Here is a 57,671-nt window from a genome sequence, read left to right as displayed (position 1 = left end):
AGATCGATTTCGGCCCGCAACACAAGGGTGTTGACGAAGAAGCCCAGGAGATCTTCGCTGCCCTCTCCCCGGCCCGCCGCCGGACTGCCGACGGCGAGATCCTCGGTTCCGGTCCAGCGCGCCAGGCAAGCGAGAAAGCCGGCCAGCAGGACGGCATTGGGTGTCTCGCCCTGGCGCGCCGTCCGCTCGGCGAGGCGCGGTCCGAGGCTGGCCGGTAGGTCGAAGCGCCAGGCGGCGCCGGTCGCCGCGCCCCGCGGCCGCACCGCCGGCGGCCGGTCCGCCGGCAGTTCCAAGGGCTCCAGTCCGGCGAGGCGCTGCCGCCAGCGGCGAAGCAATCGACCGCGCTCGTCACCGGCCAGGCGCCGGCGCTGCCAGCGTGCCCAGTCCCGGTACTGCACCGCCGGCACCGCAGCGGTCGCCCAGCCCTCCAGCTCCGCCGCCAATTCGTCCACCAGCAAAGAGAGGGACCAACCGTCGGTCACCGCGTGGTGCTGCACCAGATTCAGCACCCGACCCTCCGGCCGGGTCAAAAGGAGTGCTCGCGCGAGGGGTCCGGAGGCCAAGTCGAAGGGCCGCCGGACCTCCGCCACCACCCGACGCGCGGCCTCGCGCTCCGCCCGGCCTGGCTCCAAAGCGCGCAGATCGACCTCCGGGACGACGGTGAACGCCGTTTCGATCATCGCCCATTCGGGCCGGCCTTCCGCGTTGCGGAGGACGCTGCGCAGGACCTCGTGGCGCCGGCCGATCCGCTGCAAGGCTGCAGCCAACGCCGGCGGTTCGACCGCCAGCGGCAGTTGTACCGCCAGCGGTACGTTGTAGGAGATGTCACCGCCGGCCAGCCGATCGATGAACCACAAACGGGCCTGGGCGAAGGAGATGTCGTCCTCGCCGGCGGCGACGCCCGGCGCCAGCGGCAGCGATCTGTCTGCCAGGGCACAGCCATCGCGCTCGATCGCTTCCGCCAGAGCCTTGACGGTGCGCCGTTCGAACACTTGCGCGAGGGGGACTTCGACACCCAGCGCGGCGCACAACCGCACCGTCACCCGGGAACCGAGCAGCGAATGACCGCCGCGCTCGAAAAAATCGTCGTCCCGCCCCATCGGCCCGCCGCCGAGCACCTCGCGCCAGACCCGGGCCACCGCCCGCTCGGTGTTCGTTCGGGGTTCTACATAGGGCCGACCGACCGGTGCCGGCAGGGCCGCGCGGTCCACCTTGCCGCTGGCGGTCAGCGGCAGAACATCGAGAAAGACAATCGCCGAGGGCACCATGTAGTCCGGCAGATCGGCGGCCAGCGCCGTCAGCAGAGCTTCGGCCTCCGGCGCCGAACCGGCGGCCGGCACGGCGTAGGCCACCAGCGAACCGCTGCGTTCTTCGACCGCCCCTTGACGGATCTCCGGCAAGGATTCCAGGCGTGTTTCGATCTCTCCCGGCTCGATGCGGAAACCACGGACTTTGAGCTGCCGGTCCAGCCTTCCGAGAAATTCCAGAGAGCCATCGCTGGAGCGCCGAGCGCGGTCCCCGGTGCGATAGAGGCGACCACCGGGGTCGTCGCCGAAGGGATTCGGAACGAACCGTTCGGCGGTCCAGGCGGGCCGGCCCAGGTAACCCCGGGCAGGCGCCAGACCGCCGATCAGCAGTTCGCCCTCATCGGCCTTCCGGAAGTCGCCGTCGGCGAGGTGGATCTTCACCCCGGTGACGGCCTTGCCGATCGACGGCAGATCCGGCCAGGTCGCAGGATCCGCCGGCAGACGATGGGCGGTCACCACATGAGCTTCCGTCGGACCGTATTGGTTTTCCAGGCTCGCTGCGAACAGTTTCCCGAAGAATCGCCGCACCGCCGTTGTCGCCCGCAGGGACTCGCCGGCGGTGACCACCTCGCGGAGCGCCGGCGGCGGTGATCCCTCATCGGCTAACCACTGGAGGGCCACGAAGGGCACGAACAGCCGTTCGATGGCTCGTTCGTTGATAAAGGTCAGCAAGGCCGACGGATCGCGCCGGGTCCCTTCGTCGACCAGCACCAGCGTCCCGCCGGCGAACCAAGTGCCGAAGATCTCCTGGAAGGAGACATCGAAGGACAGCGGCGCGAACTGCAGGGTACGACCGCCGACGCTCCTCTCGACTTGCCAAGACAACAGGTTGACCAACGGCTGGTGGGCCATGGCGACGCCCTTCGGCCGGCCGGTCGATCCCGAAGTGTAGAGCACATAGGCCAGTTGATCCGGATGGATCGACGGTGCCTTCGACGGGGGAATCGCCATGTTGTTCGAGTCGACCCGCGCCGCAGCCAGCTCGTCAAACGACAGCCAGCGCGCCGAACCGACATCGAAGCGACCGGCGAGGGCAGCACTCCCCAGCACCAGAAGGGCACCAGAGTCGCGCAACATGAAAGTCAAGCGCTCCGCGGGATAAGAGGGGTCGAGGGGCAGGCAGGCCCCTCCGGACCAAAGGGCCGCCAGCACCGCCACCGGCAGGTCGAGGGTTCGCTCCAAACAAAGCCCCAAGGGCTGATCCGGCCGGGCCCCAGCGGCGATCAGACGCGCCGCCAAATGGCGGGCTCGTATGGCGAGAGCCCGGTAGGTCAGCGCACCGTCGGGAGCCTCGACAGCCAGCGCCTCCGGTGAGGCCTCTGCCGCCCGCCGGAATCCGGCAACGAGGTCTGCAAAAGGCATCTCGACGTCGGCTGAATGCTGCGACCCTCGACCTCCGACCTGCGAGAGAACCGACTCAGATTTGGGCTGCATTGATATTCCGTTGCTCATATTATTATATGATATATATGAATTGCAATATGCGCACAGAAAGATTAACATAGGCGAATCGGTGCATGACAACTCGCCTGCTCACCGGTGCCACAACGACCGATCGGGCGCCGCTGGATCGCGAGGGAATGCCTGACGACGCTGCCAACACCCGTCGCCCCCAACGACCCGAAGGGCAGCGTCATCGATCCACAGTGTTTGACCCAGCACCGAATTCACGCGGCTCGATCCGGTGATTCGAAGCTTGCTTTTGAAGGACCCTTACAAGGAGGACCGATGATCAGAAAAACCGCATGGCTATTCGCCACCGCCCTCTGTGGCGTACCGCTCGCCGCCCTCGCCGACGGCGGCGTGACGTTCCAGGACATTGCCGCTGACGATGGTGCCGGCATCACCTACCGACGGGCTCCCTCGGCGCGCATCACCCAGCGCGATGCAGCGGTGGCCCTGTCGCCGATTCCGCTGGCGGACTTCCGCGACATCCGCACCAACCTGACGCCGCAGAAGGGCCGCGGCAATCCCGGCGTGGTGCTCTTCGACTTCGACCGCGACGGCGACGAGGACATCTATGTCACCAACGGTCCCGGCGTCGACAACTCCCTATATGTCAACCAACTCGAGGAGACCGGCGCGGTGACCTTCGTGGATGTCGGCGGGGCCGCCGGCGTCGGAGCCTTCGGCCAGGATTCCGCCGGCGCCTGCGCCGGGGACATCGACAACGACGGCGATCAGGATCTGCTGGTGCTCGGCAGCGGCGAGGGTAGCCGCCTGTTCGAGAACCAGAGCGACGGCACCTTCCTGGACATCACCGACCTCTCCGGCGTCGGCAATGTCGCCCGCTGGTCCACCGGCTGCTCCTTCGGCGACATCGATAACGACGGCCTGCTCGACGTGGTGGTCGCCAACACCTATGACAACTGGAATCACCGCATCCCGGTGTTCACCATCGGACCGACCTACGACGGTATGGAACACAACGAGCTCTACCTCAACCTGGGCGGCAATACCTTCGAGGACGTCAGTGCCTCATCCGGCATCCAGAACGTCTCGAACATGCCCGACGCAGCCTTTAGCTGGGCCATCGCGATGGTCGACATCGATCTCGACGGCGACCAGGACATCGTCTCCGCCGACAATCAGGGCGGCGCGCCGCAGGACGCCTCCGAGGAGCGCGGCTACAACCGCATCTTCCAGAACGACGGCACCGGCCGCTTCACGGACATCACCCTGCAGGTGGGCCTCGACATTTTCGGCGGCTGGATGGGTCTCGACTTCGGCGACCTGAACTGCGACGGCAACCTCGACTTCTTCTCCACCAACCTCGGTTACCTGGGACCCGGCGGCCAGCCCTCGCGCTGGTTCTTCGGCAACGACGACGGCACCTTTTCGGATCCGGGCGTCGGAGACCTGGCGATGACCCCCTTCGGCTGGGGAACTTCGATCTTCGACTATGACAACGACGGCGACAGCGACATCGTCTACCACGGCGGCGTCGACCTGTTCTCCCTGATCGTCGAGGACAACCCCGGCGTCCTGCTGAAGAACGACGGCAACTGCTCCGGAACATTCTCCTGGGACTCCGGCGCCTTCGCCACCGAGCACTACAAGCGCACGGTGCAGGGGGTGGCCGTAGGCGACCTCAACGGGGACGGCTTCGAGGACATCGTCTCGGTGTCGAATTTCGACGTCGTCGAGCAGATCTTCCTCCTCTTCTCGGCGGTCATCGGGCCTTTCGGATCACCCTTCGACGACGTCGCAGGGATCGAGTTGGCCTTCTCCGGCAGCTCCAATCCGGGGTTCCAGACCTACACCGACCCGACCCTGGTGGACGGCACCCTGGCGGTGGAGATCTCGAGCGGCGACAACGGCAACGGTTGGGCGGACATCACCACCCTCGGCACGATCGACCTGACCCGCAAAGGCAGCGTCAACCGCGACGGCATCGGCGCGGTGGTGTCCTTCACACCGCACGGCGGCGCGACCGCCTTACGCCCCATCGTCGGCGGTTCGAGCTACTCGTCGCAGGACTCGCTCAGCGCCCATTTCGGCATGGGCGACGCCCGGTGGGGCACCGTTGACGTGCTGTGGCCGGGCGGCGTAGTCAATCGTCTCCACTACGTGCGACCGGGCGAGCGGATCATCTTCCCGGAGATTCCCTGCCGCTTCGACGAGCCGCGCTTCGGACGCTATGTGAGCTGCGTGGTCCGGTCCCTCGTCGATCTAAGGCGGGCCGGCGTTCTCGATCGCCACGAGAAGCGGCGGTTCTTCAAGAGCGCCTTGTGGGCCTACATCGAAGAACGCCGCAACCACTGACCGGTGCTCGACGAATCCGCCGGCGGCCGGCCTCTGGCCGCCGGCCTTTCGTCGAATCCCTCAGCCATTCGGAGGTGGTGCAGGCCGCCTCCGGTATTCCAGAGCAGGAGGTCTCTCGCCGTGACCTTTTCCGCCGTCCGCCCCCACTCCAAAGTCGTTCGCCGCCTCGATCCGGCATCCTTCGTCCACGCCTACAACGTCGACCTGCAAATGATCTACCCCTGGCAGGGGGTGGTGGACGAGCCACCCTTTGGCGCTGCCTGGGCGGTGCTCGCACCGGGCGAATCCACCCAGGCCAATGCCCACCAGGAACTCGAATCCTTCTTCATCTTCCGCGGTGCCGGCAGGATGCAGGTGGGCGACGATCGCTTCGAAGTCTCCCCCGGAGACGTCACCTTTCACCGCCCCTTCGACAACCATCGGCTGACCAACCCCTCCGACAGCGAGGAGCTGGTGTTTCTCACCGTGTGGTGGGAAGACCGTGCCACCTGGACCGGCAAGGGTGCGGCCGGCTTAGGCGCGGCCGGCTTAGGCGCGGCCGGTCTGGGTGCAAACGAGGAGACCCCAGCGGCGATCGACCGAGCCCTGGTCACCGCCGCCCCGCCGACCCCCAACGGCGATCTCCATCTGGGGCACCTTTCGGGTCCGTATCTGGCCGGCGACGTCCACGCTCGGTTTCTCCGCCTGCGCGGCATCGACGCCACCTTCGTCACCGGCAGCGACGACTATTCGATCTTCGTCGAAGCCGAAGGGCGGCGCATCGACCGCGATCCGGCGGCAACGGCGGACCTCTACGCCACGGCGATCGAAGAGACCCTGCAGGCGGCGGGAATCGACCTGGCCGCCTTCCCTTCGCCCCAGCGGTCAGACCACCACATCACGACGGTACAGAGCTTCGTCCGGGACCTCTGGAAGGCGGGCCACCTGGAGGAGCGGCTGACGGAGTGTCCCTGGTGTCCGCACTGTGACCGATACCTGTGGGAGGCATTCCTCAAGGGGAGCTGTCCGCACTGCAAGAGCGCCATGGTGGGCCACACCTGTGAGGACTGTGGCCGGGTCCACGACGGCCCGGATCTGCTGGACCCCGCCTGCAACCTTTGCGGTGCGACACCCATTCGCGTGCCGATCAGCCGCCTGGTCTTTCCCCTGTCCCGCCACTCGGAAACCCTGCGCACCCACCTGCGCACCGTCTCCATGGGCGGCCGCCTGGCGAGCTTCTGCGCGGCGATCCTGGCGGACGGCCTGCCGGATCTGGCCGTCACCCATCCGACGGACTGGGGCATCGAAGTGCCCATCGACGGCTGGGAAGACCACCGCATCTACGTCTGGCTCGAAATGGCGCCGCGCTATATCGCCTACAGTAAAGAGGTGCTGACCGCCCGGGGAGAACCGGCCGATGCCTGGACAACGCACTGGAAGAGCGACTCCGGCCGGGTGGTGCAGTGCTTCGGCTTCGACAACAGCTTCTACTACGCGCTCTTCATCCCGGCGCTCCTCAAAGCCTGGGATCCGGAACTCCAGCTTCCGGCGGCCTATCTGAACAACGAGTTTTATCGCCTGGCGAACCTCAAGTTCTCCACCAGTCGCGGCCACCGCATTCTCGCCCGCGATCTGCTCGCCGAAGCGCCACGCGACGCGGTGCGCTATTACCTGGCCCGTACCGCGCCGGAGCGGGAAGAGACCGACTTCACCCTCGAGGAGTTCCGCCAAGCCCTCGACGACGAACTTGCCGGACACTGGCAGTCGTGGCTCGACGGTGTGGCCGAACGCGCCACCCGCCTCGGGTCGAAGGTCCCCGGCGCCGGCGAGTGGACGCTGGAGCAGCGGCGCTTCTACCGCCGCCTTGAAGCCCTGGTCGAAGACGCCGCCGGCGCCTGGGGAGACGAAACCTTTTCACCCCAGCGGGCAGTGGTGGTGATGAGTGAGATCGTGCGCGAGGGACGCCGCTTCGGCCAGGGCCAAACGGAGTGGGCTGAAGTACCGAGCCGCAGCGAGGAGTGGCGTACCGCCGTAGCCCTGGAACTTCTAGCCGTCAAGGTCCTGGGTTTGGTCGCCGCGCCTCTCATGCCGGAGACGGCGGAGCGCCTGTGGCGGACTCTCGGCTATGGTGCAGGCCCGGCCGAAGGAAGCTGGCAGGCAGCCCTCGATTGGGTGCCCACCGGGCAGCAGCTGGGTGACTTCCACCAAGAGGTCATCGCGTCGCTGACGGACTACCTCCAGTCGGACACTCCACCCTCTGCGCCGCTGCCGGACCAAGGTACTGATCCCGAGGGCATCGCGCCTCACTCGGAAAGAGGTCTTCTTCGGCCAGCGCGGCCGCCGCCGGATTCCGATGCGCCTCAAAAAGGGTTTCAGGGGGACGGCTCGATGCCCGTCCAGCAGTTGCGCCCTCCCCCTCTATGGGGATAGGACGTCGTCCGTCCGGCGGTCAGGGGGGCACGAGAGAGCGGTTCTCCTGCCGCTCCATGGGCTGGAGACGTACCGGAATGACGCTCTCCGTCTCGATACCGTCGCGGGTTTTCTTGATCACCCGTAGGTCCTGGAAGAACTCCCCCACCGGCGCCACCATCTTGCCGCCCACCCGTAGCTGGTCGACGAGGGACTGAGGCAACTCCGGTGGCGCCGCCGTCAGGATGATGGCGTCGAAAGGCGCCGCCTCGGGCCAGCCCTGGTAGCCGTCGCCGGCCCGCACTTCGACATTGTTGTAGCCGAGGCGGTCGAGGCGCCGGCGGGCGTCGCGGGCGAACTGCTCGATGATCTCCATCGAGTACACCCGGCCGGCAACGCGCGACAGCACCGCCGTGTGGTAACCGGAGCCGGTGCCGATTTCCAGCACCTTGTCGCTCGGGCCGAGATCCAGCAGTTCCGTCATCAGCGCCACGATGTAGGGCTGGTACACGGTCTGGCCGTGGCCGAGGGACAGGGTGCTGTCCTCGTAGGCCTTCGGGCGCTGGGATGCCGGCACGAAATCGTGGCGCGGCACCGCGACCATCGCATCGAGCACTCGGGAATCGGCGACCCCGCGTGTCCGAATTTCGTCCACCATCGAGCGCCGGAGATCCGGGAGAGACTCGTCCTGCGCCAGCGACTTCGCCGCCGGCAAGGTGATCGCCATCACCGCCAGCAGAGCGGCGAGGGAGGCGCTACGGAGGATCTTCGGGCGCAAGGACTTTGGATTCACGGAATGGACTCCTCCCGTCGATAGACCACTTCGCCGTCGACCACCGCCAGGTCCACGGCGAGGGTCGGAATCGCGGTCGGCGAAAGACGGCCGGGATCGCCTTCGAACACCACCAGGTCGGCCCGCTTGCCAATCTCCAGAGAACCGATCTCGTCTTCCAAGAAGAGGGAATACGCGGCGTCGAGGGTGAAGGCTTGGAGAGTTTCCGGCCAGGTCAGCCGCTCCCCCGGCAGCCAGCCGCCGGCGGGCTGGCCGTCGAGGTCCTGTCGGGTGAGGGCCGAGTACAGGCCGAGGCGCGGATCCGGACGCTCCACCGGAAAGTCGCTACCGAAGGCGAGTCGGCCGCCGGCGTCGAGCACCTTGCGCCAGGCATAGGCGCCGGCCAGGCGCCGCGGCCCCACGCGATCGCCGGCCCAGGGCATGTCGCTGGTGGCGTGGGTCGGCTGCATGGAAGCGATCACGCCGAGGCGCGCCATGCGCTCGATGTCCGCCAGGCGCATCACCTGCGCGTGCTCGATGCGGAAGCGCGCCTCCGGCCGCGGCTCACCGAAGGCCGCTTCGAGGGCATCCAAAGTGACCAGGTTGCCGCGATCGCCGATGGCGTGGATGCCCACCTGGAAGCCCGTTTCGAGCGCCCGCTTCGCCACCTCCAGCAGATGATCGCCGGTGGCGGTGAGCAGGCCCAGGTTGCCCTCGTCGTCGCTGTAGGGCTCGATCAGGGCGGCGCCTCGGCTGCCCAGGGCACCGTCGGCGTAGAGCTTGATGCCGCGCACCGTCACCCGGCCCTGCGGGTCGATCCACGGCCCACGTTCAAACCAGGCGTCGAGGAGCTCATCGAAGTCACCTAGGAAGAGCGCCGCCCGCAGCGGTAGCTCGCCGGCTTCGGCCAACGCCCGATAGGCCTCGATGGTCGGATCTCCCACCCCCATGTCGGTGACGGTGGTCAAGCCGAGGGCGACGCAGGTGTCGGCGGCGCGGCGAATGCGGCGGCGCAGTTCTTCGTCCGAAGGCGCCGGCAAATTGCCGCGCGGAAGATCCATGGCGTTGTCGATCAATACCCCGGTCAGGGCGCCCGCGTCGTCGCGCAGGAACCGACCGCCGGAGGGATCCACGACGTCCGCTGGAATCTCCAGCTCACTCATCGCCCGGGCGTTCAGCAAGGCGGCGTGTCCGTCCACCCGGTTGACCCACACGGGGTGATCCGGCACCGCGGCGCTCAAAGCCCGATGGTGCGGGAAGGCCTTGCCGGGCCACAGGTTCTGGTCCCATCCGCGGCCGAATACCCACTCGCCGGGGGCGAGACCCTCGGCCGCCCGCACGATGCGGGTCACCACCTCTTCAAAGGTCGGCGCGCCCATCAGGTCGACCTGCACCAGAGCCGCCCCGAGGGCGGCCAGGTGCGAATGGGCATCGATCAGACCCGGGATCACCACCCTCCCGGCGAGATCGACCACCTCGGTGTCGTCCCCGCGCAGAGCGCCGGCTCCCGCGGCGGGACCGAGATAGACGATGCGCCCGTCGCGCACCGCTAGGCTGCCTGCCACCGGTTCCCGCGGCACCACCGGATAGAACACCCCGCGATCCAAAATGAGGTCGGCGGTGTCCTCTGCTCGGGCCGTCGGCGTACCGGTAACCCGCCCGATCATCAGCAGGGCGAAGAGCGAGAGGCTAAGCGGGGCAAGGACTTGTCGTTTCATGGTCTTCATCACGGACCGCATTCTGACCCCTACCTGTGCAAAGGACAAGCCATCGACGATCGGTTCTGCACTCTTGACATGCAATCAAATGGTTACCTATCATTTCGCCATGTCCGACGTCTTCCGCGCCCTGGCCGACGTGAGCCGCCGCCGCCTGCTCGACCGCCTGTATGCGCGCAACGGGCAAACCCTGAGGGAGTTGAGCGACGGGCTGCCGATGTCCCGGCAGGCGGTCGCCAAGCACCTGGGCATCCTCGAAGGGGCCCATCTGGTCACTTCCGTGCGCCGCGGCCGCGAGAAGCTGCACTACCTCAATCCGGTGCCGATCGCCGAGATCGTCCGGCGCTGGGTCGGGAAATTCGAAGATGTACGGCTGGACGCCATCGTCGATTTCAAGGAACAGCTGGAGTCCGCAGCCCGAAGCTCGGCTTCCCCCCGTCCCTCCACTCACAAAACGTCATCAGGAGAAGACCGTGCCGGCAACCGAAACCAGTGAGAAAGCCCCTGACTTCGTCTACGTCGCCTACATTGCCGCCGACGCCCAGCGCGTCTGGAGCGGGCTGATGGACCACGACCTCACCCAACAGTACTGGGGCCGCCACAACGTATCCGACTGGACCGTCGGCGCGAGCTGGAAGCACCAGCGGCCGGATGGTTCCGGCATCGTCGACATCGTCGGCGAAGTGATCGAAATCGAGCCGCCGCGCAAGCTGGTCGTCACCTGGGCGGCCCCGAAGGACGCCGAGGACGCAAACAAGGTCTCGCGGGTCACCTATCTGATCGAGGCCCTCGGACCGGACACCCGGCTGACCATCACCCACAGCGACCTGGAGGCCGGATCGGACATGCACCTGGACGTGACCACAGGCTGGCCGGCGGTCGCTTGCAACCTCAAGACGCTGCTCGAAACCGGCAAGACTCTGTCCGAAGACGCGTGGCCCAAGGAAGAAGGCGCCAGGACCTAGCCAAGGCGGCAGCCGCCCACCGGAACCGGCCCGCCGAGGCGCCTCGGCCGGTCGCCGGTGGCCCGAGAGACACTGCTAAGCTCGCCTTCGTGCAGTCCGACGAGCTCCTCGCCCTGGCCGAGATTCAGCAGCGCATTGATCGCACCCTCGAAGCCTCGCCGGCCGACGAGACGGAGATCGCCTGGCTGGAAGCCCGTCACCGCACGACGGTCTCGAACGCTGACGGTTCGGCGGACACCTCCCCCGGGGCGCGGCACTCCCGCACGGTGATCGTGCGCATCAACGAGCGCGGGCGCCACGGCTCCTACCGCACCGCCTTCGCCACCCCCGGGGAGCTGGCCAGCGCCGTGCGTGAGGCCCTGGGCCTCGCCCGCCTGCAGCCGGACGGCCGCGACGTGAGGCCGATCTCCAAGCGCGGCAGGGACGCCAAAGCCCACCAAGAAAGCTGGGACCCGGCCATCGCCGCGCCGGACCGCCCGGATCTCGATGCGGTTCTCGGCCAGCGGCTGGAGAGCGACGAACAGGCCGACCTCGAAACCGTCGAAGTGCGCTCGGTGGTCGCCAACAGCCGCGGCCTGCGGCGCCGGGCGGAGGTCACCGGCGCCACCCTGCGAGTCACCAGCGGCCAACAGGCCACCGCCGGCCGCGCCGCATCATCCGCCCGACGCCTGGCAAAGCTCGACGGCGGCGACACCCTGGAGCGCGCCCGCGGCCGTCGGGGAAGCTCCCGGGCAACGTCCTCTTCTCTGCCGGAGGCACCCTACGGCCTGGTGCTCTCGCCAGAGGCAATGTCCTGCCTGCTCGATCTATTCAACCGTCACGCCCTGTCGTCGCGCTCCTTCCGGGAAGGCACCTCGTGGGTGGCCGGCTCCCTCGGCCACCAAGTATTCGACGCCGCCTTCACCCTGCGCGACCGCGGCGAAGACCCGGGCGGCCTGCCCTTCCCCTTCGACCTGTTCGGCGCCCGCAAGCGCAATCTCGATCTGGTGGTGGATGGGGTGGTGCGCAATCCGGCGGTGGACCACGCCCTGGCGCCAGTGCTCGGGCGGCCGGTGACTCCCTTGGCCGTGTCGTCGGACGACGCCTTCGGCACCCACCTGTTCCTCGAAGCCGGCGCGCTGGAGGACGCGCAGCTCGCCGAGAGCGTCGGCGAGGGCCTGTGGGTCGGCTGGCTGGACGGCGTGGAGTGCTGGGACCCGGCGACCCTCGCCTTCCGGGCGCGGGCGCGTGGCGTGCGCCGCATCCGCGACGGCGTGCGCGGCGAAGCGGTTGGAGAGCTGCTGTGGGAAGACCGCCTGTCGCGGCTCTTCTCGCGCATCGCCGGTATCGGGCGACGCACCGTCTGCCTGGCAATGGGCGACGACGCCCTGGGCGCCATCGTCACTCCGGCGGTGTCCTTCCCGGAGGCGATGGGGGTCGTCGGGAACGGTTAGCCCGAACTTCTCACCAACTTCGTCGCGAGAGGGCGCAGGCGCCTGTAGCTGCAAGGAGTTTGGTCCTCGAAGCGACGCAGTCGTACTTTCAGTACGTCGAGGAGCGGAGAGGCCAAAGGACGCAGCAGATGCAGGTGCGTCCGCCCTCGCAGCAGAAGGCTGGTGAGAAGGTCGGGCTAGGTCCGCCGCCGGCGCACCAGCACCACGGTCTGATCATCCCCCTGCGGCAGGCCGGCGCCAAAGCGGTCGACGGCGCCTTCGATGGTCTGGAGAATCTCTTCCAGCGGCACGTCGCGCTGTTCTCCGAGCAGCCTCTCCAGGCGATCCTCGCCGAATTCTTCATCGTCCGGCGCGGCGCATTCGGTGATGCCGTCCGAGTACAAGCACAGCAAGTCTCCGGGCTCCAGGACGATGGAGCGCGCCTGGTAACGGCCGCCGGGCATCAGGCCGAGGGGCAGTCCGCCGGAGGTCAGGTGCTCCACGGAGCCGTCGGTGCGCACCAACATGCCGGGATTGTGGCCAGCGTTGACGTACAGCAGGTTGCCGCTGGTGGCGTCGATCTCGGCGACGATCATGGTGATGAACTTGTTCGAAGCGCTGCTCTCGTACACATGATGGTTCAACCGCTCCACCATCCGCGGGCCGAGGTCGCTGCGGTCGCGCAGCAGGGCGAGGGACGAGTGCAGGGTGGAAACCATCAACGCCGCCGGCATGCCCTTGCCGGTGACGTCGCCCACCGCCATGCCGAGGCGGCCTTCGCCGGTCAACACCAGATCGTAGTAGTCGCCGCCGACCTGGCGCGCCGGCCGGTTCCAGCCGGACATCTCCAGCCCCGCCACCTCCGGCAGGCGATCCGGCAGGATCTGCCCCTGAATCTCCGCCGCCAGCTCCATCTCGCGGCCGAGGCGCTCGGCCTCCAGGGCGTGCCGGTGGAGACGGGCGTTTTCGATCGCGATGGCCGACTGGTTGGCGAACAGCGAAACCGTTCGCCGGTCCTCGTCTTGAAACGGTCCAATGCCGTGGCGGCTTTCCTTGTCACCCACCACCAACACACCGCCGCGCTCCCCCACTTCCACCGCCAGCGCGTGGCGCACTTCCGGAAGAAGACCCTCCGGCGGCTCCGCGTTGTCGTCCATGGCGAGCAGCTCTTCGGCCAGCGGTCCGTCGGCCGGCAACTCCTCCAGGGCCGAACCGCCGAAGGTCTGTCGCAAAACGTAGCGATCGTTTTCCCGCAAGTAGAGGGCACCACGCCGGGCATCGAGCAGCGACACAGTCTGCAAGAGGACGTTTTCGGCGAGCTGATCGAGATCGAGGGTGGCGGCGATGGACAGCCCCACCTCGTAGAGCGCTTCCAGCTCGACGCCCCGGAATCGCGCCTGGAAACGATGCTGTTTGAGTTCGCGGTCCAGCCCCTCGGCGCGCAGCAGCGCCTCCAGCGCCACCGCCACCAGCGGCACCTCGGAGGCCGATTCACTGCCGCCGCGGGCGACCAGTACACCACCCGGCACCTCGATGCGGGAGGTGCACCGAGCATCGTCCGGTCCCTCATGGGGAAACGGGTCCTCGCCTGGTTCACCGCACACCAGCGCGCGCTCGAAACCGCCCTGGCGGTCACGATAGAAAGCGACCGCTTCGGCTCCCAGATGAGACCGCCAACCTTCGAGCAGGCGCTGCAGGGAGGACCGGCTACCGCCTTCGGCGGCCAGTCCGGAGATGGGGATAGACGATGTTCCCGGCCCGGTGCGTTGGGTCAAAGGCGCGCTTCCGTCAGGTCAGAGCCGCCGGAAGGCCTCAGGACTCGAGGGCCGCAAGGGCCGCCTGCTGATCCTCGAAAATACCGGCGAACTGGGCCAGACCCATGATGTGAAAGGTCTTCTCGATGGTAGGAGTGAGGCAGCAGAAGGCCAGCTTGCCCTCGATCTCCAGGATACGCTCGATGATCTCGATCAGAATCGAGATGCCGATGGAGTTGACGATCTTAGTGCCCGCCAGATTGAGCAGCAGGTTCTTCTGGTCCTCTTCATCGACCAAACGGTAGGCCACCCGGGCGATCTCCTCGCCGCCCTGGTTGTTGATGTAGCCCTCGGTGTGGATCACCGCCACGCCATTGTGCTGCTCGACGGTGACTTTCAGAGTCTCGGTCATCTCCAGGTTCCCATCATGCCTTCGCCTTCGTCATGACCACTTTTGTTCCACGCTCGCTCGAATCGAACTCGACATCGTCCATCAACCCACGCATGATCTTGAGCCCCCAACCCCGCTTGTTCTCGTCGCCGATCTTCTGGCTGATGTCAGGATCTTCGACCTCGGCCGGCTCGAACCCGATGCCGCCGTCGCGCACTGTGATGCGCAGTATTTCGGGCTCGGCGGTACCCAGAATCTCGCAAGTGATGAAGACTGTGCCGTCCGGCGTCTTGCTGTGCTCGATGGCGTTGATGCACGCCTCGATGACGGCTAAGCGTACCTCGTCGACTCGGTCGGCGCTCATGCTCATCAACTCAGCCATCGCCGTCGCGGCATTGCTCGCCGCGATCTCAGCGCCCTGTGCCAGCGGGAGCGTCAAAGTGACCTCCCTCAGTATGGCCTGCTCAGCCATCTTATTCCGAGGTGCTCGTGGAAAGGACCCTAAAAGGTGAGGTAGAACTCGAGAGCGTAGATCACGATGGGGTGAATCATGTCGTTCATCAGCAACCATCCGAACGATGCCGCGGTGCCCACGGCAACGAAGACCTTCGATGAAAGGCGCGGAACGGAGAATTGTCTGCGAACGGACTCTAGCATGATCGGCTCTTCCTTCTCTGTTTCACCCAGAGAGGAGCAAGGACGCTGCCAGGCTCATCCGATCAGCCAGAAAGGCAATCCTCCCAAGTACTTACCAAGGTGCCACCCGATTGTTGACAAACGGGTGGCACCTAATGATGGGTCAGAATGTCGCACTTTTTATTCAGACGTATACATGCAATGAGGAACAGCGCCCCATCTTGTACCGCTGAAGAGAAATTGGGTCATAGTGACTCGCATGCGACATTATGACCCAATGCGATAAGCAAGGGCACCAGCGAATATAGGAGATTCCCTCAAAAGCCCCTTCTCTGTAAGGTTTTTCGATCCAGACCGAGGATCTTCGACGCGGCCGTCTTGTTGCCCCGCGTCATCTGCAGCACACGGCGAATGTGGCGCTTCTCCACCGTGGCGAGGTCGAGGGCTTCGGGCCCCAGGTCGTCCGCTTCGCCTCCCAGGAGTGAGCGCACCAGTGGCGCGTTCACTTCTCCCTCGGCCAGCGACAGGGCTCCTTCCACCAGGTTCTGAAGTTCGCGCACGTTGCCCGGATAGTCGTGGCTCATCAACAGGGTCAAGGCGTCGGCTCGGAAGGGCGGCACCCCAAGGCCCTCTCGCTGACAGAAGGACTCGGTGAAGTAGCGCACCAAGTGAGGAATGTCGCCCTTGCGCTCGCGCAGCGGCGGCACTTCGAGGACGATGCCCTTGAGACGGTAGTAGAGATCCTCCCGAAACTCGCCCCGGCGCACCATCTCTTCGAGATCTCGATGGGTGGCGGCAATCACTCGCACGTCGACCGGAACCGCCTTGTGGCCGCCGACGCGCACCACTTCGCGCTCCTGTAGCGCGCGCAGGAGCTTGACCTGCACCGCCGGCTGCATGTCGCCGATCTCGTCGAGAAAGAGCGTCCCGCCGTGCGCCAGCTCCAGCTTGCCGGGCCGCGCCTGGACGCCGGTCGCTACCCCGCGCTCGATGCCGAACAGCTCGCTTTCGAGCAGCCCTTCCGGCAGCGCCGCGCAATTGAGGGCGATCAATGACCCCTCGCGGCCGGAGCGCAAGTGGATCAGCTTGGTCAACATTTCCTTGCCGGTGCCACTCTCGCCGCGCACCACCACGCTGATGCCGCGCGCCGCCACCCGTTCCGCCAATTCCAAAACCCGCCGCATGGGAGCACCGTGGGCGATGATCTTCCGGCCGCCGACCTCATCGGCGAACTGACCGCGCAGGGCCTGGTTCTCTTCCTCCAGCCGTTGCCGCTGCTCCGCCAGGCGCTCTACTTGACGCACCGAGTCCAAGGCCACCCCGGCGAGCACCGAAACGGAATCCAGGAAGCGGCGATCGTCGTCGGAAAACGACGGCTCCTCGGTACCGCGGCCCTCCTTGTCGAGCACCGCCATCAGCCCCAGAAAGACACCGCGGCAAGCCAGAGGCGCCGCCATCAGCTCACTGAAGGGCCGCCCGGCGACGGTTCCCGAGGTACGGCGGAGCGGCCGCCCTTCGGCCAGCAGGTCGTGCCACAGCGGATCCGCCAGCACCGTTTCGCCGCCCGGAGACGACTCAACCCAGCCAACGCTGGCGACCGCTTGCGGCTTGCCGTAGGCGTCGCGCGTCACGGCCAGGGCGGCGGCCGGATCGAGCACCGCGCACACCCGCTGGAGCAATTCCTCCACCAATTCCCCCTCGGGCTGCTGAGCGTGCAGCGCCAGGGAAAGGTCGTAGAGGGTCTCGAGCTGGAGGATGCGCCGCTTTTCGGCGAATCCCACACCGGTTGAGGTCATGGCGAAATTCTATCGAAGTGGTGACTCGCGGGCCGCGAAATCGAATGCGTTAGCTCGCCTCGCGGGCTTGCTCGCGGCCTTCGAGGGTGCGGCGGAGGTACTGCCCGGTGAAACTCTCCGCCACCGCTGCCACCGCCTCCGGACTGCCGGCGGCGATCAGCTCACCGCCCCCGGCGCCGCCCTCGGGACCGAGATCGATGATGCGGTCAGCGATTTTGATGACGTCCAGGTTGTGTTCGATGATCACCACCGTGTTCCCCAGATCCACCAACCGGTGCAGCAACCGCAGCAGCTTGCCGACGTCGTCGAAATGCAGGCCGGTGGTGGGTTCGTCGAGCAGGTAGAGGGTTTGGCCGGTGGAGCGCTTGCAAAGCTCCCGGGCCAGCTTCACTCGCTGTGCCTCGCCGCCGGAAAGGGTGGTCGCCGGCTGCCCCAGCCGAATGTAGCCGAGGCCCACTTCGTCCAAGGTGGCGAGCACCCGCTCGATCGCCGGAATGTTCTGGAACACCTCCCGCGCTTGCTCCACCGGCAGGGCCAGGATGTCGGCGATCGACAGACCCTTGTACAACACCTGCAGCGTCTCCCGGTCGTAGCGCTTGCCGCCGCAAACCTCACAGGTGACGTAGATGTCCGGCAGGAAGTGCATCTCGATCTTGATCTGCCCATCGCCGGAGCAGGCCTCACAGCGGCCTCCCTTGACGTTGAAGCTGAATCGCCCGGGGGCGTAGCCGCGCATTCGCGCCTCGGGGGTCTTCGCCATCAGGTTGCGGATGTGGTTGAAGACGTTGGTGTAGGTCGCCGGATTGGAGCGCGGAGTGCGACCGATGGGGCTCTGATCGATGGCGATGACCTTGTCGATCTTCTCCAAGCCCTTCACCGCCATGTGTTTCCCCGGGCGGTCGCCGGCGCGGTAGAAGTGCTTGGCGAGGGCCTTGTAGAGAATGTCGTTGACCAGGGTGCTCTTGCCGGAGCCGGACACTCCGGTGACGACGTTCAGGCAACCGAGGTCGAAGGTCACGTCGAGGTCCTTGAGATTGTTCTCTCGCGCCCCGAGGACCTTCAGCGCACCGGTCGCCTGGCGCCGCTCGGGCGGGATGGGAACCTCCATTTCGCCGCGCAGGTACATGCCGGTGAGGGATTTCTTCGCCCGCGCCACCTGCTTCGGGGTGCCTGCGGCCACCACCTCTCCGCCGTGGACACCGGCGCCGGGGCCCAGATCGATCACCCAGTCGGCCTCGCGAATGGTGTCCTCGTCGTGCTCCACCACCAGCACCGAATTGCCCAGGTCGCGCATGTCCCGCAGGGTGCGGATCAAGCGGGCGTTATCCCGCTGGTGGAGGCCGATGGACGGTTCGTCCAGCACGTACAGCACCCCCATCAGTTTGCTGCCGATCTGGGTGGCCAGGCGGATGCGTTGGCTCTCGCCGCCGGAGAGGCTGGCCGAAGAGCGCTCCAGGTTCAAGTAGCCGACTCCGACATCGCCCAGGAAGCGCAGCCGGTCGTGCACCTCCTGGATCACCTTGGAGGCGATCGCCCGTTCGCGCTCGTCGAATTCGAGGGCCGCTACCCAGGCTTCGAGTTCGAGCACCGAGAAGCGCCCCAATTCGTCGATGGAACGGCCGTGCACTTTGACCGCCAGCGCCTCCGGCCGCAGGCGGCGGCCGGCGCAGTCCGGGCAGGTGTGGACGGACATGAACTTCTCGATCGAGGCGCGGACGTGGGCGGAGTCGGTCTCTCGATAGCGCCGTTCCAGCCGCGGCAGGATGCCCTCGAACTTGCCTTTCCAGCGGTAGCTCGACCGTTCGCTCTTCAGGCTGAAGTCAATCTCCTTCGAGCCGCTACCGTGTAGCAACACCTGCCGTACCTTCTTGGGCAGTTTCTTCCAGGGCGTCTTTAGCGAGAAGTTCATCGCCTTGGCGATGTTCGCCACCATCCGCATGCTCATGGAATTGGAACTGGCCGGCCAGGCGGCTACCGCGCCGGCGTCGATCGAGCGCTCCGGATCGGCGATCACCTTGTCCTCGTCGACCCCACTGATCGAGCCCAGGCCGGAGCAGGTCGGGCAGGCGCCGTAGGGACTGTTGAAGGAGAAGAGGCGCGGCGTGATCTCCGTCAAACCGGTGCCGCAGTCGGAGCATGACCAGCTCTGCGACAGGGTTTCCTCGGCGGCGCCCTGGGGAGCGATCACCAGCAGACCGTCGGCCACCTTCAGCGCCGTCTCGACGGAGTCCGCCAGGCGCTTCTCGATGCCCGGTTTGATCACCAGGCGGTCAACGACGATGTCGATGATGTGCTTTTTCTGCTTGTCGAGGGCGGGCGGCTCGCCGCTCAGATCGACGATCTCGCCGTCGACCCGCGCCCGCACGAAGCCTTCCCGCGCCATCTGGGCAAGCTGCTTCTTGTACTCACCCTTCTTGCCGCGCACATAGGGCGCGTAGACCACCATGCGCGTGCCCTCGTCGAGGGACATCACCCGATCGACCATCTGCTGAACCGTCTGCGGCCGGATGACCTTGCCGCAGGAAGGGCAATGCGGAACCCCGACGGAGGCATAGAGCAGGCGTAAATAGTCGTGGATCTCGGTCACCGTGCCGACCGTCGAGCGCGGGTTCTTCGACACCGACTTCTGCTCGATGGAAATGGCCGGCGACAGCCCTTCGATGGCGTCGACATCGGGCTTCTCCATCTGCTGGAGAAACTGCCGCGCATAGGCCGAGAGGGACTCGACATAGCGCCGCTGTCCTTCGGCGAACAAGGTGTCAAAGGCGAGGCTCGACTTACCGGATCCGGACACCCCGGTCACCACCACCAACTGGTTGCGGGGAATGTCGAGACTGATGTTCTGGAGATTGTGCTCGCGAGCGCCGCGAATGCGGATCAAATCCATGGGCCGAGAACTCTAGCAGGTTGCTGAAAAAGGGCTGCGCCCTAGGATTTCAGCTGCCCTGCTAGCTTTCTTTCCGAGGGGGCTGGGCGCCCCCTTGCCCGAAAAATAAAGACTTTTCGGGCTCACCCCGTCCTCGGCGCCGCCGGCGCCGCCTCGCCCTTCGGGCTCGGAACAGGCTGCTGAAGGATGGAATGTTTCTTCAGCAGCCTGCTTCTGGAGGTGCCAGCACTCTCATTAGCTTCCGGAAGAGGCTATCGAGCAACGGGAGCCCGAGGGGACTCCCGTGGGTGTCCTGCTGGACACTCTCTGTCCGCTACGGGCGGATGCGGCCGGGGCCGCGGGGGTGGAAATCCACCTCGCCGCGCGGGTCCACCGGATTCAAGTCGCCGTCGCCGGGGCTATCGCCACCGACCGGGCGGCGGGGGCGCCGCGGGCGCCGCGGGCGGTTGTCGATCTGACGGCTTTCGCCGGTGATGCGCAGCGCAGTGAAGAGCTGCGTTGCCGCGGCCTGACTGAACACGGCACCGGTCAAGCTTGAGGCGGACGGGATGGTGGCGCCGGCGTTGGCTTCCGCCCCGAAGATGAAGGGGAAGAGATCCACCGCCGGGATGCTGGCGCCGTAGCTGGCGTTGATCGCCGCAATGAATTCGTTGGCCACCAGCGCATAGCCGAAGGGCGTCGGGTGGACGCCATCGTAGGAAAAGATGCCGCCGGTCAAGAAGTCCGTCGTGTAGACGATACCGCCGCCGGCGTCATAGCCGTTCCTGGCGATGTCGCTGAAGATGGAGTTGACCGGCACCAGAGCCGCTCCAAAATCCGTCGCGGCCCGCCGGATCGCGTCGTTGTACTGGGCGAGGCGCGCTTCGATGGTCGCCACTTCATCAGCGTCGAGCACCGCTTCGTTGGGCAGCGGCTGGCCGTTGCCGCCGAGCTGCGCCGGAATGCCGAAGCCCTGGGCCAAGAAGCCGCTCGCCGTCAGCAGCACCCGGTCGCCGGGGCCGAGGGGGCCGCTCGGGCCGATCAGCGGTACCGGCGCGCCGTTGAGGATCACCGGCTGACTGGTGGCCGGATCGACTACCACCGGCGGCAGGGTGGTAACGAAGGGAATGCTGGTGACGCTCGGGATGGTCGCTACCACCATATTGGCTCCGACCGCCGCCAGGGTGCCGAGGATCTGCCGGTAGTCGGACTCGAACTGCGCCGCCGGGGTGAGGGTCACGCCATCGATGACGATGCCGCTGGTGGCGGCACCCAGGACGTCGTTGTTGCCGATCCAAACGCTCGCGAAGGTCGGCTGCTGCACCGCCGCCAGCTCGAGCTGGGTGCCGAGGCCGCGCAGCACCAGATCGATGATGCCGTTGCCGGTGCGGGTGGTCACCACGTCCGTCACGGTGAAGCCCGGCACCGCCATGTTGTTGTAGGGGCGCGGCAATCCGAGGTTCAGGGGCGGTCCCGGCTGGGCGGCCCGCGGCACGATCACCGGCGCGCCCGGACCGAGGCTCTGGATGGCCAAGAGCGGCGGAATACCCGGCGCGCCGGCCAGCGGCTGCTGGAAGTCCGGGGCACCCGCCTGGCGGGCGATCAGCGCCGGGTAGCTCAGAGCCTGCACATCGGCGTGCAAACCGCTCGAGGCGAAGCCGGCGGTCAGGCTGTCGCCGACGGCGACGTAGCGGGTGAAGTCCGCGTTGCCGGTGTTCTGCGCCAGGGCAGCACCGGTCAGGGAGAGGGCGGCGAGCAGGGTCACGGCGAGGGCCGCGACGATCCCGAGGTTCTTCTTCATGATCATCGTCTCCTTGTGCCCCTGGGCCTAGCGGCTCACCGTCACGCCGAACAGCCAGGCTTTGTTTTGGTAGGTGCCGAAGAAGTCGCTTTCGCCGGCGAAGCTGCGGGCCCGGCTGCGCTCGTCGAAGTCCAGATACATCACGGCGACGTCGACCACATACTTGTTGCCCTGGTGACCGTAGCCAATGGTGAAGCCGTTGCGGTCCGCATCGGGCAGCAGCGGGCTGACCGCCTCTTCCGGCTGCGGCGTCTCGTCGAACACATAGCCAAAGCGCCACTCGGAGCCGCCGGGGCTCTTCCAGGATAGGCCTGCCCGGTAGTTGTTGACGTCTTCCCACTCCTGTTCGCGGGTGGTGTCCGGCAGATCGTCGTTGGTGAAGTCGATAGTCAGCTCATCGAAGCTGCTCCAACCGGTCCAGTTGATGTCCGTCAAGAGGGTGAGGTTTTCGGTCAGGCCGAAGGAGAAACCGAGGCTTGCCATCTCCGGAAACTCGAGCCCCGCCTCGATCGGCAGGTCCTGACCGAAGGGCAGACCGGCCGCCACGGCGGCGTCGAAGGGCGTGCCGGTAAAGCGCTGGAAAAGTTCGCCGTCGCCGGCGTAATCCACGTCCACAGAACTGCGGTAGGACAAGCCCCAGGAGAAGAAATCACCCACCCGGTGCAGCAAACCGACGTTGAACCCGAAGCCGGTCTCGAAATCGCTCTTCAGGTTCAGCACGCCGACATCCGAAGTCTGCAGGGTGAGCGGATTGAAGGTGGCGATGTGCTGCACCAACTCGACGTCCGTGAAGCGAGCGACGGCGCCGAAGCCAATGGCGAAGTTGTCACTCACCTGCCAGCCGAGGGCCGGGTTGATGTCGATCGCCCGCAGCGCCGCCTTGCGGCTGACGAAGCGGCCCGGGAAATCCTCGGCCCACTCGGTGGTCAGGCCGAAGGGGGCGTTGATCCCCAGTCCGAAGGTCCAGGTGTCGTTCATCGGCTGCACCCAGTAGGCGTGAGGCGGGAATTCCGACAGGGTTTCCTGCTCCGCCTCGACCCCCGGTCCGGGGAAGGAGGAGGTGCCCTGGAAGCTCGCCTCACTGCCGCGGATCCAGGTGAAACCGGCGGCGAAGCCGCGCTCCTGGAACGCGATGCCGGCGACATTGTGGAACATCGCCGAGGGGTCGTCGGCCTGGGCCGTGAAAGCGCCGGCCGTTCCCATGGCCTTGGAACCCTGCTCGAAGATACCGAAGCCCGCGCCGAAGGCGGGCAGCGCCATCAGAACGCAAACTCCCCCTACGACCAAGGCCGAACGAACCGCGGACTGACTGGATCTCCTGCTCATCCCAAGCTCCTCTTGACTGCGTTGATCATTGCTGAACGGATCAAGTCGAAATCGCGGCTCCCACCCTTCTTCGTCGAGTGCCCGGCGGGAATTGCCCGGCGGACGGCATTCATACATCGATGGTTCGGCTGACTTCTGACTCAGCCTCTGACAGTAGTGGAGAAAACCCAAATCTGTCAATGTTTACAAAGCTTTTCCCGAGGCGGCACACCTTTCCGGGGAAGCTGCTAGAGTGAACCTCGAAAGGGGAGGCAAGGGATGGAATTCCAGCACGAAATCCACGAGGAAACCTATCGCCGGGTGGAGGATTACCTGCCGGACTTCTTCGAAGATCCGGTGCACGACGAGGACGCCGGCAACTTCTACGTGCGCTACGGCAGCACGGTGCTCGAAATCTGCGTCGACGCCTACGGCCCGAAGGAAGCCTCGGTCAAGATCACGTCCTTCTGCGTGCAAGGGGTGAAGATGTCGACGGATCTGGCCGGTGAACTCCTCGCCCTCAATCACGAGCTTCCCTTCGGCTCCTTCTCGATGCTCGGCGACGACATCTTCTTCGCCCACTCGGTGTTCGGCCGCGATCTCGATGCCCGCAAGCTGCTCGACGCCATCGCCGCGGTGGCCTATGCCGCCGACGAGTACGACGACCACCTGGCCGCCAAGTACGGCGGCACCACTGCCCTGGAGCACATTCACCGCACCGGCGGACAGAAGCGCCGCCAGGAAGATTCCGGCACGGAATCGGACTTCGACAGCTCGGCGTTGCCTAGCTAGCAGGGTGCTGGGCGCCCGCCCGCGGTCCGCCCCTCGCCCTTCGGGCTCACCCCATCCACGGCAGCTATGCTGCCGCCTCGCCCTTCGGATTCGGTCGCCGGTCGATTCTCTATCGGTGGGAGGAGCCGCCAAACTCAGCGGTGAGCGGAGCCGCCCTTGATGGCGGCTTCGGCCTCGCGGTCGAGGATGCGCTTCTTCACCGTCTCGCGCTTGTCGTAGTGCTTCTTGCCCTGGGCGAGGGCCACTTCCAACTTGAGCCAATTGCCGCGCAGGTAGACGGAAAGCGGGATCGCCGTCTGTCCTTTGAGTTGAGTACGGCCGTAGATGCGGTCCAGTTCGCGCCGCGACAGGAGCAGCTTGCGGTCGCGATCTGCCGGATGGTTCTGGCGGTTACCGTGGCTGTAGGGGCTGATGTGGGCACCGACCAGCCAGGCTTCGCCGTTGCGCACGTCAACGTAGGCGTCTTTGAGCTGCACCTTGCCGTCCCGCGCCGCCTTGACCTCCGTGCCGGCGAGCACCATGCCCGCTTCGAAGGTCTCCAGCACCTCGTAGTCGTGGAGCGCACGGCGATTGCGGGCCAAGATGATCTTGTCCCCCACCTTCTGAGGTTTTCGCCCTGCTTTCGAACCCGCCATGACCACTCCTCTTCTGCTTTTCCGCTCGGCACTCCGTCCCAGATAGCGGCAGGAAGGCCAGGAATCATACTCCAGCCGGCGAATACAATCCTCATCACCCTGAACCTGCTACAGTTTTCGTCTTCATGCGGCCAATCTTCGTCTGCTGTCTGATCCTGTTCGCCTTGCCCGCGACCGCAACCTTCGGCGCCGAGATCTCCAAGCCGGTGGTCACCGTCGAGGAGAACCGCGCGCTGATCGATTTCGAGCTCTCCGAGGCCTTCGACGAGCGCTTTCTCGACCGCATTCAGAGCGGGCTGCCGACCGGTTTCGTCTACCGCCTCGAACTGCGCAAGGACCGCAAGCGCTGGTACGACCGACCGATGCGGGAAACCACCCTTCAGGTGGTGGCGATGTACGACGCCGTCGCGCGCGAGTACCTGGTCAACACCAAGCTGGGCGGCAAGCTGGTGGAGAGCCGTGGGGTGACGGATCTCGCGGACCTGGAACGGGAAATGACCCGCGTCATCCGGCTGCCGGCCTTCGAGCTCGACGAGTTTCCGAGTAGCTGGCGCCTGATCGTCCGGGTACGGGCCGAAATGGGGTCCAAGACCCTCTTGTCCTTCATCCCCGTTACCATCAAGACCGATTGGGGCGAATCGAAGAAGTTCCGCACCAAGAACGCTCTGCCGGACGGCGCTTGAGGCACCGCCCAGGGAACCATGTGAACGCCCCTCAGCCAGCCCCCGATCCGGCCGATTCCGTGCCGGCCCACGATTTCAAGGGTCGCCGGCGGCGGCCCCAGCGGAGCGACGCCCGCTGGGTGGTCGGCGGCCTCCTGGTCCTGCTGGTGCTCTTCGTCGGGGTCCTCTACTTCTTCCAGCGCACGCGGGATCTGCCGTCCTTTCTCGCCAACAATCAGGTGTTGCTGTTCGTTCTCTGGTACGTCGACATCATCCTGATCGTCGTCATCCTGTTCGTTCTGCTGCGCAACCTGTTCAAGCTGATGGTGGAGCGGCGCCACCGCATGCTCGGCTCCAAGTTCAAAGTCAAACTAGTGCTGACCTTCATCGGCCTGTCGCTGATCCCCGTCCTGCTGCTGTTCACCATCGCGACGGAGCTGCTCCAAGGATCCGTCGACCGCTGGTTCACGGCGCCGGTGCAGGAGGTCCTGGAGCAGGGGGCCGCGGTCGCCGAGGAGCTGGTGAGCCGGATCGAAAAGGGCACCCTGCGAGACGCTTCTCAGCTCCTCCAGGACATCCGGCCGATCGATCTCGCCGATCCCCAACAGCGGCCGGAGCTGGGCGATCTGCTGCGCCAGCGGCTCCAGACCACCAACCTCGCCATGGTGGCGGTCTACGACGAGCGGGTGTTCATCCAGGCCGCCATCGATCCGCAGGCGGGCATCACCGACCTTCCGGAACTACCCGCGGACTTCTTGTCGGACGCCGCGGCCACCGGCTGGGCAGTCCGGCCGGTCCGCCAGGTGCCCGGCCAGTCGGGGCGTTTGATCCTGGCGGCCGCCGCCGGTCCACCGGCACCGGCACCGGACGAATCCGGCGGCGACCAGGCGGCGCCGCCACCGCGACCGATCGTGGTCGCCGGCGCTCTGATGGCCCCGAGCCTGGCGGAGAAGACGGAGCGTTTGATCGACGCCAGCCAGAGCTATCGCCAGCTCGAAGTGCAGCGTGAGGACCTCAAGGCATCCCACCTGCTCACCTTCTTGATGGTGACGCTGTTGATCCTCCTCGCCTCGTCTTGGGTGGGGCTCTACCTCGCCCGGCGGGTGACGGTGCCGATCCAGGCGCTGGCCGACGGCACCCGCCGCATCAGCCTGGGGGATCTCGACCATCGGGTGGAAGTGGCCGCCGACGATGAACTCGGCGTGTTGGTGGATTCCTTCAACCGCATGACCCAGGAGCTCAAGCGCAACAAAGAGGTCATCGAACAGAGCAACCTCGAACTGGTGGCGGCCAACGAGCGCCTGGCCGAAGAGCGGGCGCTGATTGGCGCGGTGCTCGAAAACGTTGCGGCGGGGGTCATCTCCACCGACGCCGCGGGCCGCATTTTCACCTGCAACGGCGCCGCCTTGAGGATGTTGCGACAGCGCGAGAGCGAGGTGATCGGGCTGGCGGCGGCGGACGCCTGGCGCGATCCGGAACGGCGCAAGGTAGCCGACCTGTTGAGCGAGGAGCTCGAGAACGGTCACCTCGCCCGCGAGCTGCACCTAGTGCTGGGCGGTGAGTGGAAGACCTTCGATGCCAAGGTCACGGCGATCGACGACGGTGAGTCGGAGCAGGAAGAGGGCGCCCCCGGCGAGGGAGAGTCCGGCCGGGTGATCGTTCTCGAAGACCTGACGGAGCTGATCAAGGCGCAGCAGCTCGCCGCCTGGAACGAAGCCGCCCGGCGCATCGCCCATGAGATCAAGAATCCCCTCACCCCGATCAAGCTGTCCGCCGAACGGCTGCTGTACAAGTCCCGGCAAGAGGATCCAGCCCTCGGCAAGGCGCTCGAAGAAGCGGTCGAGATCATCACCCGCGAGGTCGCCTCGATGCAGTCGATGGTCGACGAGTTTTCGCGCTATGCCCGCATGCCGGGGCCGCGGCCGACCTCCGTCGACGTGCGTCGGCTGATCCACGAGACCATCCACCTTTACCGAGATCTGAAGCCCGGCGTCGCCGTGCGCGGCAACATCCCCACGGAGCTGCCGGCCGCTCAGCTCGACGCGGAGCAGATCAAGCGTGCCCTGATCAACTTGATCGACAACGCCCTCGAAGCGACCGATGCGCCGGGAGTGGTGGAGGTGTCCGCGGAGCGCCGGACGGGAACGCTGTACATCCACGTCGCCGACAGCGGTCGCGGCGTGCCGGTGGAGGCACGCGGCAAGCTGTTCCTGCCCCACTTCTCCACCAAGGGCCGCGGCACCGGCCTCGGCCTGTCGATCGTGCAGCGCATCATCACCGAGCACCACGGCACGATCCGCGTCGAGGCCAACGAGCCACACGGAACCATTTTCACCATTGAGTTGCCTTCCTAGCAGACCGTACCGGCCCTATACTGCGGCCATGAGCACACCCCAAGAAACCATCCAGAACGACCTCAAAGACGCCATGCGCTCCGGCGACAAGGAGCGCCTCGGCACCCTTCGCATGTTGCTGACGGAGATTAAGAACGAATCCATCCGCAGCGGCGACGAGGTGGACGACGCGACCTTCGACAACCTGGTGCGCAAGGGGGTCAAGCAGCGCAAAGACGCCGCCCAGCAGTACCGCGACGGCGGCCGCGAGGAGCTGGCGGAGAAAGAAGAGCGCGAGATTACCTACCTCGAGGCGTACCTGCCGCAGGCGGTACCGGAAGAAGAGATTCGCGCGGCGATCCAAGAGATTCTCGCGGCTTCCGGCCTCGAGGGCCCCAAGGCGATGGGGGTGGTGATGAAGGAAACCCTCGCTCGCTTCGGCCCTCGGGCCGATGGCTCCACCGTCAGCCGCCTGGCGCGCGAAATCCTCGCTCCATAGGCCGCAGGTGTTCGCCGCGTGAACGAGCCGCTCCTCGACCGCCTGGCCGCCCACTACGAGGCAGCGGGCATCCCGGCGCCGGCGCCGAAGCAGGCGGCGCGGGAACTCGGGGAGAATCCCGCGATCGTCGAGGGCGTGGTGCGGCGCCTGGTGCAGGAGAAGCGGCTGGTGGTGCTGAGAAACGATCTCGTCGCCTCCACCGCGGCCCTCGAAACGCTCTGGCGGAAGCTCCTCGCCAGCGAACGCGAGAGCTTTACGGCGCGCGATGTCAAGCAGAGACTTGGCCTCACCAGCCGATGGGCTATTCCGGTTCTCGAACATTTCGACGCCCAGGGCTGGACCCGGCGGGAAGGAGCGGAGCACCGGCGAACGGCGGGCGGCATGCTATAGTCCCATGCAGTGTCGCTTCGTCCATCGCTCTGGCATCGGAGGTTGAAGATGCTGAAAAGATTTCTCCCGCGGCTCGTCCTCATCGTCTCTTTGATCGCCAGCCTGGCGATTCTCTCGACCGCACCGGCGCTCGGTGCCGCCCGCCCCGACGGACCCTCTGAACGCACAACCACCGTCAAGGCCGTCGAACGCTCCGGCGGGCTCGATGTGCTCGACGCCATCGAAGCTCTGTGGGATCGGGTGCGCTCGACCATCCGAGGGGACAAGCAGGGACCACGCGATTCTCCAGGCTCGGGGGTCGACCCGAACGGCCACACCCACAAGCCCGGCGCCAACCCGTAGAGCCGAGCGGAATCAAAACATCCCGTCTCTCTCGCCGTACTTCGAGGCGACGGTAAAAATCACGCTGGATCGAGGACTCGGATCGAACTACACCTCCAGAATCCTACATACCTAAACACCGACCCCTAATGACTACAGGCTCCGCCGCGCCCGCCCCCAACTTCCCGAGAGACGACTCTCTGGATCAGGGCCCGGTGGAGATAGACACCTTGCTCGCCGCGCTGCGCACCCGCCCCATCGCCCATCGAGTGCGGCGGATTCAGCAGGATCCACGCTTTCATCGCGACGATCTCGCCGAACACTTCCTCGCCGAAGCCGCCGCCCGGATCCTCGACGATCCGGGCGCTGCCCAGGAGAACACCGCCCTCGCCATCGCCGTTGCCGAGGGACTCGATGCGAGCGCCTTCGGCCCGAGTCGACTGAGCGACCTCCTCGGGCGCTGCTGGGCGCGTCACGGCAACGCGCTGAGGGTCTACGGCGACCCGCACGGCGCCGAGAAAGCCTTCGGTCAAGCCCGATCTTTCCTGCGCCGCGGCACCGGCGATCGCCGCCTGGCCGCTCGCTGCGCCGAATTGGAAGCCTCGCTGCTCAAGGATCAGCAGCGTTTCGAGGCCGCCCACCGGCGGCTGGAGGACGCGATTACGATCTACCGCCGCGGACGCATTCAGCCGGCCCTCGGCCGCGCCCTGGTCGTCAAGGGCAGTTTCTTGCTGTTCGAGAACCGCCCGGAGAGCGCCCTGCGGGTGCTGCGCGAGGCCGTGCCGCTCCTCCGGCCAGAGGACGATCCGCGCACCTTCGTGTTGTGCGCCCACAACCTGATCAACGCCCTCAACGGTACCGGCTACAGCATCGCCGCACACGCCCTGGTGGCGGACATCCGACGGCTCTACGAGCGCCTGGGGGACCACATCAACCTGCTCCGCCTGGACTGGATGGTGGCCGAGATCAACCTCGAACTCGGCCGCGAAACCCAAGCGGAGCAGGGCCTACGAGCGGTCCGCCAGGGGTTCCTCGACCGCGGCATGGCCTACGACGCGGCCCTCGTTTCGCTCGATCTCGCGGTCATCTACCTGGAAGCCGGCGACCCCTTCCGCATGCGGGAACTGCTGGAGGCGATGATCCCGATCTTCCAGGCGCGGTCGCTCCATCAAGGGATGATCGCCGCGCTGATCTTGTTCCGCGAGTCGGTCGCTCTGCGCCAGGCGGACACCGCCCTGGTGCGCGACCTCACCGGCTATCTGCAGCGCGCGCAACGGGACCGCACCCTACGGTTCCGGCCGACCTCCTGACTCTCACCGACCTCCAGATCCTCGATACACTGCGGCGATGAACGCCGCCCGTGAAGCCCTCATTCGCCTACGCGAGGGAAACCGCCGTTTCGTCGCCGGCGCTCCCGAATCCGCCGTCCGCAACCGTCCTGACCGCCGCGACCAGCTCGTCGCCGGCCAGGCGCCCTTCGCCGTCGTCCTCTCCTGCTCCGACTCGCGGGTGCCGCCGGAGACCGTCTTCGATCAGGGGTTGGGCGATCTGTTCGTCGTGCGCGTCGCCGGCAACGTGGCGGCGCCGGAGGTCATCGGCAGCGTCGAGTTCGCCACCGACGTTCTCGGCGCCCGCCTGGTGGTGGTGCTGGGGCATTCCGGCTGCGGCGCCGTCCAGGCCACCCTGGCGACCCTGGACGACCCGTCCGCCGTCGGTGGCTCTCCCCACCTCGGCGCGATCGTCTCCAGGATCCGGCCGGCCGTCGCCGGCATCGCGCTTTCCGACAGCAGCCTCCCGCGGGCGGTCCGTGCCAACGTCCGGGCCGCCGCCGATACCCTACGCACGGACTCCGAAGTCCTCGCCGGCTTGATCGCCGACGACGGCCTACGGGTGGTGGGGGCGGAGTATTCGCTGGCGACGGGCCGGGTGGAGTTCTTGGACGGGCGGCCGGAGGAGGCCTGAGGAAGTCCGTTCAACCCCGCTCGTCGCGCACCTTCTCCGCATCCAACAGCCGCACCATGCCCCGCACCTTGCCCCGCAGGTCGGCCACCAGCGCCTCCACTTCTTGCCGCGCCAGGGGTTCGTCCGATGGCGTCAGGTCGGGCTCGGCGGCGGAGGGCAAAGGCGCAGTCCCATCCGGCGGAGCATAGAGCCGGCCGAAGAAGGCCTGCGGCTCGATCTCCAGCGAACGCAGGATCCTCTCCAGAACAGCCAGATCCAGCACCTGGCGGCCGGCGAGCAGGTCGTGAACGACGGGTAGCGGCACCTCGGCCGACACGGCGACGCGATCCGCCGAGAGATTGCGCTCGGCGAGGAGCTTCCGCAGCAGCTCGGCGGCGCGGTCCTGGGTGGTCGAGTCACTCATCGGTCCAGTATAGCCAGCACGCCGGCTCCTTTCCCCGGAGCCTTTGGGCCTTTACAGATCCCTCGGCCATCGGAGACCATGGCTCCATGAAGAGCATCGCCATTGTCGGAGCATCGACGGACCGTTCGAAGTTCGGAAACAAGTGCGTTCGGGCCTACCAGCACGAAGGCTGGGAGGTCGTGCCGATCAACCCCAAGGGCGGCGAGATCGAGGGAGTCGAAGCGGCGGTATCGCTCGCCGACGCTCGCCCGACGGACCGCATCGCCCTCTACCTGGCCCCGAATCTCCTGCGGCCGCTGCTGCCGGCGATCGCCGAGCGGGAGTCGCCGGAAGGGGTCTACTTCAATCCCGGCACCTGGACGCCGGAGCTGCTGGCGGAAGCGAAGGAGATGGGCATTCTCGTGCGCCAGGCCTGCGCCATCGTCGCCATCGGCCTCAGTCCGTCGCAGTTTCCCTAGCAGGGAGCTGAAGAGCGGCTTCGCCGATCATTTCAGCACGCCTGCTAGTTGTTCGTTTCTAGGGGGCTGGGCGCCCCCTCGCCCTACGGGCTCACCCCGTCCTCGGCAGCCAAGCTGCCGCCGAGCCCTCTGGGCTGGGTCGCATGTCAGCAGTCAGTAGAAATCAACACCCTTCTAGGCGCTGTCAGGGGGCCGCTGAAGGATGGCCCGCTGGTCGTTCCAGCGGGAGCGCACCTCGACCATCTGGCGGCGGGTGAATCCCAGTTCCGTGGCGATCGAGGTGATCTGCGCCTCCTCCTGGCCGGAGATCGAACCATCGGCAGCGGAAACGGCGAACAGGCAGTCGAGCAGCCGCAGGCGCTCCTCTTCACTCGACAACTCCCTGAATTCCCGGGTGACGAGAAAATTCTCGGTACTACCGAATAGCCGCGCCTGACTCTTGGCGATCTGCACAGCGAGCACCGCCTGCTCCTCCGGCAGCTTTCCCACCTCCACCACCAGCCGTTCCATCGTCCGGGTTTCGGCCGCGTCGATCGACAGATCGGCATGGGCCACCCGGCTCAGGTTGTAGGCGAAGGCGGCGATGAAGCGGGCCTTGTCCGGCTCGATCGCTTCGAGCCGCGCCACGATCTTGCGAACGGTTTCCGTTTCGGCGGTGGACGCGGCTTCGCTGGAACTTCCCTTCAGTCCAAACCAATCTCGAATCGACATGGCCGAATTCTAACGGCGGCCGAGCAACCTTGCGCCGGTCGGCGCAAATGTCTATGTTGCTGGCTATGACTTTTTCCGCCGCTTTGAGCGACATCCAGCTCCTTGAACGGCTCGTCGCGTTCGACACCACCAGTTCGAAGAGCAACCTGCCGCTGGTGGACTTTTTGTGCGACTACCTCGACCGTCCGGGAGTGCGGATCGCCAAGAATCGCTCGCCGGACGGCCGCAAGGCCAATCTGCTGGTCTCCGTAGGCCCGGAGATCGGAGATCCAAACGAACGCCCCGGCCTGGTCCTCTCCGGCCACATGGACGTGGTGCCGGCCCTCGAAGACGGCTGGCAGAGCGACCCCTTCACCCTGACGGAGCAGGGCGACTCGCTGGTCGCCCGCGGCTCCGCCGACATGAAGGGCTTTCTCGCCCTGGCGTCCAATCGACTGCGCGCCGCAGATGGCAGAAAACTATCCGCTCCCCTCGTCCTGATCTTCACCTACGACGAAGAGGTCGGCACCCTCGGAGCCAAGCACCTGGTGGACGACTGGGAAGATCAGCGGTCTTCGTGGAGCGAATGGGATCCCCTGCCTCGGGCGGCGATCATCGGAGAGCCGACCAGCCTGCGGGTGGTCGGCCTGCACAAGGGACACCTCAAGGCTCGGGTCACCCTCGAAGGGCGGAGCGCCCACAGCGGCTATCCGCACCTCGGGGCGAACGCCATCGAAGCCGGCGGCCGGGTGATCGATTCGCTGGCAGCCCTACGGCGCCATCTGGAGGATGAGCGGCCGGCCGGCGCCGAGCGCTTTCCGGAAGTTCCCTTCGTCGCCCTGAATGTCGGCACCGTCCAGGGCGGCTCCGCCGTCAATGTGGTGCCAGACCGGTGCGTGATCGAGGTCGGCGCCCGCATCCTGCCGGGCATGGACTCAGGCCAACTCCTCGACCGCCTGCGCCGGGCCGCTCTCGACGCGGCGGGCGACGCCCCATCGGGTGCCGGGCACCGGTTCGAGGTGCTCTCCGACAGCCCGCCCATGCGGGTACCGGACGAGGCCCCGATCACCCGCGCCCTGCGCGAGCTGAGCGGCCGCGACGAGGTGCACAGCGTGTCCTACGCCACCGACGCCGGCTGGCTGCAGTCCCTCGGTCTCGACTGCGTGATCTTCGGCCCGGGCTCGATCGAGGTGGCCCACCGTCCGAACGAGTTCATGCCGCGGGCCGAAATGGTGACCGCCCGGGACATTCTCGAAGCGACCATCGGGCGGTTCTGCGGAGGGGCCGCCCGGTGAGCGAGTTCCTGCAGGCGGACCTCACCTGGCGGAACCGGCGTTTCGTGCCGAACGTCGTCGTGGAAGTGGACGACACCGGACGCATCGCCACCGTCGCAGAAAACGCCGTCACCGAGGGCGAGACCGAAGACCGGCGGTCCAGCCCACCGCTGCGGCGCCTGTCCGGCAAGGCGTTGCTGCCGGGCTTCGTCAACGCCCACTCCCATGCCTTCCAGCGCGGACTGCGCGGCCGGGGGGAGACTTTCCCGGCCGGCGCCGGCAGCTTCTGGACCTGGCGCGAAGCGATGTACGGCCTGGTCGATGAGCTCGACGAAGCCGCCGTGGCCGCCCTCTCGCGCCAGGCCTTCGCCGAGATGCGGGCCGCCGGTATCACCACCGTCGGCGAGTTCCACTATCTGCATCACCAGGATGCGGAGGCGAGGGATTTCCGCTTCGACGGCGCTGTCCTGCGGGCCGCGGCGGAGGTGGGAATCCGCATCGTCCTGCTCCAAGCCTGCTATGCCGCCGGCGGCGTCGGCAAGGCGCTGGCCGGCGGCCAGAAACGTTTCGCCACACCGAGTCTCGACGAGTACTGGCGCCAGATGGACGAGCTGTCGGAGTGGACCGCCGGCCAGCCGGACCAGACCCTCGGGGTGGTGGCCCACAGCCTGCGGGCAGTTCCACCGAAGATGCTGCGGGAGCTTCACCGGCAAGCCCGCCACCGCGGACTGGTGCTCCACATGCATCTCGAAGAGCAGCGCCAGGAGATCGCCGAAGTCGAGGCCGCCTGGGGCGCAAGGCCGATGGAACTGCTGCTCGGCGAGCTCGAACTGGACTCCCGCTTCACCGCCGTCCACTGCACCCACAGCGATCCCGGCGACCTGGAGCGCTTTCTCGCCACCGGCGCCCACGTCTGCGTGTGCCCGCTGACCGAAGCCAACCTCGGCGACGGCTTGCCGCCGCTCGGTGAGGAGAGCGCCGGCTCCCTCTGCCTGGGAACGGACTCCAATGCCCGCATCTCGATGCTCGAAGAAGCCCGCTGGCTGGAGTACGGCCAGCGACTCCGCGGCGCGCGCCGCGGCGCCCTGCGCGATGGCGACGGAGCCATCGCCCCGAATCTCCTGGCGGCGGCCACCCGCGGCGGCGCCGAGGCCCTCGGCCTGGCCGCCGGCGAGATCGCCGCCGGCCGCTGGGCCGACTTCGCACTGGTGGATCTCGAACACCCATCCCTCGCCGGCGCCGACGCCGACATCCTTGCCGCCGCCCTCCTCTGCGGCAGCGACAATCAAGCGCTCGCCGCGACCTGCGTCGGCGGACGCTGGACCCATCTGGAGCAAGACCGATGACCTACCGCGTCGCCGTTCTCGGAGCCACCGGCCTGGTCGGCCGAAAACTCTTGGAGATTCTCGAGCAGCGCGACTTTCCGGCGAGGGAGGTGGTCGCGTTGGCCTCGGCCAGAAGTGCCGGCGGCGTCCTCCCCTTCCGCGGGGAGGAACTGATCGTGCAAGAAGCCGCCGCGGGCGCCTTCGATGGCATCGACCTGGTCCTGTCCTCGGCCGGCGCCACGGTCAGCCGTGCACTCCTGCCCGAAGCCGCTGCCCGCGGCGCCGTCTCCGTCGACAACACCAGCGCCTTCCGAATGGATGCGGAGGTGCCCCTGGTGGTACCGGAGGTCAATGGCGCGGTGCTCGCCGAACGGCCGCCGCGCGGCATCATCGCCAACCCCAACTGCTCCACCATCCAGCTCGTCCTGGCCTTGAAGCCGCTGCACGACGCCTTCGGCCTGAAGCGGGTGATCGCCAGCACCTACCAGAGCGTCTCCGGGGCCGGCGCCGCGGCGGTCGACGAACTGCGCGAGACCTCACGCCAGGCCCTCGCCGGCGAGGCCCCCACCGGCGACGTCTTGCCGCACCCCATCGCTTTCAACTGCCTGCCGCAGATCGATGTCTTCCTGGAGGACGGCGACACCAAAGAAGAATGGAAGATGCGGGTGGAAGCGCCCAAGATCCTGGGCTTCGACCTGCCGCTCCACGCCACCTGCGTGCGGGTGCCGGCCTTTTTCGCCCACAGCGAGGCGGTGTGGATCGAGACGGAACAGCCGATCGATCCGCCATCAGCCCGGCAGGTCCTGGCGCAGGCGCCGGGCGTGGAAGTGGTGGACGACCCCGAGCGCCTCGCCTACCCCACCGCCCTCGACACCGCCGGCAGCGACTGGACCCGCGTCGGCCGCATCCGCCGGGACCCCACCGTCGCGAACGGACTGGCGCTGTGGATCGTCGCCGACAACCTGCGCGTCGGCGCGGCCCTAAACGCCGTGAAGATCGCCGAGCGGCTAGCAGGTTGCTGAAATAGGCCCTCGGCCTATGATTTAAGCTTCCCTGCTAGCTTTATCAGGGGGCTAGGCGCCCCCTCACCCGAAAACACCAGTGTTTTCGGGCTCACCCCATCCACGGCGCCTTCGGCGCCGCCTCGCCTTTCAGGCTCGGAGCACGGTGCTGAGGAATCTCTTCGCACCCTGCTAACTAGTCTCTTCCGCCAACAACTCTTCGATAAGCGCCGTCTGCTCGGCGATCAGCTCGTCGAAGTGCTCCCCGGTTCCGGGGCCGGTGAAGCCCGAATGGATGCGGCGGACTTTGCCGTTGCGACCGATGAAGATCGTCGTCGGGTAGGAGAGAACGGCGGTCAGATCCGGCAGGGTCTCGCCGGCCGCCGCCTTGTCGCTGATGCCGGCGAGCAGCAGCGGGTATTCGATGCCGTAGCGCTCAGCGAAGCGCCGCACCTGCTCGCCGTCGCGCTCCGGGTCACCGCTGAATTCGTAGGCCAGGCCGACGACCTCGAACCCCTGGCGGCGATACTCCCGATGCCATTGAGCCAACAGCGGCGCTTCGTCGTTGCAGTTGGGGCACCAGGTACCGAATACGTTGACCAACACCACCTTGCCCACAAAGCGCTCGTCCGACAGCGATACCGGATCTCCGGCGAGATTCGGGAAAGTGAATTCAAGGGTGCCGTCGTCATTGGTCAAGCCCACCTGCGACCAGGCGTCCGGCAAGGCGACGTCGTCGCTGCGCTCGGCGCTCCAGCGGGCATGGTAGGAATCCCGCGACCAGAACTCGCCGGCCAAGGTCCCATCCTCCAGCACCCGGGCCTCGAACAGGAAGGCGTGGGCGCCGTCGAAGGTCGATAGGCGGAGCAAGCCTTCCTGGTAGGTGCCCGCCAGGTAGCGGTAGTCACCGGTGGGGGTGAGGAAGGTGCCCCGAACGGTGTCGCCGGACTGGTTGAACTCGGCGCGTGCCGGCTCCGCCGCGGACTCCGGATCCACCGGAACCTCACGAAACTCGACGGCCCAGGTGCCGGCGACGGATTCGGCCCCGGGCGCTTCCGCCGCTCCAGGCGCCAACCCCGCTTCGGCCAGGGGCAGGAAACGACGGACGTCGTCGCGGGTGGCGGCGAAGGGCAAGGTGGAATCGCCGTCGGGAATGGTCTTGCGCCAGCGGCCGGTCAGCGACGAACCGTCTTCTGAGACCTGAGCGGAAATCTCGGCGTCGTAGACGTCGATCGCGAACTCCACCTGTCGGCCGTCCACCGCCACGGCGCTGAACGGCGCCTCCTCCCGGCCGTTGACGGCCACCGCCGTCAGGCCGTCGCCCTCCTGCCGCACGCGCAGGGTGAAGGGCAGCTCACCGCCGGGCGAGGCGAGCACCGCCCGCCAGTCACCCACCAGGTCCGGCAGCGGCGCAGGGGATGGACTCGGCGCCGCGCAGGCGGCGAGGAGCGAGAAGCAGGTCAGCGACAGAAGTGGGAGCCAGAATCGCAGCATGGAAAGAATCCTCTGGAGATCGCGCGAAGGGTTTGGGTCGGAGATGAGTTTAGCGTTCTGAGACCTTACACTCGAAAGTACGGCCCACGGCCGGAAACGGGTGTCTTTGTCTCGGACACCCCTTGAGAGGAGCTTTTCCGATGTGCGGACGCTATACCCAGACGGCCCCGGGCGAGACCCTCGCCGACCTCTTCGAGCTACCGGCGATTCCCGAACTCGCTCCCCGCTTCAACATCGCCCCCACTCAGCAGGCGCCGGTGGTGCGGGTGCTGGAAGCCAGGGGAGCGCGGCAACTCGATGACCTGCGGTGGGGTCTGGTGCCCTTCTGGGCGGACGACTTGAAGATGGGCAGCCGGATGATCAACGCCCGCTCGGAAACCGCCGCCGAGAAGCCTTCTTTCCGCAATAGCCTCAAGAGGCGACGTTGCCTGGTGGCCGCCGACGGCTACTACGAGTGGAAGAAAGAGGGCTCCGTCAAGCAGCCTTACCGCATCGTGCGCGACGACCGCCAGCCTTTCGCCTTCGCCGGCCTGTGGGAACGCTGGACGGGCGAGGACGGCCCGGTGGACACCTTTGCCATCCTCACCACCGACGCGGCGCCGGAGATCGCCGCCCTGCATCACCGCATGCCGGTGATTCTCGAGCGCGAGGAATACGGCCTGTGGCTCGATCCGGCGATGACCGACCCGGAGCCCCTCGCCGAGTTGATGAAGCCGCGCGGCGGCGACCGGCTGGAGCCCTATCGGGTAGCCCGCGCCGTCGGCAATCCGCGCCACGCCGGGCCGGAGTGCATCGAACCGATCTAGACCGACCGGCCGGGCTCAGGGCATGCCGAACCCGGACCGCTCTCTCACTGCAGAACCGCGCTCTTCTTCTTGCAGGCCGCCAGCACGCCGTCCCCCAGACCGTTGCTGTGGAAGAACTGATTGATCGGGCCGTTGTCGTAGAAGAAGTTCGAGGTTTCGGTGGTCACCAGGCGGCCGGACGGCGGTTCCTCCCGCCAGCGACCGCCATCGCTCGCCAGGTAGAACGGAAATCCCGACACCGGCACCTTCGCTGAATCCACCACGATCGGTTGACCCACCGGATCGCCTTCCACCACCCGCTGGAAGGACATCACCGGGGTGAGGGAGGTGGTGCTCCTGTAAGTGCCGTCCGGCAGGATGGTGATGAATCCCCCGGAGTAGGCGTTCGGCGACAAGGTGGCGGTGATCTCGAAGAACAGATCGCCGTCGCCGGAGGCGATGCGGATGGGCTCGACGGTGCGGTTGGCAAAGCGCAGCAGCCGTACCGGCACCGTATCGCCGACGCGGATGCCCTCCGGCCGCATCATCAGCGTATCGACGTTGAAACGGTCGCCGTCGAAGGGCGCCTCGGTGAAGGACACCATGCCGTCGAAGGCCTTCGTCCCCGGCAGCAGGGCGCCGGCCGGGATGCGCAGGTGCTGGATCGCCTCGTCGGTGCCGAGATAATCGACGCCGGCGGCGATGGTGCGCGGGTCGCGCAGCAACGGCTCGTCGGCGAAGGCGCCCACGATGTAGGAGCCCGGCGTCGAGGGAACGCCCACCAGGACGCGGGTGAAGTCGAGATCCCGGGAGAGTTCCGCAGTGGCCCGAAAGCGCGCTCCTTCGAGATCCGACGCGGCGGACAAGGGTAGCTGGAAGGTGCGCCAGATGGTGCCATTGTCCGGCCCCGGCGGGAAGGTCGTCGCCAGCCGCTCGGTGGCATTTTCCAGCGCCACCAAGGACACCGGCTCCTCGGACTCAGACCCTTCGACAACCACTCCGGCGGCGCCCAGTTCCTCACCCCGCGGCAGTTCGAGGGAAATCACCAGGCCGTGCTTCGGATGGAGAGCGGATCGAACCCGCGCCAGCGGCCCGTCCACCGCCAACCGGCCACCGTCGGAGACCAGCTTCGCCGTCGGAGGCATTGGAACTCGGGACGGCATGAAAGTCGGCCCGGTCACCGGCGGGTTCTGTACCCCCGGAGGACATCCCCACCACAACACAGCGCTACTCACCATCAGCCAGAACAAACGCTTCATCGCACACTCCTTTTCGTGAACAGAATTTCGCTTCCCGAGCCACAGCGCCCGGCCGCCGGGTAGGCCACCGGGCCTCCATGAACCCCGGCTCGGGAATGGAAGGAGTACCCTTCGCGAGCTATCAATCCCGCGTCACGAAGAAGGGGTTACTTCTGCGAAAAAGGCTGTGCGGATTCGGAAGACTCAGCCTTCCATGCACGGCTCCGGAGGCTTCACGCAGGCGGCGCGGACGACATCGCTGCCGTCGACATCGGCCGACAGGCGCTCCGCCGGATCGATGGTCAACAGCCGAACATCGCAGCGTCCCTGCCCAGCCAGCACCACAGACAGGCCGAGGAGCATCACCACTGCGGCGGAGGCCGCCGCGTGGGTCCAGCGGTGCGGCGAACGCTCCGGCGGACCGTGCAGGATCTGCGCGATGCGCCGCTCCAGATCCGATGCCGTGGCGGCGGCCATCGCCGTCGGCCGCAGGCCGCCGATGCCCAGACGCACGACCTTGAGGAGGCCCCGGGCGTAGTGCCGGGGCTGCCCGCCGAGGGCGACGACCCGTTCGTCACAGGCGCGCTCCCGTTCCGCCAGCAGGCGCTGATCGAGCCACCACACCAACGGGTGAAACCAGAACACCACGCGCAGGGCTCGCTGCAGAGCACCGGCCCAGTGATCGCGCCGGCGCAGGTGTTCGAGTTCGTGCAGCAACACGGCGTCCAGCTCTTCCCGGGAGAGGTGCCGATCGATGGCCAGCGGCAGCAGGAGGTACGGCCGCCGCAGGCCCCAGACGGCCGGCGACGCAAGACCTTCGACCCAGCGGGCCTGGAGGGGATGCCCCCAGCGCGGCGCGACGGGCAGGCCGGAACGCCGCATGGCGGCGGCCAGGGCGCCCGCCACGGGCTCTTCGGATTCCACCGGTCGGCTGTCCCGCAGCCACGCCTTCATCTGTCCCTTGGCCCGCAGCAGGCGGCAGCAGGCGAAGACCGCACCAAGGCACCAGACCGCGATTAGGGCTGCCACCAAGGCACCGCCGGCTCCGTTCACGACGAGGCGATCGGCCGGCGACCAGGTCAGCGAACGAAGGTTTGGCAACGACCAGCCGAGGGCCGAGGCTAGGGAGACGATCAGCGCCGAGGGCAGAAAGAACTTGGCGGCGGCCACCCCGAGAAGGCGGTAGCGTACCCGCGCCGAAGAGCGACGCAGCAGCAGGGCGAGGAGAGCGACCAGGGCCGCGAAGGTGGTCGCCTCCACCAGATGGTTGACCAGAAACGCAGCCGTATCGCCGAGGGCGAAGCCTGTCTCGATCGGGTCGTCCAACATCGGGCGCGGCCTCCGCGGTTCTTAGTTTTCGGTCTCTGGGGTTTCGGTTTCTAGGGTTTCGTTTTCTGGATCCGCACTCGCCGGATCGAGGTCCTCGTCGATCAGCCGTTCGGCGTCTTTCAGGTCTTCCAGGCTCAGGCGGCCGGACTCCACCAGATGGGCCATCAACGGCGCCGGAGAACCGCCGAAGACCTCCAGAAAGTCATCGATCAAGCGCCGGTAAGCCACCTGTTTCGAGACCATCGGCTCGTAGATGTGGGCGTTGCCGACCTTGCGCACCTGGCGCACCGCGTTCTTCTCTTCCAGCCGACGGACAATCGTTTGTACGGTGGTGTACGCCGGTTGTTTGCGGTTCGGCAGCGCCTCCAGCAACTCCCGCACCGAGGCCCGGCCGAGTTTCCACAGCTCCCCCATCACTTCGAGTTCGAAGCGGGTGAGTTTAGTGGCCGGGCGGTTCGATTTCTTGAGCATGGCTCTTTCTTGAACGTGGCTCCGTCTCTCAGGATCTACTACAAGTTACGTAGATCCTACCACGCGGTGAAGACAAGACCGGCCGGCGCGTATGCCTAGCCCGAGAACCCAATCACTGGCAAGATGCGGCGAAGTCGCCAGTTCCACGCGACCGAACCCACAGGGCGAGGCGGCGCCAGCGGCGCCGAGGACGGGGGCGAGCCCGTCCAGGGCGAGGGGGGCGCCTAGCCTCCCTGAAGGGAACAGCTAGCAGTGCTGCTGAAAAAATGCGCGAAGCGCATTTCAGCAGCCTGCTGGCGCTACCATCCACATTGGCGGGAGGCGTTCTGCTCGTCGAGCCAACTTTTGAGCGGCGCGAAGTAGTCGAGCACCGCCGTGGCGTCCATCTCGCGGCCGCCGGTCACCACTTGGAGGGCCTCCGGCCAGGGGCGCGACGCTCCCATGCGCAGCATCTCGTCGAGCACCTCGCCGGCCTCTTCGTTGCCGTAGATGGTGCAGCGGTTCAAGGGACCTTCGTAGCCGGCGATGGCGCACAGGTCGCGGTGAAACTGGAACTGCAGAATGTGGGCGAGGAAGTAGCGAGAGTACGGGGTGTTCGCCGGGATGTGATACTTCGCACCGGGATCGAAGTCCGCCTCGGAGCGCGCCACCGGCGGCGACACGCCCTGGTACTTCTCGCGCAGCTCCCACCAGGCGGCGTTGTACTCCTCCGGCCCGACCTCGCCGGAGAACACCTTCCAGCGCCACTGATCGACCAGCAGGCCGAAGGGCAGGAAAGCCACCTTGTCGAGGGCGTCCTTCATCAACAGCCCGAGATCTTTGGAAGGATCCGGCACCTCGTCGATCAGCCCGATCTGCTGCAAGTAGTCCGGCGTGACGGACAGGGCGATGGTGTCGCCGATCGCCTCGTGGAAGCCGTCGTTGGCGCTGTTGCGGTAGAGGAAGGGCTGCTGGTTGTAGGCCCGCTGGTAGTAGTTGTGGCCCAGCTCGTGGTGGACCGTGCGGAAGTCTTCAGCGTTGATCTCGATGCACATCTTGATGCGCAGATCGTTGACATTGTCGACATCCCAGGCGCTGGCGTGGCACACCACTTCACGGTCCGCCGGCTTGGTGAAAAGCGAGCGCTCCCAGAAGGTGTCCGGCAGCGGCTCGAAGCCGAGGGAACTGAAGAAACGTTCGCCGGAACGCACCATCTCGACGGCATCCATGCCGGTGGCCCGCAGGCGCTCCGTGAGGTCGAAGCCCGGGTCGGCGTCCGGCGGCGCCACCAGCGGATAGATATTGGCCCAGCCCTGCGCCCACATATTGCCCAGCAGGTGGGCCGGAATGGTCTTGCCGGTGCCGAGGTGCTCCCCGCCGTACTCTTCCAGGAGCTTGGCCCGCACGTGGCAGTGGAGGGCTTCGTAGAGCGGCTGCACCTGGGTCCACAGGCGGTCCAGTTCGCCGGCGAAGGCGTCCGGCTCCATGTCGTAGTTCGAACGCCACATGGCGCCGGCGTCGGCAAACCCGAGTTCCCGGGCGCCCTGGTTGTTCAACTCGACGAAGCGCTGGTAGGGCTTGCGCATCGGCGGCGCGACAGTACGCCAACCGACCCACACGTCGAGCAGTTCCTCGGGATTCCGGCTGTTGGCCAGGGTGGCGGTCATCTGCAGCAGGTCGAGGCAGGTGCCGTCGTCCTTGCAGTACTTGCCCTTGCCGTAGGTCGCCTCCAGATCCGAAGCAATGCGGGCCAGTTCCTCGGTCTTCGCTGGATCCGCCGGCGCCGCGATGGGTCCGCCGAGCTTGATCACCTGCAGGCGCCGCTCGACGTGGTAGGGCAGGTCGAGGTCGTCGAAGCGGACCGCCTGCCGGGCGTAGGAAGACCGCGCCGCCAGAGCCTTCTCACTCGCCGCGGCGGCGATCGCCTGGGTGTCGACGGTGATGAAGTTGGACTGCACCCAGGCCGCCCGGGCCTCGGCGTTGGCCAGCTCATAGATATGCGCTTCCGCCGCATCGACGAAGGCCGCGGCACCCTCTGCCGTCGCCGGGTACTCTTCGGTCCCGTCTGCCGCCTCATGAGAGTCGGCAATCACCGGCAACGCAGCCAGCAGCAGCAGGGCGACGAGGGCAAGGGTAGGTCTGATCCAAAAAGTGGGTTTCATGCGATGTTCCTCCGTCTAGTCAAGCCGGGCGAGGGCCGCCGCCATCTGTTCGAGGCCCCTCTCCAACCGCTCATCGGAACAAGCGTAGGAGAGGCGCAGGTGCCGATCATCGCCGAAAGCGATTCCCGGCACCAAGGCGACCCCGGCCCGATCGAGAAAAAAGTCTGCCAGGTCGGCGGAACCCTTCCGATCTTCCTGGAAGAGGTCGTCGACTCGGGGAAAGGCGTAAAAGGCACCCATCGGCGCCTCACAGTGAAAACCGGGCAGTGCGTTGAGGCGCGGCAGCAGGGCATTGCGCCGGCGCTCGAACTCGTCCCGGCGCCGGGCGATCTCCTCATCCGCCTCGCCGAGGGCCGCCAGAGCACCCAACATAGCGAAGGAGGTCGGGTTGCCGGTTCCGTGGCTCTGGATCCTGGAGATCGCCCCCGCCACCGCCGGCGGCCCAAACAAATAGCCGACCCGCCAGCCGGTCATCGCCCAAGTCTTGGAGAAGGATCCCACCAACACCACCGTGTCCGGAAACCGGCCTGCCAGGGCGGCCGCCGAAGCGTGGTTCCGGCCGCCGAAAACAAAGCGATCGTAGGTCTCGTCGGCGATCAGCAGGAGGCCACGCTCGGCGCAGCCTTCGGTCAGCCGCTCCAGCTCTTCAGCGGCGATCAGGCCGCCGGTCGGATTCGACGGCGAGTTGATCAGAATGGCACGAGTCCGCTCCGTCACCGCCGCCAGCAGCGGCTCCGCCCGGATCTCGAAGGCCTCCGAGCTGGCCGTCGCCACCGGTACCGGCCGAGCGCCGGCGAAGCGAATCTGCTGCGGGAAACTCACCCAGCAGGGGCTCGCCAACACCACCTCGTCGCCGTCCTCGAAACAGGCCAGCGCGAGTTGCAGCAACGCCACCTTGGCGCCGCAGGTGATCACGCCGTCCCGCGCGGTCCACGGTGCGCCGTGACGTTCGTCGAAGCGCTTCGCCAGCGCTTCACGCAGGGCCGGCAAGCCGTCCGTCGGCGTGTAGCGGGTGAACCCCTCCGCCAACCCTCGGCCTGCCGCCTCGACGGCCACCGGCGGCGAGGCGAAGTCCGGCTCACCCACGCCCAGATTGATCACCTCGACGCCGCGAGCGGCCAGCTCGGAAGCCTTTCGGGTGATGCGGGCGGTGGCGGATTCGGCGATTCGGCCGACGCGGGATGCGAGCCTCACGGGGGGCGATGGTATCACCGGGCCGGCGGCCGACGGGGCGGTGGGTATCGTCCTTGCAGAAGGTGAGTGAAAACCCAGCAGGGGTCAGCCCACAGCGAGGCGACCGACCGAACCGATCCGCACATCGCACGCCAGGAAAGCCAGTTATGACGCCAGCCCAACTCCCGCGCCGCCCGCGCGGTTTCGCCTACTCCGCCGCCCTCGCCGCTCTGCTGGCCGTTGCCGCCGGCGGCCCGCTGGCCTATCCGGCGGGCGCCGAAACGAACACCGAGCCGAAGTGGCACGACCGGGTCGAAGAGGCCCTCGCCGAAGCCCGCTCGACGGATCGCTTGATCCTGGTCGATCTCTACGCGGAATGGTGTGGCTGGTGCAAGAAGCTCGAGAAAGACGTGTTCTCCACCACTCGCTTTGCGCAGGTGGCCGAAAACTATGTCCTGCTGCGGGTGGATGTGGAGGACGCCGGCGAAGGAATGCGCCTGCAGGACCGCTTCGACGCCCGCAACCTGCCCACCACCCTGATCATCGATGCGGACCTGGTGCGCATCGGGACCATCCGAGGCTACTTCCCGGCTCCGACCTTCGTCACCCGGATCGACGCCCAGGTCGCCCGGTGGCAGAAGTTCATGGAGGGCTACCGGCGCGACGTCGTGTCGGAGGACCCGCAGGTATTGCGCAGCCTCGCCGAGGCCCTACGCCGGCGCTCCGATGGCGCCCGGGCGGCGGCAATCTATCGCCGCCTTCTGACCCGAGAGGATGTGGCGGTGGAAGGTGAGGACTGGCTCCGCCTGCTGCTGGCGGATTCCCTCCGCCTCAGCCGGGACTTTGCCGGCGCCGCGCAGGCGGTAGCCGACTTCGCGCCGGAAGATCCGACGCTCACCGAGGCCCTGAGCTTGTTCCGCGTCCATCTGGCGCGCGACCGGCAGGACTGTGCCGGAACCTCTGCGGCGGTCGATGCCTTCGTCGCCGAACATCCCACCAGCCGCTTCCGGCGGGAGGCCCGGTTCACCCTCAGCCGACTGCAGCAGGACATCCAAGCGGAGTGCGCCGGATGATCACCGCGAGCCCCTTCCGAGTTTCCCGTCGCCGCCTGTCGCTTGCCAGTCTGCTGCTCTTCGTGGCTTCGTTCCTCGCCCTGACGGCGAGCGGGCAATTCCCCGTCGTCGAGCGCGCCGAAGTACGCCTGCTGGCCGACCAAACGGCCTATCCGCCGGGCGCTACGGCGCGGCTAGCGGCAGTGGTCGAGATCGAAGACGGCTGGCACGTCAACGCCAACCTTCCGACCTTCGATTACCTGATTCCCACCGAACTCGAACTCGAGGCGCCGGGAGGCTGGCCGCAGCCGACGGCCCTCTATCCGGCCGGCGAAATGCTCACCTTCGCCTTCGAGGACGAGCCGCTGGCGGTGTACGAGGGCGAAGTGCGCATCCTGGCGGCGGTACCCGTTCCGGCCTCCGCGGCAGCGGGCGAGTACCCGCTCTCGGGCACCTTCCGCTACCAGGCCTGTGACGACAATTCCTGCCTGCCGCCGGTGACCACTGCCGTTCAATTCGACCTGGCCGTCGGCGACGGCGGGGAGACGATCAACGCGGCGATCTTCGGCGACGGCGAGGGCTTGCCCGCCGGCCGTGGCGGCCCCCCCGGCAGCCTGGGGTTGTTCCTCCTGTTCGGGGTCATCGGCGGGCTGATCCTCAATGCCATGCCCTGCGTTTTGCCGATTCTCTCCCTCAAAGTTTTCGGCATGGTGAAAAGCGCCGGCCAGGGGCGCGCCCATGTGGTGAGCGGCTCCCTGGCGACGGCGGCGGGCATCTTGGTGTCGTTCTGGGCGCTCGCTTTCGCCGCCATCGGCGCGCGAGCCGCGGGCGCCGCCGTGGGCTGGGGCGTGCAGTTCCAACAGCCGGCCTTCGTCACTTTCCTGGCGGTGGTGATCGTGCTCTTCAGCCTGAACCTCTGGGGCTTGTTCGAGATCACTCTGCCGGGAAGCGCCATGCGGGCGATGGACTCGCGGCGGCAGGGCCTCGGCGGCCACTTCGTGTCCGGCCTCTTCGCCACCCTGATGGCGACGCCCTGTTCCGCCCCCTTCCTCGGCACCGCCATTGGATTCGCCTTGGCACAACCGGGGCTGATCATCTTCACAATGTTCACCGCCGTCGGTTTCGGCATGGCACTGCCGTACCTGCTGCTGGCGGTGTTTCCGGGCTCGGCCCGCTGGCTACCCAAGCCCGGCGCGTGGATGGATACCCTACGCAAGGTGATGGGCTTCCTGCTCGCCGCCGCGGCGGTCTGGCTGCTCTATGTGCTCGCCGGCCAGATCAGCGCCGAGCGCCTCGCCTTCATCGAATTGGGATTGCTCGCCCTGGCGCTCTTTGTGTGGCTGCGCGGCCGCGAGAAGGGGCGGATTGCCGCCACCGCCGCCGCTTTGGTGATGGCCGTCGGCACCATCGGCCTGGCGGCGACCGCCGCCACCGGACCCACTCGCGGGACGACCGCGGCCACCGAGACGGCGCGCTACATCCAGTGGCAGGAGTTTGATCGCGACAGAGCCGAATCCCTTGCCGCCGCCGGCACGCCGGTGTTCGTGGACGTCACCGCCGACTGGTGCTTCACCTGCAAAACCAACGAGCGCCTAGTGCTCGAAACCCCCGAAGTAGCGCGGCTGTTCGAGGACGCCGGCGTGGTCGCCATGAAGGCCGACTGGACCAACCGCGACGACACCATCGCCGCCTTCCTGAACGACCACGGGCGCTACAGCATCCCCTTCTACCTGCTCTATCGCCCAAACGGCGAGCCTCATCTGTTCAGCGAACTGCTCACCACCGGCCAGATTGCCGAGGCGCTCCAAGGGATTCCGCGGATCGCCCAGGCGCGGTGAGTCACTCACCGCGCGCCCGGTCCCGCAACTCCCGAAACCTTTTCAACCGCTCCCCGAGGCGCGCTTCAAAGCCCTCTCCCGAGGGACGGTAGAAACGGCTCCCCTGGAGGGACTCCGGCAGGCAGTCGATGCCGCCGACGCCGAGCTCTGTATCCGGAGCGTAGACATAGCCTTCGCCATAGCCGAGATCTTTCATCAGCCCGGTGGGTGCGTTGCGAATCGCCATCGGCACCGGGTCCGCCGGCCGCTCGCGCACCGTGCGGCGGGCCTCCTTGAAGCCCTTGTAGGCGGCGACGCTCTTGGGGGCGAGGGCCAGGTACAGGCAGACCTGGGCGAGGGCAAGGTCCCCTTCCGGCGATCCCAGCCGCTCGTAGGCCTGCCAGCCGGCGAGGGCCTGGCCGAGGGCCCGGGGATCCGCCAGGCCGACATCTTCCGAGGCAAAGCGCACCATGCGACGGGCCAGGTAGCGGGGATCTTCACCGGATTCGAGCATCCGCGCCAGCCAGTAAAGGGCGGCGTCCGGATCACTCTCGCGCAAGGATTTGTGGAGCGCGGAGATGAGGTTGAAGTGCTCTTCGCCGGCCTTGTCGTACAGCAGCACCCGGCGCTGGGCAACGCGCTCCACCACCGCGGTATCGACGGGCGCACCGTCGGCCTCCAGCACCGCCAGTTCGAGCAGGTTGAGGGCGCTCCGGGCGTCGCCGCCGGCCAAAGCGGCCAGGGAATGGAGCGCCTCGCTCTCCGCAGCGGCGGTGCCGCCTCCCTCCCCGAGGCCGCGCTTCTGATCCGCCAATGCGCGCTCCATCAACACCACCAGCCCGGCCTCGCCGAGGGCCGCCAGCACCACCACCCGGCAGCGCGACAGCAGCGCCGAGTTGATCTCGAAGGACGGGTTTTCGGTGGTCGCCCCCACCAGCACGATGTCGCCGCGCTCGACGAAGGGCAGGAAGGCGTCCTGCTGGGCTTTGTTGAAGCGGTGGATCTCGTCCACGAAGACCAGGGTCCGCTGCCCCGCCGACCGGCGCAGGCGGGCGGCGGCGGTCATCACCTCTTTGACTTCTTTGATCCCCGAGGTCACGGCGCTGAAGGGGACAAAACGGCTGTCCGTCTCCCGGGCGATGATCAGCGCCAGGGTGGTCTTGCCGCATCCCGGAGGCCCCCAGAAAACCAGCGAAGGCACCCGATCCCGGGCGATAGCCTGGCGCAGGAAGCCCTGGGGCCCCAACACTTCGTCCTGTCCGACGATCTCGTCCAGGGTGCGCGGCCGCATGCGCTCCGCCAGCGGCGTGCCGATCTCCGGATCGTGAGTGCTCTCGGAGGTTTCTCCGGTGGGGAGTTGATCGTCGAACAGGCCCATCAGAGCGTTGCCCGAGGAAAGGTCAAGACCCTGGCGCCGCCGGTCTCACGGGCTCGGTCGCCCGAGACCACCGTCCGGGATCCGGCGAGTTGACGTCGCTGGAATTCGCTCAGCGGGCGGACCCGCGCCGGCCGTCTTGGGGGAAGATCCCGGGTGGCTCCGCAGCCCTTTTCCAGCAGCGCCAGCAGCAGCCACGAGCGCAGGGTCCGGCGCGCCTCGTTCATGCGACCGGGATCAGTCGCCGCGCTCGGCGGCGGCCACCACCGCGTCGGTGAATTCGGTGGTCGAAGCGGTGCCACCGAGATCGCGGGTGCGGATGCCCTGATCGACCACCACGCTGTGCAGCGCCGAGCGCATCCGCGCCACGACATCGTCCTTGCCGAGGTGCAGCAGCATCAGGATGGCCGAGCGCATCAGCGCCATGGGGTTGGCGAGGTTCTGGCCGGCAATGTCCGGCGCGCTGCCGTGGACCGCCTCGAACACCGCCTCGTCGGACCCGATGTTGGCGCCGGGAATCAGCCCGAGACCGCCCACCAGTCCGGCGCACAGATCGGACACGATGTCGCCGTAGAGGTTTTCGAGCACCAGCACGTCGTAGTCCTCCGGCCGCATGACGAGCTGCATACAGAGGGCGTCGATGATGCGGTCGTCCGCTTCGATTTCCGGATAGTCCTTGGCGACGGTGCGGAAACAGTCCAGGAACAGGCCGTCCGTCAACTTCATGATGTTGGCCTTGTGGACCGCCGTCACCCGCTTGCGGCCGTTCGCCCGGGCGTACTCAAAAGCAAACTTTGCGATGCGGGTGGAGCCCTTGGCGGTGATGATCTTGAGGCTCTCGACCACCCCCGGCACCACTTCGTGTTCGATGCCCTTGTACAGCCCCTCGGTGTTCTCGCGCACCACCACCAGATCGACCCCCGGGAAACGGCTCGGCACCGACGGTACATTGCGCGTCGGCCGCAGGTTGGCGAACAGGTCCAGCGCCTGGCGGAGCTGCACGTTGATCGATTTGAAGCCCTTGCCGACGGGGGTGGTCACCGGACCCTTGAGGGCGACCTTGTTGCGCCGGATGGAGTCGAGCACCTCGTCCGGCAGCGGTGAACCGTACTCTTCGAGAGCTTCGGCACCGGCGATATGTTGCTCCCATTCGATATCCGCCCGCACCGCATCGAGCACTCGCAGGGTGGCCTCGGTCACTTCCGGCCCAATGCCGTCGCCGGGGATCAGCGTCACCTTCGTCGTCATGAGAAACCTCGCAAAGCTGGGTAGTTCAAGCCGCCTTCATCCGATCGGCGGAATGGAATTCTGAGTGGTCAGAGGGTGGCCTGGGAGGCCCCACGAGAAGAAGGTATCACGGTGTCGCAGGGGCGCCGGAGACGGACATCGAAGCCCATTCGACATCGCCTCCAAGATCCTCGAAGACATCCTTTAGGGCCCGCACGGCGGACCCCTGGGCAAAGTCGAAACAGAGGTCCTCGCGATCGAGCACGCCGACCTCGCCGGCATCGGCAGCATCGCGAAAGAGGGTTACGAAGCGGTCTCCAACCCGCAGGAGATCACCCACGGCGAAATCATCCCACGGACGACCGGCCACCAGGTCGATGCGCTGCCAGTCCACCTCCGCCGCGTTGCGACCGGCGCTGCGATAGATCTCCGCCAACAGCGGCACTCGCCCGAAGGCCAGCCGCTCTCCGGTCCACTCGGCGAGCTGGCGGCGCGCCTCAGGCGGAGCCTCAGGCGACAGTTCGAGCTGCGTCAAGCCAAACATCGCCGACGCCGGGCCGGCGGCGCCGGGCAGGGTGGCGACCACCCGTGGGAACTCCTCAACGCGGCTCTGCACCTCTCCCAAGCCCCAGGAGACCAGCCGCTCGGAGGCGACCTCCGCATCGGCGTCCGACCGTAGCTCGATGTGAACCTGGTAGTGCTGGCTACCGAAGGGCCGGCGCACCTGGCGATCCTCTCGCGACAACCGCGCATCGTGGGCTGGATCGAGAATACCCGGTACCGACCAACCGAAGCCCCATTCGGGACGAAAGAAAGCAGCGTAGCGAAAACGGTCGAGGGTTTGGTCCGGCTGAATGCGCAAGAACGGTACGGCGCCTTCGACGGTGAACCACAGAATCCGGACATCCGGTCGCCGATCCCACGGGCGGACGGACGCCGCCGGCAGGGTATGACCGGCCCGCTCCAGGGCCGGCGCCTCGGTATAGAAGACGGACTCGCTGCCGTCCTTCGCTTCGAGCACCGCGTGCAGGCGAAAGGAGGTTCCGGCGGCCAGATCCACCGGCCCGAGGGTGGCGGCGGTGGCTCCCGCCGGCTGGATCGCGACCCACGCCGCCACCGGTTCCGGAGCGACCTTTTCTTTGAGCACCGGTCCAAAGAGAAAGGCCGCCAGCGCCAAGGTCGCGACCGCGGCGACGATCCACGTGATCCTACGTTCGGAAGTCATCTTGCTCGCGCGGCGATCTCTTCGAGCTTGGCGACCACGTCGCGATAGTTGGAGTTGACACCGTAGATGTCGACGAAGACCTCGTGGGCCTGCTCAAAGTCGCCGGCATCCAGGTAGAGGTTGCCGAGGTCGTAGAGCAAGCCGTGGCGGTCTTCCTCCGCGAGGGTTGGGCTCTCCAAGCCGCGCCGATACCACTTGACGGCCAGGTCCGGCAGGCCCTTCTCCAGGAAACAGAGGCCGAGCATCGAGCAGCACTCGACCAATCGGCCCGGATCCTTGGACGCGAGCTGAAACTCGCCGATCGCCTCGTCCAGCAGCCCCATTTCGCGGTAGGCGATGCCGAGGTTGAAGTGGGTATCGAAGTCCTCCGGCGAGAGATTCTCGGCCACTCCCTGCTTGAAACCCTCGACGATTTCCTCCAGGGAGGGCTCGGCCGGCGTTTCGATGGCCTCGGTGAGGGAATCTTCTGCATCCAGCTCCTGCTCGATCTCGGCGGCCAGGTCGAAAAAGTCGTCTTCGTCCTCGAACACATCGTCGACCACCGCAGGCGTTTCGCCGGCTTCTGCCGGAGGCGCCTCGCCCACCTCGTCGAGCCACCGAACGCCGCTGTCCTCCGGGTCGTCCTCGGCCGCCGGAGCGGGCACATCCTGAGGCTGTGGTTCCTCAGCTTGTGCCTCCGGTGCCTGCGCTTCCGGAACTGCCGGCTCCGCGGAGGGCGCCGCTTCGAACACATCCGCTGCCGGCGCCTCTTCGCCGGCCGCCGGCTCCACCCCTTGCCGAAGCGCCTTCTTGCCGGACTGAAAAGTCGTTTCAAGGCTCGCCAGGGCTTCCTCGATGGAGGCATCTCGCACCTTGCGGCGAGGCGGCGGTGGAGCCGCCGGCGCCTCGGCGACCGGTGGCGCCTCGTCCATCAATCCATCCAGCAGGTGGCCGACATCCGCCTCCGCCAAGGTCCGTGCCGGCGGGGCCAATACCTGGTTTCCTTCGAGCTTGTAGCCAGCGTCGAGGAGCTGCTGCCGCAGCTCCGGCCAAGGGCCATCCGCCTCGTCCGCCGCCAGAGAAGCCAGCTCGTTGGCCCGGGCCAAGACCTGATGGTGCCGCCCCTTCTCCAGGTCGAACCGAACCAGCAGCGCCATGGCGCCGAGGTGATGAGGGTCCAGATCGAGCACCTCTTCCAGGCGCTCCATCGCCTTTTCTTCCAGACCGTACTTGGCCAGCACCTCGGCCTCCGTGAAGAGATCTTCTTCGGGCCGTACAGCCACCGGCTGGAGTTCCGCCGCGGTGCGCTCCAGGAAGTCTTCGTCGATGGCGTCGTCGGCGGCCGCTGGCCCTTCCTCCGGCAGCGAGAAGTCCTCGGCCGGGGAAAGATCCGACCGCGCGGCCACTTCAACGCCGGGGACGTCGTCGCCGACGGCTTCATCCACATCCAGCTCGAAGAAATTCTCCTCGAGGTCCGGCAGCGGCTCAATCTCCGGCAGCGTTCGCTCGACATCGGCAGCTGCCGCCGGCTCAACAGCGGTTGGAGCGGCCTCCGCAGGACTCTCCGGCGGCAGAAGATCCGCCGGTGGCTGCACCAGACTCGCCGGCGCTTCCTCCTGATCGAGGTCGAGGACAAAGACATCGTCGAGATCGAGTTCGATCTCCTCGCCTTCCAGTGCCTCCGCCGCTTCGGCGGCCACCTCTTCGGCGATAGGCGCGGCACTCGCCTCCTCATAGGCTGAGGGCGGTTCGGCGACATCCCCTTCGCCGACCGTCAGATCCAGGTCGTACAGGGTGTCGTCCTCAACCACCGGCACGATCTCTTCATCCCGCTCTGCGACCGGAACAACCACCGCGGGGGCGGCTTCCTGGACAGAGCTCTCGCCGGAATACGGCGACGACGCCGCGGCCGCCGCACCGTCGCCCAAGGTGACCTCCTCCACCGGCACAGACGCCTGCGCAGCTTTGCCGCGCTCTTCCGCCGCCACCAGGCTGGCGACGCTCTGGGCTTCGGGGTTGAGCCGCACGGCGGCGGCCAGCAGGTGAGCCGCCGCCCCGGTTTGGCCGGCTTCCCGCAGGCGCAGCACCGCATCGGTGATGAAGCCGACATCCGAGGCGTCTACGTCGAGGGCGCGCTCGTAGACCTTGGCCGCTTCCTCCGGCCGCTCGTGGGAGATCATCAACTCGGCGATGATCCGATACTCACCGATCGCCTTGGCGGTCATCTTCTGCGCCTGGTACAGCTCGGCGAGTTTGACGTGGTGGCTCGGATTGTCCGGCTCCAGCGCCGCCATGCGCTCGTAAGCGGAGAGCGCGGAACCACGGTTGCCGTGGTTCAGGTAGTAATCCGCCAGCACCTGGTACTGGGTGCGCGCCTCGTTGACCAAGCCTTGCCGGTCGTAGAGTTCCGCCAGGTGCTCGATGGCGTCCAGGCGGGTGGGGTCCAGCTTGATGATCTTCTTGTAGATCGCGATCGCTTTGACGAAGAAGCCGTCCTTGGTGTAATTCTCGGCAATCTGCGAGAACAGCTCGACGGCCTCGTCGATGCGCTCGATGCGGGCATAGAGATCGCCCACCCGGTTGAGGGTGGTGGAATCGTTGGGATTTTCCCCGAGCACCTTGCGGTACTCCCGGATGGCCGCTTCGATCTTGCCCCGGGCGACGAACTTCTCCGCCGTCTTGACCACCTGTTCCCGACGCGCGGCCATCAGCTCACTCCTCCGGCGGCCGCCCGCTGCGGCAGCACCGAGCGGAAGGTCAGACGGTGAACCGGGCTCGGTCCGTAGGCCTGCAGGGCGTCGCGATGTCGCTGGGCACCATAGCCCTTGTGGCCGGGGAATCCATAGTGGGGGTAGGTCTCGCCCAGGGCCACCATCCGGCGGTCACGCTCGGTCTTGGCGAGGATCGAAGCACAAGCGATGGCGTAGCTCATCGCATCGCCGCGGACAACCGGCAGGCAAGGGCACGGCGGATCGGCGAGGGAGACGGCATCGATCAAGGCGATGTCCGGCGTCGGGGAAAGACCTTCCAGGGAGCGCCGCATGGCGACCCGGGTGGCCTCGAGGATATTGATCCGATCGATCACCGCCGCCTCGACGGCGACACAGGACCAGGCGATGGCGGTACTCCGAATCGCCTCGGCGAGCTGCTCGCGCTCCGCCGGTCCGACCTGCTTGCTGTCATCAACGCCAGGGATCCGGCAGGCGGGATCGGGGATCACCGCCGCGGCCATCACCGGACCGGCAAGGGCACCGCGGCCGGCTTCATCGACGCCGGCGACCAGCGGATACCCGCACTGAGCGAGATGCTCTTCGAGCGAGCACAGCAGGCGTAGACGGTAGGCCTCCGCAAAGAGCTGGACCATCGTCTTCGACGCCACGTGTGCTCCCAAGGTCTTGGAGCGGAAACGAATTCCACTCGTCCATCGGAGTGAGTCCGTAAAGGGACTCGCAAGTCCAACGCTGCGACCGAGTCCGAAGGGCTCGGCGGCGGCGCGAGCCGCCGTGGACGGGGTGAGCCCGGAAAACCTTGGTTTTTCGGGCGAGGGGGCGCCCAGCCCCCTGAAAACAGACATGGGTCGTTCTTGCTGAGATCATGCGCGAAGCGCAACTCAGCAGAACGACTAATCGATCCGGCGTTCTTCGATGCGGGCCGCCTTGCCACGGAGATTCCGCAGGTAGTACAGCTTCGCACGGCGCACTTTGCCGTGCCGCACCACTTCGAGTTTGTCGATGATCGGCGAGTGGATCGGGAAGATCCGCTCGACGCCGTAGGCACCGGACATCTTGCGCACCATAAAGGTCTCCCGGGTGCCGCTACCGCGACGGGCGATCACCACGCCCTGGAAAATCTGGATACGCTGCTTGTCGCCTTCGACAACGCGCACGTGCACGCGCACCATGTCGCCGGCACGAAACTCGGGAATGTCGTCCCGCTGGTAGGCGGCTTCGACGCTTTGAAGGTCGTTCATGGTCCATTTCCCTCGACTGAAATCTGCGTCCGGCTACCGATCACCGAACGGAATCGCACGCCCTGAGGCGAGCCTTGGATTATTTCCCAGACGGGGGCGTCTCCGCAACTCTCGGGTCCGCAACCGCCTCATTCTCTGATATTTCGTTCATTTCAGGTTCCGCTTCCAACGCTTCCGACAGCAGCGCCCGATCGGTTTTTGAAAGCTCGGCTTCGGCCAGCAGGTCCGGCCGCTTGGCGCGAGTCGCCCGCAGGGCCTCGCGGCGACGCCAGCGCTCGATCGCCGCGTGATCGCCGGAGAGCAGTACCTGCGGTACGGCCATCCCCTCCACTTCCGCCGGGCGGGTGTAGTGGGGGTAATCGAGCAATCCTGCCCGGAAACTGTCGTTCTCCACCGACGGACCGTAGCCCACCACGCCAGGGATCTGCCGCGACACGGCCTCGATCAACACCATCGCCGGCACTTCGCCGCCGGACAACACGTAATCGCCAATCGAAATCTCCTCGTCCACCACCCGTCGGCGAACCCGCTCGTCGATCGCCTCGTAGCGACCGCATAGGAGGATCAGTTCCGGATAGTCCGCAAAGCGGCGGACGCCCTGTTCGTCGAGGCGCTTCCCCTGCGGCGAAAGCAACACCCGGTGGGCCGCGCCGCTGCCGACCTCGCGCACCGCCGTCAGCCAAGGCCGAGCGGTCATCACCATGCCGCCGCCGCCGCCGTAGGGTTCGTCATCGACGGAGCGGTGGCGATCCTCGGAAAAGTCCCGCAGATCGTGAACGGTCACCTGCATCAAGCCCTCTTCCAGTGCCCGCCCGACCAGGCTGGTAGCTAGGAAGGGCCTGAAGATCTGCGGGAAAATGGTCAGGACCTGGATGCGCACGTTTCGAGCAGTCCTTCCGGCAAATTCACTACAATCTCGCCACCGGCGACGTTGACCTCTGCGAGCAGATCCCGGGCGAAGGGAATCGGTACCCGGCGTTCGCCATCGTCCACGATCAGGAGAAAACCACCCCCGTCCTCGACCACCTCGACCACTTCTCCGAGGTGTCCTTGCTCAGTATCGCGGCAGGTACAGCCGATCAGCTCGAACTGGTAGAAGGACCCGGCCTCGGCGGGCGGCACCTCGCCGCGCGCAACGGAGAGCCAGCCGCCGCGCAGTTTCTCGACCGCGTCGCGATCCTCGACCCCGGCGAATCGCACCAGAATGCGCTCTCGGTGCACCCGGCTGCTCGCCACCTCGAGGGTCCGTTCCGGCGGCCGATCCCGAAAGTGCAAACGCAACCGAGAACCCTTTTTCCAGCGCGCCGAATTCTCCGTAAGGGCCTCGACGGAGGCTTCCCCGCGAACGCCGTGGGGCCGAACGATTCGGCCGACGGCGATCATCTCGGAGTCCGAAGAGTCCGCCTGTTCACGGTCTGACATCGCTGGCTCGGGGAAAAAGAGGATTCCGCCGACGGTCGAAGGCGGCGGTTTCTGCAGGAAGGGAAGAAGCCCGGGGCAGGTCGTTCCAGATCAGGCGACCCGCGGAGCGACCTCGATCAAGCGTTAGCCCGGCTCGTCGACGACAACTCAGTCGTCAACGATGTCGAGATCGTACAGCTTGTCTTCCAGCGCGCCGCGAGCATCGAGCAATGTGCGCAATGCCCGCGCCGTGCGCCCCTGGCGGCCGATGACCTTGCCGAGATCGCTCTGCGCGACGGTCAGTTCAAAGACGTTTTCGTCACCGTCCATGAACTCGTCGATCGCCACCTCTTCCGGGTAGTCGACCATCAAGCGCACCAGATCTTCGAGGCTCTCCCGTAGCTCAGGCACTCGGCGCAGCCTCCGCCATCTCCGGGGTGCTCCGCTTCATGAGCGACTTCACCGTGTCGGACATCCGAGCACCCTTGGAAACCCAATACTCGACCCGCTCACGGTCAATATTCACCTCGGCCGGCCGCCGCCGGGGATCGTAGAAACCGACCTCTTCCACCGCCGCCGCGGTAGGAGTACTGCGACCGTCGGACACCACGACACGATAAAAGGGCGCATTCCGAGCCCCCATCCGACGGAGTCGAATCTTCAACATCTCACGTACCTCCACATCACCTGAAGATTGGGTGCCCTCGAGAGCCGACACCAAGAAATCCATATGCGACCCGAGGACCAACTGTTCGGGGGGGTGCCGACCGGCCGTCTGAACGTTTCTGCGGCCCACGCGAGCCGGCCCCCACACGAAGCTACCAGTCTAACAGGATCGAGCGGTGAGGTCCAAACACCTTCCGGACAGGGTAGTGGCTCAGTTTCAACTTTTTGGATCCAGGAGCCCTACCACCTGCTCTAGAGTCCAGGGCCGGCGGGCGATTCCTGCGGCCATCGCGGGCGTCACCTTGTTGTCCGTCTCGGTCTTGAGCGAGCCGTGGGGCCTCACGAAGTTGTAGACCATGAAGTGCAGCTCGATCGCTGCGGCGTGGTTCTCGACCTTCTTGGAGAATGCGTTGGTCAACCTGGTGAAGCGCCGCATGCTCATCCGCATCGTCAGGTTGGAGCGCTCCACGTAGGACGTAGAGACGTGACAGGGTTCTGGATCGCCTTGCACGACGTTGACAGTAGCGCCCTTGCACTTCGCCGGGCTGTACCGCTTCTCGGCTTGAGGATCGCTCCCGTAGAGCTTCTGGAGCATGGCGTAGTCCACATCCGCGCCGAAGGCATCCTCGACCGCCTCTAGGTAGGGCCGGTGGCCGTCCGTGGTGAGCTGCACGCGGTTCGACAGGCGCCCCGCCACGTCCTGCATG

The 57,671-nt window shown here is 66.7% G+C and carries 52 protein-coding genes (1 of these 52 running past the window's edge); 20 read left to right on the top strand and 32 right to left on the bottom strand.

Features of this window, described 5'->3' with window-relative positions; genetic code table 11:
- Positions 1-2,669, bottom strand: partial view of an amino acid adenylation domain-containing protein gene (locus AAF481_15810; GenBank protein MEM7482643.1) — the 5' portion only. Its footprint begins 12,583 nt before the window's first position; the window shows 2,669 of its 15,252 coding nt (coding positions 1-2,669); the start codon lies at positions 2,667-2,669; its stop codon lies beyond the left edge, outside the window.
- Between the two features lie 366 nt (positions 2,670-3,035).
- On the opposite strand from AAF481_15810, the gene AAF481_15805 reads away from it, so the two are divergent.
- On the top strand, positions 3,036-5,072 hold the full coding sequence (locus AAF481_15805; protein MEM7482642.1) for a VCBS repeat-containing protein: 2,037 nt from the start codon (positions 3,036-3,038) through the stop codon (positions 5,070-5,072).
- A gap of 120 nt (positions 5,073-5,192) precedes the next feature.
- Positions 5,193-7,481 (top strand): class I tRNA ligase family protein, encoded by a 2,289-nt coding sequence (locus tag AAF481_15800; protein ID MEM7482641.1) that lies wholly within the window; start codon positions 5,193-5,195, stop codon positions 7,479-7,481.
- Between the two features lie 19 nt (positions 7,482-7,500).
- Here AAF481_15800 and AAF481_15795 read toward each other — a convergent pair whose 3' ends face one another.
- Both AAF481_15795 and AAF481_15790 read right to left on the bottom strand, forming a co-directional pair.
- Positions 7,501-8,253: a protein-L-isoaspartate(D-aspartate) O-methyltransferase gene (locus AAF481_15795; protein ID MEM7482640.1), complete on the bottom strand. Its 753-nt coding sequence runs from the start codon at positions 8,251-8,253 to the stop codon at positions 7,501-7,503.
- A complete protein-coding gene (locus AAF481_15790; protein ID MEM7482639.1) occupies positions 8,250-9,950 on the bottom strand; it encodes an amidohydrolase in 1,701 nt (566 codons plus the stop codon). Before AAF481_15790 ends, AAF481_15795 begins: the two co-directional genes overlap by 4 nt.
- 109 nt (positions 9,951-10,059) lie before the next feature.
- Here AAF481_15790 and AAF481_15785 point away from each other — a divergent pair, with 109 nt between their 5' ends.
- The 3 genes from AAF481_15785 to AAF481_15775 all read left to right on the top strand — a co-directional run bounded on the left by AAF481_15785 (position 10,060) and on the right by AAF481_15775 (position 12,348).
- Entirely contained in the window at positions 10,060-10,446 is a 387-nt protein-coding gene (locus AAF481_15785) for a metalloregulator ArsR/SmtB family transcription factor (protein MEM7482638.1), read from the top strand.
- Positions 10,424-10,915 carry an SRPBCC family protein gene (locus tag AAF481_15780; GenBank protein MEM7482637.1) on the top strand — a complete coding sequence of 164 codons (492 nt, stop codon included), beginning with the start codon at positions 10,424-10,426 and terminating at the stop codon, positions 10,913-10,915. The genes AAF481_15785 and AAF481_15780 overlap by 23 nt, the downstream gene beginning before the upstream one ends.
- An 89-nt stretch (positions 10,916-11,004) precedes the next feature.
- Positions 11,005-12,348 carry a metallopeptidase TldD-related protein gene (locus AAF481_15775; GenBank protein ID MEM7482636.1) on the top strand — a complete coding sequence of 448 codons (1,344 nt, stop codon included), beginning with the start codon at positions 11,005-11,007 and terminating at the stop codon, positions 12,346-12,348.
- A gap of 176 nt (positions 12,349-12,524) precedes the next feature.
- Here the strand turns inward: AAF481_15775 and AAF481_15770 are convergent, their stop codons facing one another.
- The 8 genes from AAF481_15770 to AAF481_15735 form a co-directional block, all read right to left on the bottom strand.
- Complete coding sequence (locus AAF481_15770; protein MEM7482635.1) at positions 12,525-14,102, bottom strand: SpoIIE family protein phosphatase; 1,578 nt, start codon at positions 14,100-14,102, stop codon at positions 12,525-12,527.
- A gap of 37 nt (positions 14,103-14,139) precedes the next feature.
- Positions 14,140-14,493 carry an STAS domain-containing protein gene (locus tag AAF481_15765; GenBank protein MEM7482634.1) on the bottom strand — a complete coding sequence of 118 codons (354 nt, stop codon included), beginning with the start codon at positions 14,491-14,493 and terminating at the stop codon, positions 14,140-14,142.
- A gap of 13 nt (positions 14,494-14,506) precedes the next feature.
- Positions 14,507-14,944 (bottom strand): ATP-binding protein, encoded by a 438-nt coding sequence (locus AAF481_15760; protein MEM7482633.1) that lies wholly within the window; start codon positions 14,942-14,944, stop codon positions 14,507-14,509.
- 29 nt (positions 14,945-14,973) lie between these two features.
- Entirely contained in the window at positions 14,974-15,129 is a 156-nt protein-coding gene (locus AAF481_15755; protein ID MEM7482632.1) for a hypothetical protein, read from the bottom strand.
- 296 nt (positions 15,130-15,425) lie between these two features.
- A complete protein-coding gene (locus AAF481_15750; protein ID MEM7482631.1) occupies positions 15,426-16,904 on the bottom strand; it encodes a sigma 54-interacting transcriptional regulator in 1,479 nt (492 codons plus the stop codon).
- A 49-nt stretch (positions 16,905-16,953) separates the two neighbouring features.
- Positions 16,954-19,791, bottom strand: a complete 2,838-nt coding sequence (gene uvrA / locus AAF481_15745) for an excinuclease ABC subunit UvrA (GenBank protein ID MEM7482630.1) — start codon at positions 19,789-19,791, stop codon at positions 16,954-16,956.
- 313 nt (positions 19,792-20,104) lie between these two features.
- Positions 20,105-21,571 carry an SGNH/GDSL hydrolase family protein gene (locus AAF481_15740; protein ID MEM7482629.1) on the bottom strand — a complete coding sequence of 489 codons (1,467 nt, stop codon included), beginning with the start codon at positions 21,569-21,571 and terminating at the stop codon, positions 20,105-20,107.
- A gap of 27 nt (positions 21,572-21,598) precedes the next feature.
- Complete coding sequence (locus AAF481_15735; GenBank protein ID MEM7482628.1) at positions 21,599-22,831, bottom strand: outer membrane protein transport protein; 1,233 nt, start codon at positions 22,829-22,831, stop codon at positions 21,599-21,601.
- A gap of 324 nt (positions 22,832-23,155) precedes the next feature.
- Between AAF481_15735 and AAF481_15730 the strand changes: the two genes are divergently transcribed.
- On the top strand, positions 23,156-23,668 hold the full coding sequence (locus tag AAF481_15730; protein ID MEM7482627.1) for a hypothetical protein: 513 nt from the start codon (positions 23,156-23,158) through the stop codon (positions 23,666-23,668).
- A gap of 134 nt (positions 23,669-23,802) precedes the next feature.
- Here AAF481_15730 and smpB read toward each other — a convergent pair whose 3' ends face one another.
- Positions 23,803-24,303 (bottom strand): SsrA-binding protein SmpB, encoded by a 501-nt coding sequence (gene smpB / locus AAF481_15725; protein ID MEM7482626.1) that lies wholly within the window; start codon positions 24,301-24,303, stop codon positions 23,803-23,805.
- A 164-nt stretch (positions 24,304-24,467) separates the two neighbouring features.
- Here smpB and AAF481_15720 point away from each other — a divergent pair, with 164 nt between their 5' ends.
- The 7 genes from AAF481_15720 to AAF481_15690 all read left to right on the top strand — a co-directional run bounded on the left by AAF481_15720 (position 24,468) and on the right by AAF481_15690 (position 30,470).
- The gene (locus AAF481_15720) at positions 24,468-24,986 is read left to right on the top strand and encodes a DUF4390 domain-containing protein (GenBank protein MEM7482625.1); all 519 of its coding nucleotides are present in this window, start codon (positions 24,468-24,470) and stop codon (positions 24,984-24,986) included.
- Positions 24,987-25,045: 59 nt separating this feature from the next.
- Positions 25,046-27,319: an ATP-binding protein gene (locus AAF481_15715; protein MEM7482624.1), complete on the top strand. Its 2,274-nt coding sequence runs from the start codon at positions 25,046-25,048 to the stop codon at positions 27,317-27,319.
- A gap of 28 nt (positions 27,320-27,347) precedes the next feature.
- A complete protein-coding gene (locus AAF481_15710; protein ID MEM7482623.1) occupies positions 27,348-27,797 on the top strand; it encodes a GatB/YqeY domain-containing protein in 450 nt (149 codons plus the stop codon).
- 18 nt (positions 27,798-27,815) lie between these two features.
- Positions 27,816-28,187, top strand: coding sequence for a SelB C-terminal domain-containing protein (locus tag AAF481_15705; GenBank protein MEM7482622.1), 372 nt, complete (start codon positions 27,816-27,818; stop codon positions 28,185-28,187).
- Positions 28,188-28,235: 48 nt separating this feature from the next.
- Positions 28,236-28,529: a hypothetical protein gene (locus tag AAF481_15700; protein MEM7482621.1), complete on the top strand. Its 294-nt coding sequence runs from the start codon at positions 28,236-28,238 to the stop codon at positions 28,527-28,529.
- Positions 28,530-28,723: 194 nt separating this feature from the next.
- A complete protein-coding gene (locus AAF481_15695) occupies positions 28,724-29,818 on the top strand; it encodes a hypothetical protein (protein ID MEM7482620.1) in 1,095 nt (364 codons plus the stop codon).
- A 37-nt stretch (positions 29,819-29,855) separates the two neighbouring features.
- Positions 29,856-30,470 carry a carbonic anhydrase gene (locus tag AAF481_15690; GenBank protein ID MEM7482619.1) on the top strand — a complete coding sequence of 205 codons (615 nt, stop codon included), beginning with the start codon at positions 29,856-29,858 and terminating at the stop codon, positions 30,468-30,470.
- A 10-nt stretch (positions 30,471-30,480) separates the two neighbouring features.
- Here the strand turns inward: AAF481_15690 and AAF481_15685 are convergent, their stop codons facing one another.
- Positions 30,481-30,873, bottom strand: coding sequence for a helix-turn-helix transcriptional regulator (locus AAF481_15685; GenBank protein MEM7482618.1), 393 nt, complete (start codon positions 30,871-30,873; stop codon positions 30,481-30,483).
- 86 nt (positions 30,874-30,959) lie between these two features.
- On the opposite strand from AAF481_15685, the gene AAF481_15680 reads away from it, so the two are divergent.
- On the top strand, positions 30,960-31,331 hold the full coding sequence (locus AAF481_15680) for a CoA-binding protein (protein MEM7482617.1): 372 nt from the start codon (positions 30,960-30,962) through the stop codon (positions 31,329-31,331).
- A 174-nt stretch (positions 31,332-31,505) separates the two neighbouring features.
- Here AAF481_15680 and AAF481_15675 read toward each other — a convergent pair whose 3' ends face one another.
- Positions 31,506-32,042, bottom strand: coding sequence for a TerB family tellurite resistance protein (locus AAF481_15675; protein ID MEM7482616.1), 537 nt, complete (start codon positions 32,040-32,042; stop codon positions 31,506-31,508).
- A 65-nt stretch (positions 32,043-32,107) separates the two neighbouring features.
- Between AAF481_15675 and argE the strand changes: the two genes are divergently transcribed.
- The 3 genes from argE to AAF481_15660 are packed head-to-tail and all read left to right on the top strand — an operon-like array spanning position 32,108 to position 35,642.
- A complete protein-coding gene (gene argE, locus AAF481_15670) occupies positions 32,108-33,316 on the top strand; it encodes an acetylornithine deacetylase (GenBank protein MEM7482615.1) in 1,209 nt (402 codons plus the stop codon).
- Entirely contained in the window at positions 33,313-34,641 is a 1,329-nt protein-coding gene (locus tag AAF481_15665; protein ID MEM7482614.1) for a formimidoylglutamate deiminase, read from the top strand. Before argE ends, AAF481_15665 begins: the two co-directional genes overlap by 4 nt.
- Positions 34,638-35,642 carry an aspartate-semialdehyde dehydrogenase gene (locus tag AAF481_15660; GenBank protein ID MEM7482613.1) on the top strand — a complete coding sequence of 335 codons (1,005 nt, stop codon included), beginning with the start codon at positions 34,638-34,640 and terminating at the stop codon, positions 35,640-35,642. The genes AAF481_15665 and AAF481_15660 overlap by 4 nt, the downstream gene beginning before the upstream one ends.
- Before the next feature lie 171 nt (positions 35,643-35,813).
- Here the strand turns inward: AAF481_15660 and AAF481_15655 are convergent, their stop codons facing one another.
- Positions 35,814-37,115, bottom strand: a complete 1,302-nt coding sequence (locus AAF481_15655; protein MEM7482612.1) for a TlpA disulfide reductase family protein — start codon at positions 37,113-37,115, stop codon at positions 35,814-35,816.
- Between the two features lie 140 nt (positions 37,116-37,255).
- Here AAF481_15655 and AAF481_15650 point away from each other — a divergent pair, with 140 nt between their 5' ends.
- On the top strand, positions 37,256-37,921 hold the full coding sequence (locus AAF481_15650) for an SOS response-associated peptidase (GenBank protein ID MEM7482611.1): 666 nt from the start codon (positions 37,256-37,258) through the stop codon (positions 37,919-37,921).
- 44 nt (positions 37,922-37,965) lie between these two features.
- On the opposite strand, the gene AAF481_15645 is transcribed toward AAF481_15650, so the two are convergent.
- From AAF481_15645 to AAF481_15625, 5 genes are all read right to left on the bottom strand, one after another.
- The gene (locus AAF481_15645; GenBank protein MEM7482610.1) at positions 37,966-39,159 is read right to left on the bottom strand and encodes a hypothetical protein; all 1,194 of its coding nucleotides are present in this window, start codon (positions 39,157-39,159) and stop codon (positions 37,966-37,968) included.
- 183 nt (positions 39,160-39,342) lie between these two features.
- The gene (locus tag AAF481_15640; GenBank protein MEM7482609.1) at positions 39,343-40,467 is read right to left on the bottom strand and encodes a M56 family metallopeptidase; all 1,125 of its coding nucleotides are present in this window, start codon (positions 40,465-40,467) and stop codon (positions 39,343-39,345) included.
- Positions 40,468-40,488: 21 nt separating this feature from the next.
- Entirely contained in the window at positions 40,489-40,938 is a 450-nt protein-coding gene (locus tag AAF481_15635) for a BlaI/MecI/CopY family transcriptional regulator (protein MEM7482608.1), read from the bottom strand.
- Positions 40,939-41,237: 299 nt separating this feature from the next.
- Positions 41,238-43,079 (bottom strand): M2 family metallopeptidase, encoded by a 1,842-nt coding sequence (locus tag AAF481_15630; protein ID MEM7482607.1) that lies wholly within the window; start codon positions 43,077-43,079, stop codon positions 41,238-41,240.
- 15 nt (positions 43,080-43,094) lie between these two features.
- A complete protein-coding gene (locus AAF481_15625; protein MEM7482606.1) occupies positions 43,095-44,273 on the bottom strand; it encodes a pyridoxal phosphate-dependent aminotransferase in 1,179 nt (392 codons plus the stop codon).
- Between the two features lie 146 nt (positions 44,274-44,419).
- Between AAF481_15625 and AAF481_15620 the strand changes: the two genes are divergently transcribed.
- A complete protein-coding gene (locus tag AAF481_15620; protein ID MEM7482605.1) occupies positions 44,420-45,325 on the top strand; it encodes a thioredoxin family protein in 906 nt (301 codons plus the stop codon).
- Positions 45,322-47,142: a thioredoxin family protein gene (locus AAF481_15615; GenBank protein MEM7482604.1), complete on the top strand. Its 1,821-nt coding sequence runs from the start codon at positions 45,322-45,324 to the stop codon at positions 47,140-47,142. Before AAF481_15620 ends, AAF481_15615 begins: the two co-directional genes overlap by 4 nt.
- A gap of 1 nt (position 47,143) precedes the next feature.
- Here AAF481_15615 and AAF481_15610 read toward each other — a convergent pair whose 3' ends face one another.
- From AAF481_15610 to AAF481_15555, 12 genes are all read right to left on the bottom strand, one after another.
- A complete protein-coding gene (locus AAF481_15610) occupies positions 47,144-48,499 on the bottom strand; it encodes a replication-associated recombination protein A (protein MEM7482603.1) in 1,356 nt (451 codons plus the stop codon).
- Positions 48,499-48,723, bottom strand: coding sequence for a hypothetical protein (locus tag AAF481_15605; protein MEM7482602.1), 225 nt, complete (start codon positions 48,721-48,723; stop codon positions 48,499-48,501). The genes AAF481_15610 and AAF481_15605 overlap by 1 nt, the downstream gene beginning before the upstream one ends.
- A 10-nt stretch (positions 48,724-48,733) precedes the next feature.
- Positions 48,734-49,744, bottom strand: coding sequence for an isocitrate dehydrogenase (NAD(+)) (locus tag AAF481_15600; GenBank protein MEM7482601.1), 1,011 nt, complete (start codon positions 49,742-49,744; stop codon positions 48,734-48,736).
- Between the two features lie 106 nt (positions 49,745-49,850).
- Positions 49,851-50,948: a hypothetical protein gene (locus tag AAF481_15595; protein ID MEM7482600.1), complete on the bottom strand. Its 1,098-nt coding sequence runs from the start codon at positions 50,946-50,948 to the stop codon at positions 49,851-49,853.
- Positions 50,945-53,635 carry a tetratricopeptide repeat protein gene (locus AAF481_15590; protein MEM7482599.1) on the bottom strand — a complete coding sequence of 897 codons (2,691 nt, stop codon included), beginning with the start codon at positions 53,633-53,635 and terminating at the stop codon, positions 50,945-50,947. Before AAF481_15590 ends, AAF481_15595 begins: the two co-directional genes overlap by 4 nt.
- A complete protein-coding gene (locus tag AAF481_15585; GenBank protein ID MEM7482598.1) occupies positions 53,635-54,306 on the bottom strand; it encodes a ribonuclease HII in 672 nt (223 codons plus the stop codon). The genes AAF481_15590 and AAF481_15585 overlap by 1 nt, the downstream gene beginning before the upstream one ends.
- 243 nt (positions 54,307-54,549) lie before the next feature.
- Entirely contained in the window at positions 54,550-54,897 is a 348-nt protein-coding gene (gene rplS / locus AAF481_15580) for a 50S ribosomal protein L19 (GenBank protein MEM7482597.1), read from the bottom strand.
- Between the two features lie 79 nt (positions 54,898-54,976).
- On the bottom strand, positions 54,977-55,777 hold the full coding sequence (trmD, locus tag AAF481_15575) for a tRNA (guanosine(37)-N1)-methyltransferase TrmD (protein ID MEM7482596.1): 801 nt from the start codon (positions 55,775-55,777) through the stop codon (positions 54,977-54,979).
- Positions 55,759-56,319 carry a ribosome maturation factor RimM gene (rimM, locus tag AAF481_15570; GenBank protein ID MEM7482595.1) on the bottom strand — a complete coding sequence of 187 codons (561 nt, stop codon included), beginning with the start codon at positions 56,317-56,319 and terminating at the stop codon, positions 55,759-55,761. The genes trmD and rimM overlap by 19 nt, the downstream gene beginning before the upstream one ends.
- Positions 56,320-56,466: 147 nt before the next feature.
- Positions 56,467-56,709 (bottom strand): KH domain-containing protein, encoded by a 243-nt coding sequence (locus AAF481_15565; GenBank protein MEM7482594.1) that lies wholly within the window; start codon positions 56,707-56,709, stop codon positions 56,467-56,469.
- Entirely contained in the window at positions 56,702-56,965 is a 264-nt protein-coding gene (rpsP, locus tag AAF481_15560) for a 30S ribosomal protein S16 (GenBank protein MEM7482593.1), read from the bottom strand. Before rpsP ends, AAF481_15565 begins: the two co-directional genes overlap by 8 nt.
- A 216-nt stretch (positions 56,966-57,181) precedes the next feature.
- On the bottom strand, positions 57,182-57,671 hold a 490-nt coding region (locus tag AAF481_15555; protein ID MEM7482592.1), incomplete at its 5' end, for an IS1 family transposase.

Source organism: Acidobacteriota bacterium (genome assembly GCA_039030395.1).
GTDB lineage: Bacteria > Acidobacteriota > Thermoanaerobaculia > Multivoradales > JBCCEF01 > JBCCEF01.
Note: the sequence above shows the minus strand (reverse complement) of the source record. Positions and strands in the feature narration are given on the sequence as shown.

Bases quoted from the DNA above. Each gene is read 5' to 3' on its own strand.
- AAF481_15805 (MEM7482642.1), top strand. From the start codon at position 3,036: ATGATCAGAAAAACCGCATGGCTATTCGCCACCGCCCTCTGTGGCGTA.
- AAF481_15790 (MEM7482639.1), bottom strand. From the start codon at position 9,950: ATGAAACGACAAGTCCTTGCCCCGCTTAGCCTCTCGCTCTTCGCCCTG.
- AAF481_15785 (MEM7482638.1), top strand. From the start codon at position 10,060: ATGTCCGACGTCTTCCGCGCCCTGGCCGACGTGAGCCGCCGCCGCCTG.
- AAF481_15765 (MEM7482634.1), bottom strand. From the start codon at position 14,493: ATGACCGAGACTCTGAAAGTCACCGTCGAGCAGCACAATGGCGTGGCG.
- AAF481_15760 (MEM7482633.1), bottom strand. From the start codon at position 14,944: ATGGCTGAGCAGGCCATACTGAGGGAGGTCACTTTGACGCTCCCGCTG.
- AAF481_15755 (MEM7482632.1), bottom strand. From the start codon at position 15,129: ATGCTAGAGTCCGTTCGCAGACAATTCTCCGTTCCGCGCCTTTCATCG.
- AAF481_15750 (MEM7482631.1), bottom strand. From the start codon at position 16,904: ATGACCTCAACCGGTGTGGGATTCGCCGAAAAGCGGCGCATCCTCCAG.
- uvrA (MEM7482630.1), bottom strand. From the start codon at position 19,791: ATGGATTTGATCCGCATTCGCGGCGCTCGCGAGCACAATCTCCAGAAC.
- AAF481_15740 (MEM7482629.1), bottom strand. From the start codon at position 21,571: ATGAAGAAGAACCTCGGGATCGTCGCGGCCCTCGCCGTGACCCTGCTC.
- AAF481_15735 (MEM7482628.1), bottom strand. From the start codon at position 22,831: ATGGCGCTGCCCGCCTTCGGCGCGGGCTTCGGTATCTTCGAGCAGGGT.
- AAF481_15730 (MEM7482627.1), top strand. From the start codon at position 23,156: ATGGAATTCCAGCACGAAATCCACGAGGAAACCTATCGCCGGGTGGAG.
- smpB (MEM7482626.1), bottom strand. From the start codon at position 24,303: ATGGCGGGTTCGAAAGCAGGGCGAAAACCTCAGAAGGTGGGGGACAAG.
- AAF481_15710 (MEM7482623.1), top strand. From the start codon at position 27,348: ATGAGCACACCCCAAGAAACCATCCAGAACGACCTCAAAGACGCCATG.
- AAF481_15700 (MEM7482621.1), top strand. From the start codon at position 28,236: ATGCTGAAAAGATTTCTCCCGCGGCTCGTCCTCATCGTCTCTTTGATC.
- AAF481_15690 (MEM7482619.1), top strand. From the start codon at position 29,856: ATGAACGCCGCCCGTGAAGCCCTCATTCGCCTACGCGAGGGAAACCGC.
- AAF481_15685 (MEM7482618.1), bottom strand. From the start codon at position 30,873: ATGAGTGACTCGACCACCCAGGACCGCGCCGCCGAGCTGCTGCGGAAG.
- AAF481_15680 (MEM7482617.1), top strand. From the start codon at position 30,960: ATGAAGAGCATCGCCATTGTCGGAGCATCGACGGACCGTTCGAAGTTC.
- AAF481_15675 (MEM7482616.1), bottom strand. From the start codon at position 32,042: ATGTCGATTCGAGATTGGTTTGGACTGAAGGGAAGTTCCAGCGAAGCC.
- argE (MEM7482615.1), top strand. From the start codon at position 32,108: ATGACTTTTTCCGCCGCTTTGAGCGACATCCAGCTCCTTGAACGGCTC.
- AAF481_15660 (MEM7482613.1), top strand. From the start codon at position 34,638: ATGACCTACCGCGTCGCCGTTCTCGGAGCCACCGGCCTGGTCGGCCGA.
- AAF481_15655 (MEM7482612.1), bottom strand. From the start codon at position 37,115: ATGCTGCGATTCTGGCTCCCACTTCTGTCGCTGACCTGCTTCTCGCTC.
- AAF481_15650 (MEM7482611.1), top strand. From the start codon at position 37,256: ATGTGCGGACGCTATACCCAGACGGCCCCGGGCGAGACCCTCGCCGAC.
- AAF481_15645 (MEM7482610.1), bottom strand. From the start codon at position 39,159: ATGAAGCGTTTGTTCTGGCTGATGGTGAGTAGCGCTGTGTTGTGGTGG.
- AAF481_15640 (MEM7482609.1), bottom strand. From the start codon at position 40,467: ATGTTGGACGACCCGATCGAGACAGGCTTCGCCCTCGGCGATACGGCT.
- AAF481_15635 (MEM7482608.1), bottom strand. From the start codon at position 40,938: ATGCTCAAGAAATCGAACCGCCCGGCCACTAAACTCACCCGCTTCGAA.
- AAF481_15630 (MEM7482607.1), bottom strand. From the start codon at position 43,079: ATGAAACCCACTTTTTGGATCAGACCTACCCTTGCCCTCGTCGCCCTG.
- AAF481_15620 (MEM7482605.1), top strand. From the start codon at position 44,420: ATGACGCCAGCCCAACTCCCGCGCCGCCCGCGCGGTTTCGCCTACTCC.
- AAF481_15615 (MEM7482604.1), top strand. From the start codon at position 45,322: ATGATCACCGCGAGCCCCTTCCGAGTTTCCCGTCGCCGCCTGTCGCTT.
- AAF481_15610 (MEM7482603.1), bottom strand. From the start codon at position 48,499: ATGGGCCTGTTCGACGATCAACTCCCCACCGGAGAAACCTCCGAGAGC.
- AAF481_15605 (MEM7482602.1), bottom strand. From the start codon at position 48,723: ATGAACGAGGCGCGCCGGACCCTGCGCTCGTGGCTGCTGCTGGCGCTG.
- AAF481_15600 (MEM7482601.1), bottom strand. From the start codon at position 49,744: ATGACGACGAAGGTGACGCTGATCCCCGGCGACGGCATTGGGCCGGAA.
- AAF481_15595 (MEM7482600.1), bottom strand. From the start codon at position 50,948: ATGACTTCCGAACGTAGGATCACGTGGATCGTCGCCGCGGTCGCGACC.
- AAF481_15590 (MEM7482599.1), bottom strand. From the start codon at position 53,635: ATGGCCGCGCGTCGGGAACAGGTGGTCAAGACGGCGGAGAAGTTCGTC.
- rplS (MEM7482597.1), bottom strand. From the start codon at position 54,897: ATGAACGACCTTCAAAGCGTCGAAGCCGCCTACCAGCGGGACGACATT.
- rimM (MEM7482595.1), bottom strand. From the start codon at position 56,319: ATGTCAGACCGTGAACAGGCGGACTCTTCGGACTCCGAGATGATCGCC.
- rpsP (MEM7482593.1), bottom strand. From the start codon at position 56,965: ATGTTGAAGATTCGACTCCGTCGGATGGGGGCTCGGAATGCGCCCTTT.